This window comes from Aliihoeflea aestuarii (assembly GCF_024105665.1).
GTDB lineage: Bacteria > Pseudomonadota > Alphaproteobacteria > Rhizobiales > Rhizobiaceae > Aliihoeflea > Aliihoeflea aestuarii.
In genome coordinates this window covers 1-56,919 of record NZ_JAAAMK010000014.1, presented here as the reverse complement: position 1 = coordinate 56,919, position 56,919 = coordinate 1, and the positions used below count along the sequence as shown (strand labels likewise).

The 56,919-nt window shown below is 61.4% G+C and carries 51 protein-coding genes, 1 tRNA gene and 3 pseudogenes (1 of these 55 only partly in view); 19 read left to right on the top strand and 36 right to left on the bottom strand.

Annotated elements, in window-relative coordinates; all coding sequences use genetic code 11:
* From trbJ to GTW25_RS19200, 11 genes are all read right to left on the bottom strand, one after another.
* Window positions 1–260, bottom strand: partial view of a P-type conjugative transfer protein TrbJ gene (gene trbJ, locus GTW25_RS19250; RefSeq protein WP_252913903.1) — the beginning only. It extends 517 nt beyond the left edge of the window; the window shows 260 of its 777 coding nt (coding positions 1–260); the start codon lies at window positions 258–260; its stop codon lies off the left edge, out of view.
* The gene (gene trbE / locus GTW25_RS19245; protein ID WP_252913902.1) at window positions 257–2,749 is read right to left on the bottom strand and encodes a conjugal transfer protein TrbE; all 2,493 of its coding nucleotides are present in this window, start codon (window positions 2,747–2,749) and stop codon (window positions 257–259) included. Before trbE ends, trbJ begins: the two co-directional genes overlap by 4 nt.
* 10 nt (window positions 2,750–2,759) lie before the next feature.
* Window positions 2,760–3,041 (bottom strand): VirB3 family type IV secretion system protein, encoded by a 282-nt coding sequence (locus GTW25_RS19240; protein ID WP_252913901.1) that lies wholly within the window; start codon window positions 3,039–3,041, stop codon window positions 2,760–2,762.
* Entirely contained in the window at window positions 3,041–3,373 is a 333-nt protein-coding gene (locus GTW25_RS19235) for a TrbC/VirB2 family type IV secretion system protein (protein ID WP_252913900.1), read from the bottom strand. Before GTW25_RS19235 ends, GTW25_RS19240 begins: the two co-directional genes overlap by 1 nt.
* Window positions 3,370–4,365, bottom strand: coding sequence for a P-type conjugative transfer ATPase TrbB (gene trbB, locus GTW25_RS19230; protein WP_252913899.1), 996 nt, complete (start codon window positions 4,363–4,365; stop codon window positions 3,370–3,372). Before trbB ends, GTW25_RS19235 begins: the two co-directional genes overlap by 4 nt.
* A gap of 146 nt (window positions 4,366–4,511) precedes the next feature.
* The gene (locus GTW25_RS19225; protein ID WP_252913898.1) at window positions 4,512–4,973 is read right to left on the bottom strand and encodes a ribbon-helix-helix domain-containing protein; all 462 of its coding nucleotides are present in this window, start codon (window positions 4,971–4,973) and stop codon (window positions 4,512–4,514) included.
* A gap of 10 nt (window positions 4,974–4,983) precedes the next feature.
* Window positions 4,984–6,969 carry a conjugal transfer protein TraG gene (locus tag GTW25_RS19220; RefSeq protein ID WP_252913897.1) on the bottom strand — a complete coding sequence of 662 codons (1,986 nt, stop codon included), beginning with the start codon at window positions 6,967–6,969 and terminating at the stop codon, window positions 4,984–4,986.
* A gap of 144 nt (window positions 6,970–7,113) precedes the next feature.
* Window positions 7,114–8,073 (bottom strand): LysR family transcriptional regulator, encoded by a 960-nt coding sequence (locus GTW25_RS19215; protein ID WP_252913896.1) that lies wholly within the window; start codon window positions 8,071–8,073, stop codon window positions 7,114–7,116.
* Window positions 8,074–8,109: 36 nt separating this feature from the next.
* The gene (locus tag GTW25_RS19210) at window positions 8,110–9,573 is read right to left on the bottom strand and encodes an MFS transporter (protein ID WP_252913895.1); all 1,464 of its coding nucleotides are present in this window, start codon (window positions 9,571–9,573) and stop codon (window positions 8,110–8,112) included.
* A gap of 1 nt (window position 9,574) precedes the next feature.
* The gene (locus GTW25_RS19205; RefSeq protein WP_252913894.1) at window positions 9,575–10,156 is read right to left on the bottom strand and encodes an NADPH-dependent FMN reductase; all 582 of its coding nucleotides are present in this window, start codon (window positions 10,154–10,156) and stop codon (window positions 9,575–9,577) included.
* A gap of 159 nt (window positions 10,157–10,315) precedes the next feature.
* Complete coding sequence (locus GTW25_RS19200; RefSeq protein ID WP_252913893.1) at window positions 10,316–10,768, bottom strand: VOC family protein; 453 nt, start codon at window positions 10,766–10,768, stop codon at window positions 10,316–10,318.
* A gap of 96 nt (window positions 10,769–10,864) precedes the next feature.
* Between GTW25_RS19200 and GTW25_RS19195 the strand changes: the two genes are divergently transcribed.
* Entirely contained in the window at window positions 10,865–11,515 is a 651-nt protein-coding gene (locus GTW25_RS19195) for a TetR/AcrR family transcriptional regulator (protein ID WP_252913892.1), read from the top strand.
* A gap of 28 nt (window positions 11,516–11,543) precedes the next feature.
* Here the strand turns inward: GTW25_RS19195 and GTW25_RS19190 are convergent, their stop codons facing one another.
* The 9 genes from GTW25_RS19190 to GTW25_RS19150 form a co-directional block, all read right to left on the bottom strand.
* Window positions 11,544–13,049 (bottom strand): DUF3363 domain-containing protein, encoded by a 1,506-nt coding sequence (locus tag GTW25_RS19190; RefSeq protein ID WP_504928266.1) that lies wholly within the window; start codon window positions 13,047–13,049, stop codon window positions 11,544–11,546.
* An 871-nt stretch (window positions 13,050–13,920) separates the two neighbouring features.
* On the bottom strand, window positions 13,921–14,631 hold the full coding sequence (locus GTW25_RS19185; protein ID WP_122066895.1) for a lytic transglycosylase domain-containing protein: 711 nt from the start codon (window positions 14,629–14,631) through the stop codon (window positions 13,921–13,923).
* Window positions 14,632–14,635: 4 nt separating this feature from the next.
* A complete protein-coding gene (locus GTW25_RS19180) occupies window positions 14,636–14,971 on the bottom strand; it encodes a DUF736 domain-containing protein (RefSeq protein ID WP_112520466.1) in 336 nt (111 codons plus the stop codon).
* 35 nt (window positions 14,972–15,006) lie between these two features.
* A complete protein-coding gene (locus tag GTW25_RS19175) occupies window positions 15,007–15,552 on the bottom strand; it encodes a S26 family signal peptidase (protein WP_252913891.1) in 546 nt (181 codons plus the stop codon).
* On the bottom strand, window positions 15,549–16,067 hold the full coding sequence (locus GTW25_RS19170) for a DUF2840 domain-containing protein (RefSeq protein ID WP_252913890.1): 519 nt from the start codon (window positions 16,065–16,067) through the stop codon (window positions 15,549–15,551). The genes GTW25_RS19175 and GTW25_RS19170 overlap by 4 nt, the downstream gene beginning before the upstream one ends.
* On the bottom strand, window positions 16,064–16,318 hold the full coding sequence (locus GTW25_RS19165; protein WP_122066898.1) for a hypothetical protein: 255 nt from the start codon (window positions 16,316–16,318) through the stop codon (window positions 16,064–16,066). Before GTW25_RS19165 ends, GTW25_RS19170 begins: the two co-directional genes overlap by 4 nt.
* Window positions 16,315–16,968, bottom strand: a complete 654-nt coding sequence (gene parA / locus GTW25_RS19160) for a ParA family partition ATPase (RefSeq protein ID WP_252913889.1) — start codon at window positions 16,966–16,968, stop codon at window positions 16,315–16,317. The genes GTW25_RS19165 and parA overlap by 4 nt, the downstream gene beginning before the upstream one ends.
* Window positions 16,965–18,056 carry a replication initiator protein A gene (locus tag GTW25_RS19155; RefSeq protein ID WP_252913888.1) on the bottom strand — a complete coding sequence of 364 codons (1,092 nt, stop codon included), beginning with the start codon at window positions 18,054–18,056 and terminating at the stop codon, window positions 16,965–16,967. The genes parA and GTW25_RS19155 overlap by 4 nt, the downstream gene beginning before the upstream one ends.
* Window positions 18,057–18,329: a helix-turn-helix transcriptional regulator gene (locus tag GTW25_RS19150; protein WP_165457007.1), complete on the bottom strand. Its 273-nt coding sequence runs from the start codon at window positions 18,327–18,329 to the stop codon at window positions 18,057–18,059.
* Window positions 18,330–18,796: 467 nt separating this feature from the next.
* Here GTW25_RS19150 and GTW25_RS19145 point away from each other — a divergent pair, with 467 nt between their 5' ends.
* Entirely contained in the window at window positions 18,797–19,087 is a 291-nt protein-coding gene (locus GTW25_RS19145; RefSeq protein WP_252913917.1) for a DNA -binding domain-containing protein, read from the top strand.
* Between the two features lie 7 nt (window positions 19,088–19,094).
* Here GTW25_RS19145 and GTW25_RS19140 read toward each other — a convergent pair whose 3' ends face one another.
* Window positions 19,095–19,727 (bottom strand): DUF2285 domain-containing protein, encoded by a 633-nt coding sequence (locus GTW25_RS19140; protein ID WP_264665756.1) that lies wholly within the window; start codon window positions 19,725–19,727, stop codon window positions 19,095–19,097.
* Window positions 19,675–19,890 carry a transcriptional regulator domain-containing protein gene (locus tag GTW25_RS19135; protein WP_140903580.1) on the bottom strand — a complete coding sequence of 72 codons (216 nt, stop codon included), beginning with the start codon at window positions 19,888–19,890 and terminating at the stop codon, window positions 19,675–19,677. Before GTW25_RS19135 ends, GTW25_RS19140 begins: the two co-directional genes overlap by 53 nt.
* A 258-nt stretch (window positions 19,891–20,148) precedes the next feature.
* On the opposite strand from GTW25_RS19135, the pseudogene GTW25_RS19130 reads away from it, so the two are divergent.
* Window positions 20,149–20,320, top strand: a pseudogene (locus tag GTW25_RS19130) (type II toxin-antitoxin system VapC family toxin); the annotation flags it as partial.
* 78 nt (window positions 20,321–20,398) lie between these two features.
* On the opposite strand, the gene GTW25_RS19125 reads toward GTW25_RS19130, so the two are convergent.
* From GTW25_RS19125 to GTW25_RS19065, 13 genes are all read right to left on the bottom strand, one after another.
* On the bottom strand, window positions 20,399–20,725 hold the full coding sequence (locus tag GTW25_RS19125) for a DUF736 domain-containing protein (RefSeq protein WP_252913887.1): 327 nt from the start codon (window positions 20,723–20,725) through the stop codon (window positions 20,399–20,401).
* A 566-nt stretch (window positions 20,726–21,291) separates the two neighbouring features.
* Window positions 21,292–21,732, bottom strand: a complete 441-nt coding sequence (locus tag GTW25_RS19120; protein ID WP_252913886.1) for a hypothetical protein — start codon at window positions 21,730–21,732, stop codon at window positions 21,292–21,294.
* Window positions 21,733–21,882: 150 nt separating this feature from the next.
* Window positions 21,883–22,809, bottom strand: a complete 927-nt coding sequence (locus tag GTW25_RS19115) for a DUF2493 domain-containing protein (protein ID WP_252913885.1) — start codon at window positions 22,807–22,809, stop codon at window positions 21,883–21,885.
* Window positions 22,810–23,115: 306 nt separating this feature from the next.
* On the bottom strand, window positions 23,116–24,153 hold the full coding sequence (locus tag GTW25_RS19110) for a DUF7146 domain-containing protein (RefSeq protein WP_252913884.1): 1,038 nt from the start codon (window positions 24,151–24,153) through the stop codon (window positions 23,116–23,118).
* The gene (locus tag GTW25_RS19105; RefSeq protein WP_252913883.1) at window positions 24,153–28,487 is read right to left on the bottom strand and encodes a strawberry notch family protein; all 4,335 of its coding nucleotides are present in this window, start codon (window positions 28,485–28,487) and stop codon (window positions 24,153–24,155) included. The genes GTW25_RS19110 and GTW25_RS19105 overlap by 1 nt, the downstream gene beginning before the upstream one ends.
* 158 nt (window positions 28,488–28,645) lie before the next feature.
* Window positions 28,646–29,290 carry a DUF8835 domain-containing pootine gene (locus GTW25_RS19100; RefSeq protein WP_252913882.1) on the bottom strand — a complete coding sequence of 215 codons (645 nt, stop codon included), beginning with the start codon at window positions 29,288–29,290 and terminating at the stop codon, window positions 28,646–28,648.
* On the bottom strand, window positions 29,283–29,699 hold the full coding sequence (locus GTW25_RS19095) for a hypothetical protein (RefSeq protein ID WP_252913881.1): 417 nt from the start codon (window positions 29,697–29,699) through the stop codon (window positions 29,283–29,285). The genes GTW25_RS19100 and GTW25_RS19095 overlap by 8 nt, the downstream gene beginning before the upstream one ends.
* 64 nt (window positions 29,700–29,763) lie before the next feature.
* On the bottom strand, window positions 29,764–30,312 hold the full coding sequence (locus GTW25_RS19090) for a hypothetical protein (protein ID WP_252913880.1): 549 nt from the start codon (window positions 30,310–30,312) through the stop codon (window positions 29,764–29,766).
* Window positions 30,313–30,508: 196 nt separating this feature from the next.
* Window positions 30,509–30,673: a hypothetical protein gene (locus GTW25_RS19085; protein WP_013368625.1), complete on the bottom strand. Its 165-nt coding sequence runs from the start codon at window positions 30,671–30,673 to the stop codon at window positions 30,509–30,511.
* A 443-nt stretch (window positions 30,674–31,116) separates the two neighbouring features.
* Window positions 31,117–31,752 carry a type B chloramphenicol O-acetyltransferase gene (gene catB / locus GTW25_RS19080; RefSeq protein WP_252913916.1) on the bottom strand — a complete coding sequence of 212 codons (636 nt, stop codon included), beginning with the start codon at window positions 31,750–31,752 and terminating at the stop codon, window positions 31,117–31,119.
* A gap of 303 nt (window positions 31,753–32,055) precedes the next feature.
* Window positions 32,056–34,194, bottom strand: a complete 2,139-nt coding sequence (locus GTW25_RS19075; RefSeq protein WP_252913879.1) for a Spo0J and enkurin domain-containing protein — start codon at window positions 34,192–34,194, stop codon at window positions 32,056–32,058.
* Window positions 34,195–34,318: 124 nt separating this feature from the next.
* Complete coding sequence (locus GTW25_RS19070) at window positions 34,319–34,714, bottom strand: DUF2958 domain-containing protein (RefSeq protein ID WP_252913878.1); 396 nt, start codon at window positions 34,712–34,714, stop codon at window positions 34,319–34,321.
* Window positions 34,711–35,679, bottom strand: coding sequence for an ArdC family protein (locus tag GTW25_RS19065; protein WP_252913877.1), 969 nt, complete (start codon window positions 35,677–35,679; stop codon window positions 34,711–34,713). Before GTW25_RS19065 ends, GTW25_RS19070 begins: the two co-directional genes overlap by 4 nt.
* 194 nt (window positions 35,680–35,873) lie before the next feature.
* On the opposite strand from GTW25_RS19065, the gene GTW25_RS19060 reads away from it, so the two are divergent.
* The 16 genes and pseudogenes from GTW25_RS19060 to GTW25_RS18985 all read left to right on the top strand — a co-directional run bounded on the left by GTW25_RS19060 (window position 35,874) and on the right by GTW25_RS18985 (window position 56,836).
* Window positions 35,874–37,784, top strand: a complete 1,911-nt coding sequence (locus GTW25_RS19060) for an McrB family protein (RefSeq protein WP_252913876.1) — start codon at window positions 35,874–35,876, stop codon at window positions 37,782–37,784.
* Entirely contained in the window at window positions 37,784–39,049 is a 1,266-nt protein-coding gene (locus GTW25_RS19055) for an McrC family protein (RefSeq protein WP_252913875.1), read from the top strand. The genes GTW25_RS19060 and GTW25_RS19055 overlap by 1 nt, the downstream gene beginning before the upstream one ends.
* A 416-nt stretch (window positions 39,050–39,465) precedes the next feature.
* Complete coding sequence (locus GTW25_RS19050; protein ID WP_252913874.1) at window positions 39,466–40,347, top strand: BrxR family transcriptional regulator; 882 nt, start codon at window positions 39,466–39,468, stop codon at window positions 40,345–40,347.
* Window positions 40,348–43,101: a DUF499 family protein gene (locus tag GTW25_RS19045; RefSeq protein ID WP_252913873.1), complete on the top strand. Its 2,754-nt coding sequence runs from the start codon at window positions 40,348–40,350 to the stop codon at window positions 43,099–43,101.
* On the top strand, window positions 43,101–44,090 hold the full coding sequence (locus GTW25_RS19040; protein ID WP_252913872.1) for a hypothetical protein: 990 nt from the start codon (window positions 43,101–43,103) through the stop codon (window positions 44,088–44,090). The genes GTW25_RS19045 and GTW25_RS19040 overlap by 1 nt, the downstream gene beginning before the upstream one ends.
* 13 nt (window positions 44,091–44,103) lie before the next feature.
* On the top strand, window positions 44,104–47,307 hold the full coding sequence (locus GTW25_RS19035) for a DUF1156 domain-containing protein (RefSeq protein ID WP_252913871.1): 3,204 nt from the start codon (window positions 44,104–44,106) through the stop codon (window positions 47,305–47,307).
* A 2-nt stretch (window positions 47,308–47,309) separates the two neighbouring features.
* Window positions 47,310–47,810, top strand: coding sequence for a hypothetical protein (locus GTW25_RS19030; protein ID WP_204158001.1), 501 nt, complete (start codon window positions 47,310–47,312; stop codon window positions 47,808–47,810).
* An 8-nt stretch (window positions 47,811–47,818) separates the two neighbouring features.
* Window positions 47,819–50,581 (top strand): DEAD/DEAH box helicase, encoded by a 2,763-nt coding sequence (locus GTW25_RS19025; protein WP_252913870.1) that lies wholly within the window; start codon window positions 47,819–47,821, stop codon window positions 50,579–50,581.
* Between the two features lie 211 nt (window positions 50,582–50,792).
* Window positions 50,793–51,442: pseudogene (locus GTW25_RS19020) on the top strand (transposase); the annotation flags it as partial.
* Window positions 51,443–51,526: 84 nt separating this feature from the next.
* Window positions 51,527–51,916, top strand: a complete 390-nt coding sequence (tnpA, locus tag GTW25_RS19015; RefSeq protein ID WP_135817181.1) for an IS66-like element accessory protein TnpA — start codon at window positions 51,527–51,529, stop codon at window positions 51,914–51,916.
* Window positions 51,913–52,266: an IS66 family insertion sequence element accessory protein TnpB gene (gene tnpB, locus GTW25_RS19010; protein WP_143795164.1), complete on the top strand. Its 354-nt coding sequence runs from the start codon at window positions 51,913–51,915 to the stop codon at window positions 52,264–52,266. Before tnpA ends, tnpB begins: the two co-directional genes overlap by 4 nt.
* A gap of 54 nt (window positions 52,267–52,320) precedes the next feature.
* Window positions 52,321–53,877, top strand: coding sequence for an IS66 family transposase (tnpC, locus tag GTW25_RS19005; protein ID WP_143795163.1), 1,557 nt, complete (start codon window positions 52,321–52,323; stop codon window positions 53,875–53,877).
* Window positions 53,878–53,905: 28 nt separating this feature from the next.
* A pseudogene (locus GTW25_RS19000) lies at window positions 53,906–54,454 on the top strand (integrase core domain-containing protein); the annotation flags it as partial.
* 179 nt (window positions 54,455–54,633) lie between these two features.
* Window positions 54,634–54,828, top strand: coding sequence for a hypothetical protein (locus GTW25_RS18995; protein ID WP_252913869.1), 195 nt, complete (start codon window positions 54,634–54,636; stop codon window positions 54,826–54,828).
* 70 nt (window positions 54,829–54,898) lie between these two features.
* A complete protein-coding gene (locus GTW25_RS18990; protein WP_252913868.1) occupies window positions 54,899–55,099 on the top strand; it encodes a type II toxin-antitoxin system prevent-host-death family antitoxin in 201 nt (66 codons plus the stop codon).
* Between the two features lie 39 nt (window positions 55,100–55,138).
* Window positions 55,139–56,836 (top strand): recombinase family protein, encoded by a 1,698-nt coding sequence (locus GTW25_RS18985; RefSeq protein ID WP_252913915.1) that lies wholly within the window; start codon window positions 55,139–55,141, stop codon window positions 56,834–56,836.
* Here the strand turns inward: GTW25_RS18985 and GTW25_RS18980 are convergent.
* Window positions 56,793–56,869: transfer RNA gene (locus tag GTW25_RS18980), tRNA-Met, on the bottom strand. The genes GTW25_RS18985 and GTW25_RS18980 overlap by 44 nt on opposite strands.
* Window positions 56,870–56,919 lie beyond the last annotated feature (50 nt).

Here is a 56,919-nt window from a genome sequence, read left to right as displayed (position 1 = left end):
CTATGCGGCAGGCTCGCAAGGTTGCGGGCCTGATTGATGAGCATCTGCGCCTCGTTCTGGAGGCTGGTGATCTGGTTATTGATCTGTTCGAGCGTGCGCGCTGCCGTGAGGACGTTCTGCGCGTAGTTGCTCGGGTCATAGACGATGCGGCCGAAGCCGAATTGCGCATGGGCCGGGCTTGCCAGCATGGGCGAAAGCGCGACAGGCACGCCGAGCGCCAGCGCGAGGGCCGAGGCCCCGACGATCTTGGGATAGGTCATGGAAGAATCTCCGGCATGGGGTGGGTATCGAGCCGAGCCGGCGCGGCGGATTCCGGCCGGTCGGCAAGATTGGTGAGGTTCGGGATCAGGTGGGCCGCCCAATCGACGCCGCGCTCTCGCAGCCATGCGGCGAGGAAGCCGTCGCGGCCGTGTTCGGCGACGATCTGCGCAATGAGGGTTTGGTCGGATTTGGCGGATGCGGCGCAGAGCGCGAGGCCGACTTCGGACAGGCCAAGCTCGAACAGGCGATTGCCCCTGCGGCTTTGGCAGTAATAATCCCGCTTGGGCGTGGCCCGTGCGAGGATTTCGATCTGCCTGTCATTGAGGCCGAAGCGGCGATAGATGGCCGTGATCTGCGGCTCGATGGCGCGCTCGTTCGGCAGCAGGAGCCGCGTCGGGCAGCTCTCGATAATCGCGGGCGCGATGTTGCTGCCGTCGATGTCGGACAGGCTTTGCGTGGCGAAGATGACCGATGCGTTTTTCTTGCGCAGCGTTTTCAGCCATTCGCGGAGCTGGCCGGCGAAACCCTCGTCGTCCAGCGCAAGCCAGCCTTCATCTATGATGAGCAGCGTCGGCCGCCCGTCGAGCCGGTCGCCGATACGATGGAACAGATAGGCGAGCACTGCCGGGGCCGCGCCGGTCCCGACAAGGCCCTCGATCTCGAACGCCTGCACGTCCGCCGATCCCAAATGCTCTGTCTCGGCGTCGAGCAGCCGGCCATAGGCACCGCCGACGCAGAACGGACGGAGCGCCTGTTTCAGATCGTTGGATTGCAACAGCACCGCAAGGCCGGTGATGGTCCGTTCCTCGACCGGCGCGGAGGCGAGCGAAGTCAGCGCCGTCCAAAGATGCTCTTTGACCTCGGGGGTGATGGCGATCCCCTCACGCATGAGGATGGCCGCAATCCAGTCCGCCGCCCATGCGCGTTCATAGGTATCGTGGATGCGGGCAAGCGGCTGGAGCGAGACGGACGCCTCGGCCCCTTCTGTCAGCCCGCCGCCAAGGTCGTGCCAGTCGCCGCCCATGGCGAGCGCGGCGGCGCGGATGCTGCCGCCGAAGTCGAAGGCGAACACCTGCGATCCCGCATAGCGCCGGAACTGCAAGGCCATGAGGGCGAGCAACACGGATTTGCCCGCGCCGGTTGGGCCGACGACAAGGGTGTGTCCTACGTCACCGACATGGAGACTTAGCCGGAACGGGGTTGAGCCTTCGGTCTTTCCAAAGAGCAAAGGGGGTGCACCGAAATGCTCGTCCCGTTCCGGCCCCGCCCACACCGCCGATAGCGGGATCATGTGGGCGAGATTCAATGTGCTGATGGGCGGCTGCCGCACGTTGGCGTAGGCGTGTCCCGGCAGGCTACCGAGCCATGCGTCAACCGCGTTGACCGTCTCGGCCATGGCGGTGAAGTCGCGGCCCTGAACGATCTTTTCGACCAGCCGCAACTTCTCATCGGCAAAGCGGGGATCGTCGTCCCATACCGTCACCGTGGCCGTGACATAGGCCATGCCCGCCACGTCCGCACCGAGTTCCTGTAAGGCCATGTCGGCATCGAGCGCCTTGTTGGCGGCGTCGGTGTCCACAAGCGCGGACGCCTCGTTCGTCATGACCTCTTTCAGAATCGCGACGACGGACTTCCGCTTGGCAAACCACTGGCGGCGGATACGGGTCAGCAGCCGCGTGGCGTCGGTCTTGTCGAGCAGGATCGCGCGGGTGTTCCACCTGTAGGGGAACGGCAGCCGGTTCATCTCGTCCAGCAGGCCGGGCGTCGTCGCGCTGGGGAATCCCACGATGGTCAGGACGCGCAGATGCGCGGTGCCAAGCCGAGGCTCCAGCCCGCCGGTCAGCGGCGCGTCGGCCAGCAGCGCGTCCAGATACATCGGCACTTCGGGAACGCGGACGCGATGCCGGTTCGTGGAAACCGTCGAATGGAGATAGGTCAACGTGCCGGCGTCATCGAGCCATCGGCACTCGGGCATGAAGCCGTCGAGCAGCGCCAACACGCGGTCGGTGCGGTCCACGAAGCCGCGCAGCAATTCGTGCGGGTTTACCCCGGATTGCTCGCGACCCTCATAGAGCCAGCTTTCCGCCCGCGCCGCCTCCTCGGCCGGCGACAGCCAAAGGAAGGTCAGGAAATAGCCGGACACGAAATGCGCGCCCGCTTCCTCAAAGCCGGCTTTCCGCTCCGCATCGACCAGCGCCGATGCCGCGTCGGGAAAGCTGCTGTCGGGATAGGTCGCGGCTTCGCTGCGCTGCGCCTCGACGAAGATGCTCCAGCCGGAACCGAGACGGCGCACGGCGTTGTTGATGCGGCCGGCGACGGCGACCAGCTCGGCCGCGACGGCGGAATCCAGATCGGGACCGCGAAACTTCGCGGTGCGCTGGAATGAGCCGTCCTTGTTCAAGACGACGCCCGAGCCGACCAATGCCGCCCATGGCAGATAGTCGGCGAGCCGGGATGCGCTGCGGCGGTATTCTGCAAGGTTCATCATGGCCGCGCCCTCACACCGCCAGAAAGGCCGGGATGCGCAGATGCCTGCGCCCGACCTCGACGAATTGGGGATCGCGCTTCGCTGCCCATACGGCCGCGAAATGCCCGATGGCCAAAATGGCGATACCGACCAGCCAGAGGCGCAGGCCGAGGCCCACGGCCCCGGCCAGCGTTCCGTTCATGATGGCGATGGAGCGCGGTGCGCCGCCGAGCAGGATATGCTCGGTCAGCGCCCGATGGACCGGGACCGTGAAGCCCGGCACCGCGTCCAGTTGTTCGAGGCCGCCCGCCATCAAACGAGCGCCCCGCCGCCGAACGAGAAGAACGACAGGAAGAAGCTCGACGCCGCGAAGGCGATGGACAGGCCGAACACGATCTGGATCAACCTCCTGAATCCTCCAGACGTGTCGCCGAAGGCGAGTGTCAGGCCGGTGGCGATGATGATGATGACGGCGACGATCTTGGCGACCGGCCCCTCGATGGACTGAAGGATTTGCTGAAGCGGCTGCTCCCACGGCATCGACGATCCCGACGCATGAGCGGCCGGGGCGAGCATGAGGCTGATGGCAAGGGTGGATGCGGCGGTCGCGGCGAAGCGATAGCCGCGCGAAATCGTGCGGATCATGAAGATTCTCCTGTGCTGGTGGGGATTGCCGAAGGGATGGGATGCGTGATGCGATAATCGCCGTCCGGCCCCAGCCCCTCGACGCGGGCAAGCTCGGCCAGCCGGCGCGCGGAACCGCGCCCGGCAAGGACGGCAACAAGGTCGATGGTTTCCGCGATCAGGGCGCGCGGGACCGTGACGACGGCCTCCTGGATAAGCTGTTCGAGGCGGCGCAGCGCGCCAATGCCGGAACCCGCATGGATGGTGCCGATGCCGCCCGGATGGCCGGTTCCCCAGGCTTTGAGCAGGTCGAGGGCTTCGTGGCCGCGCACCTCGCCGATGGGGATGCGGTCGGGGCGCAGGCGCAGCGAGGACCGCACAAGGTCCGACAGGCTGGCGACACCATCCTTCGTCCGCATCGCCACAAGGTTCGGCGCGGCGCATTGCAGCTCGCGCGTGTCCTCGATGATGACGACGCGATCCTGCGTCTTCGCCACCTCGGCGAGCAGGGCGTTGGTCAGCGTGGTCTTGCCGGTGCTGGTGCCGCCCGCCACGAGGATATTGGCGCGGGTAGCCACGCCAAGCCGCAGCGCCTCGGCCTGCATCCGGGTCATGATGCCGGCGGCCACATAGTCGTCGAGCGTGAACACCGCGACGGCGGGCTTGCGAATGGCGAAGGCGGGCGCGGCGACCACCGGCGGCAGCAGCCCCTCGAACCGCTCGCCGGTTTCGGGAAGCTCGGCCGAGACGCGCGGGCTGCGGGCGTGAACCTCCGCACCGACATGATGGGCGACCAGGCGCACGATGCGTTCGCCATCGGCCGCAAGCAGGCGTTCGCCCGTATCGGCCAGCCCTTCGGAAAGCCGGTCCACCCAAAGGCGGCCATCGGGATTAAGCATCACCTCGACCACGGCCGGGTCTTCGAGCAGCCGCGCGATTGCCGGCCCGAGCGCGGTGCGCAACATGCGCGCGCCACGCTGCATCGCCTCCTGTCTGTGGTGGTTGGTGGTCATGTCGGCCCCGGCTTTCGGTGGGGACGCGACAGGCGATCCCCGGATCGGGGTCGATTAAGAGAGGCCGAAATCCGGCCGCTTCAACAAATATTTAAGTCCGTGCGGCGCAATGCGGTGATATGCGGAAAATAGGATAGGCCGGGGATTCAGGAACGGTCGCCATCGCCCTCGGACTGCTCCGGTGAGGGAACGTCATCCGACGAATCGACGTCGCGCGACAGTTCCTTGAGAAACCTGTCTCCCGTCGCCAGCCTCCGGCCGAGCATCTGCATGAAGCCCTCGAACCGCTCGACGCCCTTGGCGCGCGCCGAGGCTTGCGCGCTGTCCGGCAGCGGCAGCGTTGACGCGAGCCAGAAATGGATGAACAGCGCGACCGTCTCGCCAAGCACGGCGAGATCTTCGTCGAGCGTGTCGATCTGGCGCCCGATCCTGTCCAGGCGGCGCGACATGGCCGCCTCCAGTCGATCCCCCGCGTCGCCGGACAGGAAGGAAGCGACGGCGGCCTCGACGATGGCCGATTTGGACACATGCCGGCGCAGGGCTAGCATCTCGACCTCTTTCAGCAATTCGGGATCGAAATAGACGTTCATGCGGGTGCGTGTGGTCATGGGCGTTCCTTCAAAGCTCGATGCCGTCACCGGGGTTCATGGCGACCTGCCGGGCGACCATCCTCATGCGCTGGCGCATGGCGCGGGCCTTCGCGGCGTCCACGTCCGGTTCGTCGTCCAGAATGTCGAACTCCTGCGCAGGCGACGGCGGCGGGGCGACAATTTCCTCATGCTCGGGCAATTCCGGCTCGCGGCGGATGCCCGCATTGGCCGGATCGCCTTCGGCCCCGTCTCCAGCGCCGGTCGCGGGATGGCCCGCCGCCGCGACCACGCGACTCGACCAATCGTCGGATGTCGGGTTCGTGGCGGGACCGGCCCTCGGATCGGGCGGGGTCAGGATGCGTTCCATGAACCGCGCATCCTCGAAATAGCGGGCCTTGGTCGCGCGGATCGGCGGCGTGCCCGCAACCATGACGATTTCGTCGGATGGCGGAAGCTGCATCACCTCGCCCGGCGTGAGCAGCGGTCGGGCCGTCTCCTGCCGCGAAACCATCAAATGCCCGAGCCACGGGGCCAGCCGATGCCCGGCATAGTTGGTGGAATCGCGCATCTCCGTGGCGGTGCCGAGGGCTTCGCTGATCCTCTTGGCGGTCCTTTCGTCGTTCGTGGCGAAGGCGACGCGGACATGGCAGTTGTCCAGGACGCTGTTGTTCGCGCCGTATGCCTTCTCGATCTGGTTGAGGCTCTGCGCGATCAGGAAGGATTTCATTCCGTAGCCGGCCATGAAGGCGAGCGCGGATTCAAAGAAGTCCAGCCTGCCGAGCGCCGGAAACTCGTCCAGCATCAACAGCAGGCGATGGCGCTTGCCGGACGTGTTCAAGTCCTCGGTCAACCGCCTGCCGATCTGGTTCAGGATGAGCCGGATCAGCGGCTTCGTCCGGTTGATGTCGGATGGCGGCACGACAAGGTAGAGGCTGACCGGCTCCTTGCTCCCGACAAGATCGGCAATGCGCCAGTCGCACCGTGCCGTCACTCGCGCCACCACGGGATCGCGGTAGAGGCCGAGATAGGACATGGCGGTGCTGAGAACGCCCGACCGTTCGTTCTCGCTCTTGTTGAGCAGTTCCCGCGCCGACGACGCGATAACTGGATGAACGCCCGCTTCGCCCAGGTGCGGCGTGTCCATCATCGCCCGCAAGGTCGCCTCGACCGGACGGCGCGGGTCGGACAGGAAATTGGCGACGCCTGCGAGCGTCTTGTCTTTCTCCGCGTAGAGGACATGCAGGATCGCGCCGACAAGCAGGCTATGGCTGGTCTTTTCCCAATGGTTGCGCTTGTCGAGGCTGCCTTCGGGATCGACCAGAATATCCGCGATATTCTGAACGTCCCGAACCTCCCACTCCCCTTGCCGGACCTCCAGCAACGGGTTGTAGGCGGACGATCTGGCGTTCGTCGGATCGAACAGCAGGACGCGGCCATGCTTCGCCCGGAAGCCCGCCGTGAGGGTCCAGTTCTCCCCTTTGATGTCGTGAACGATGACCGAGCCAGGCCATGTCAGCAGCGTCGGCACCACCAGCCCGACGCCTTTGCCGCTGCGGGTCGGGGCGAAGCATAGGACATGCTCGGGACCGTCATGGCGCAGATAGTCCTGGGGATGCCTGCCAAGCACGACGCCATCGGGACCGAGCAGACCGGCGGCGCGGATTTCTCTATCCTCGGCCCATCGCGCCGAACCATAGGTGGCGACGTTGCGCGTCTCCCGCGCCCTGATGATCGACATCATGATCGCGGCGGCGATGGCGAGGAAGCCACCCGATACGGCGATGATGCCGCCTTCCACGAAGATCGCGGGCGCATAGGCGTCGAATGAAAACCACCACCAGAAAAAGGCGGGCGGATAGTAGATCGGCCAGCCGGCCAGCTCGAGCCACGGTTCGCCAAGCTGGGGCTGAAAGCCGAGACGGAAGGCAACCCATTGCGTCGCCGCCCAGGTCATCACCAGAACGATGGTGAAAACCACCGCGATCTGGCCCCATAAGATTCGGCCACCACGCATCCAGGCTCCAGTCTGCAAAAGGGACGGAGCCGATCAGAGAGTAGGCAAAATCAGGGTGGGCAACAGGAAAGATGATGCGGGAGTGCTGCCGGATACTGGTGGCGGTAAATAGGACGGTTTGCGCTATTGCGCCCGTCCGTCTCGCTACTGCTGCCGCGCCAACTGAGGCGAATCGCTGGGACGGCTCATCTTGCCCGCGAGTGTGAGCAGGTTGCGCAGCGTGGCATTGCGGTTAAACGGCGACCAGACGGCCGAGAACGGGACCGGCTCCGGCTCGTCGGCAAAAGGCAGGAAGACGATGCCGGTGGTCGGCAGCAGCGACGTGGCCTCGCCGACGATGGTGATGCCGAACCCCTGCCCGACCATGGACAGCAATGTGCCGCGCCCCACGTCGAAGCGCAGGATCGACGGGGTGGGCCAGCGCCCGGCAAGGCGCAAGACGATATGATCGTGGACCTGCGGGCCGGTGCCGCCGTGGCGGACCAGGAACGTCTCGCCCGCCAGATCGGCCCAGGTGATAGCCGGCAGCGTGGCGAGTTGGTGCCGCTCCGGCAGAACGGCGACAAGCGGTTCGGTCCAGATCGGGCGGCTATGGCAGTCGGGCAGTTCCGGGCTGCCGGCGACGAAGGCCACGTCCAGCCGGTCGGCGCGAAGCTGCATGACCGCATCGCGCGCTGTGCCTTCGGTGATCTCGACCTCGATGCCGGGATGGGCTTCCCGATATTGCGCGATCAGCTCGTCGAGGAAGCTGCGGGGAATGAGGGCATGGATGCCGATGCGAAGCCGGCCGCACTCGCCCGACGCCGCCATGCCGACAGTCTTCACCGCATGATCGAGTTGATCGACGCCAACCGATACCCGTTCGACGAAAAGGCGCCCGGCCTCGGTCAGCCGGACGCCCCGTGTGTTGCGCTCGAACAGGCGGACGCCAAGGTCTTCCTCCAGCGTCCTGATCCTCGCGCTGACGCTGGGTTGGCTGACGCCGAGTGCTTTGGCGGCGCGGTGGAAGCTCAAATACTCGGCGACGGCAAGAACGTGGATTAGAGACGTGAGGGGAATGCACGAGCCAAGCGCAGTCGGCGCTCCCCCTTGACGATCAATCATCTGTATCGAGCGCCGCCGCCGCATCGCGCTACATCCTCACTTTCCGCTTGCATCGGGAACAGGACGAAGAAGCACGAAGGCCAGTAGCGCCCCTAAGGTGCAGAGCACTCCAGTCGCGCCGAGAACGAGCCTCCACGCGGTCGTCAGCGCGTCCACTTGATGAGCCGACGCACCACTATCGACATATCCAGTCGCTACGCGGCCAGCAGTTTCGGGAGAACCGAGGGCTATTGTCAGAACGCCAATGAGTCCTGCACCGAAGATGGCGAGCACGAGCGCCTGTGTCGTGCCGCGAACCGTGTTCAACAAGCCGGCCACCATGCCCGTTTGCGACGGAAGCACATCGTTCATCGCCTGTGCATCTATGGTTCCGCTGGCCAGTCCCATTCCGATGCCGAGCGTGACCAGAGGGCCGAGTAGCAAGACGGGGGTAGCCCCCGCATGGAGGGTCGTCAGCCAAAAGTTCCCCGCCGCAAGCGCGGCCAACGCCACGGTAATAACGGCCCTTGCGGAAATGCCACGATTAACCAGCAAACCTGCAACAAGGGGCATGACCAACATTGGTGCGGTCGGCATCAGCATGACCAGCCCGGATCGTGCGGCTGTGTAGGATGCTGCCCCTTGTAGGTAGGTCGGTAGAAATGCCAGAATGCCCCCGAAGGCAAACGACATGGTAATGGCCGCGACGATCCAGCCCACGAAGCGACGGCTCGTAAAGAGAGCCAAGCTCAATACCGGATTGGCCGCGCCCCGCTCGATGGCGATGAATACCGCACCCAAGGACAGCACGACAGCGATCAGAAGCAACATCTTGGCGCTGAACCAACCGAGATTTGCGCCTTGCGTGATCGTGAGCATGAACAGGGCAAGGGCGACGATGAACACCAATGCGCCCGCCCAATCCACGCGGGCTTTGTGATCCGCACGGGTTTCCCGCATGAGCAACGTGCCTGCCGCGAGGATAACGCCAACCGCTGCGAAAACTGCAAAGCCCGCGCGCCAGCCAAAGCCATCCACCAGCCAGCCGGACAGTGTCGGGCCGATTGCAAGGCCGATGCCGGCGGTCGTTCCGACAGCCGCAAATGCTCGCACCCGCGCCTTTCCAGAGAAGTTGGCTCCAATGAGTGCGCCGCCTCCCGCCATGATCGCCGCCGCTCCGAGGCCGGTGACAACGCGGGCCATAAGCAACAGCCCGATTCCCGGCGCAGCAGCCGAACCGATGGAGCCGAGCACATAGAGCAAGCTGCCGACGCGATAGATGCGCCTTCGCCCCAACAAGTCCCCGAGGGAACCGGAAACCAGCATAAACGCCGATGCGGTGAGAAAGTAGGCCGAGACGATCCATTGAACCCGAGCGCCAGAGGCATCGAGTTCCGCGCCGATCTGAGGCAACGCGACGCCAGTGCCGGACATTGACATGGGCAGGGCCAGAAATCCGATCAGCACCACCGCCAATGTCAGCGCCTCGGGAGTCACTCGGCTATGAATCGTCGTCTGCATTTCAGAACGCATAGGGATCAGCGATGCGAGCTTTGTGCAGGTGGCGCGCCCACCACTCCAGTTGACGCAGTTGTGTCGTCACCGCCGATACCGCGCGATCCATTTCGCCCGAATTGCCGTGAGCGTCGAAGCTCGACCAAGCGTTATGAAAGCTCACCATTTCGCGGATCGTCGGGGCGTGAAGCTCCGCAAAAACCAGCCTCAAATGCTCGGCGGCGCGCAGTCCGCCCGCCATTCCGCCATACGACACCAAGGCGATGGGCTTAGCTGCCCACTCACCCCGGAAGTGGTCGATGGCGTGTTTCAGGCTGGCTGGAAAGCTGTGATTGTATTCGGGCGTCACAACGCAAAAAGCATCGGATTCGGCCAGCTTCGTTCCGAGCTTGACCACGACTTCGTCGCGGGGCCGGTCGAATGGCGCGAGAGCTGTCGGCAACGGGTAGTCTGCAAGGTCGATGACCTCGCTATCGAAGGCTGCAAATGCTTTCGCTTGATCGTGATACCAGTGCGCCACCTTCGGCCCAAAACGTCCTTCGCGGACGCTTCCGATAATGATGCTAAGTCTCAAAGGTGCGTCGTTCATGTGTTTTCCTCAATCGATCCGACCTCCAACCCTTCTCGACTTATCTACAACATGAGTTGTAGGTAATCGGCCGGCGTCGCAATTCTGGGGTGTGGCGTGAGTGAGAGGTCTGCAACGGCAAGAAAGTGGCCGATGACAGCAGGGTCCTATTCGGGTCTGTTATAGATTCGCCAACCGCGCAGCCTCGCGCGTCTTGTTGGCGTCCATAGCTTCCACCCGCGTGGCAAAGAACCAAGAATGTCCGAAGGGATCACGAATTTCAGACATGAGGTCACGGTGAAACTGCATCTCTACCGGACGCACCAATGTTGCACCTGCTGCGATAGCGCGTTCCGTGAATGAGCGAGTATCGGCGACGTAGACCAGAAGATTGCTTGCGATCCCACCAGATGGCGGGGCGAGATAGCCATATTCGGGATACTCTTCGCGAACCATGAAGGTTGCTTCGCCGATCCGTAGTTCGGCGTGGGCTAAAACGCCCCCGTCGCGGTCAAAACTTACGACTTTTTCAGCACCAAAGGCGTTGCAATAGAAAGCAACCGCATCCTTGCCGTCTTTGACGTTTAGGTAAGGGACGACAGCGCGATACGGTCGAGGATCTACGTCACCCATGCTTTTCTCCTTGCTCGATCTGATTTACAATGCTCGTTGCACTTATCTACAACGGTCATTGTATATATTCAAGAGCCATAGAGTAGGAGATGATGGATGGCGCGTGACGCGAGGGGGCCTGCGAAGCGGCAAGCGATGATCGAGGCGGCCTGCCTCGTGTTCGGCAGGGACGGCTATGTCCGGGGAAGCATCGAGGCCATCGCGGCGGAAGCATCGGTTTCTACCCGCACGATCTACAACCATTTCAAGGACAAGAAGGAACTGTTCCTAACAATGATCCTGGACAGCGCGGCACGAGTCCGGGACGCGCAGATCGCCGACATAGACCGGCACCTGGGCAGCATTAGCGATCTGGAAGAAGATCTGCGCGCCTTGGGGCGCTGCTTTGCCGAAACGCCCTTCAAGTTCGGCAGTCACTTTGCGGTCGTCCGGCAGATTCATGCCGAAGCGGCGCACCTGCCGAGCGATATTCTGGAGGCATGGAGGGTTGAAGGGCCGCTTGCCGTCCACGAGGCATTGACCAAGAAATTCGTGCAGCTATCGCAACAGGGGCAGCTTGCCACCCCGAACCCCTCCCGCGCGGCAAACCAGTTCGTTGCCCTTGTGTCGGCTGAAGTGCAAGTGAGGAGTCTCGGCGGGGCGTTACCCGTCGATCGGAGCTTCTTGTATGAGGTTGTCGCTGATGGAGTTGCGACATTCCTTTGCGCATATCAACTGGCACATAAACCGCCAAGATCATGTGCCTAGTCTGGTCTTTTGGCATTTGGAATCTGCTCTAAATTCCCAATCCCCTTTGCCGCCCCAACTGCCATGATACCGATCCGCCCTGCACGACGCCCATGACCTCGCGGCCGAGCTGGCGGTCAATGACGGGCCGCCACGGAACAAGGGTGAACTCATGGCTCTTTTCCACGATGGCGAACTTGCCGCTGGTTAGCTGCACGGTGCCGGTGAACTTCCCGCTGACGTTCTCGCCATCCTTGGCGGCTCGAAACGGCAGCGCCTTGCCCTCGGCCAACTCCGCGCCGGCGCGGGCAACTTCCCGCTCGCGCAAGGTGGCGAGAAGATTGCGCCGATAGAAGATTCGACCGTCCCGGCTGCGCGTGGCGTCGCGCTGTTCGATATGATGCTCGCGGCGCTGGTCCATCGCTTCGCGGACCTGCTGCCCGAAACCGGCCGGGGCGAGATCCGATGCGTCGGCGGATAGCAACCGCCTGTCGAGCCAGGTGGCGCCGTCCGCGCCGATCTGCTTTTCAAGGTCGAAGGCCGACAGGACGCGAACGCTGGTCTGCCGGTTGCGGCCGGCGTCGTAGGCGGCGGCGCGGCTCTCGAAGTCGTCGGGGATGCGCCATTGGTCGGCGTCGATCCGCTCGACGATCCCAGCGCGGCGCAATGCCTCCAACCGGCGCACATGGGCATCGACATAGCCGTCGTAGTCGCCGCCCGGAACACGGCCCTCGAACTTCGCCTGCTCCAGATGACGGCTCGGCCGATAGACGCCATCCTCGGCGATGGCCGCAATGGTCCGGTCGGATGGCCGCTGCGCGATGTCGGCCGGGCCGATCACGATGACGCTGCCGATACGCGCATCCTCGAAGCGGGCCGGGTCGATGCCGGCGACATGGTGCGTCCGCCCGTCGATCCCATCCACCACGACGGTCAGGTTCTCGCCCAACTCGTCGGACAGGTATTTGTCCACGACGCGCCCGACGATGGGCGTCTCGGGCGGCCCGTCATGGATATGGAAGGTCGTGGGATCGCGCTCCATGCCATCGGCGTTCAGCGCCTTGTGCATGTTGCGGATGATGTCGCCGCGCTCGCCCATCTCCCGAAGGGTCGGCTCCATGCGCTCGCTCAACTCCCAAACGCCCGGCGCGTGTTCGGTCGCCAGCCCCATCATTTCCAGCTTGGCGAGACGGCGCAGGCGTAGCGCCCGGTTGAACTGACGGCGCGGTTCGTCCGGCTCATGGCGCAGGTCGAGAAACCTGTCGTCGGCTTCCTCGGTCATCGCCCGGTCGATGCGGGTGAAACGGTCCTGGTCGATTTCGGCCGACAGCTTGCGGGCCTGCTCGATCTCGGTCACGGGGCCAAGCTCCAGCGTGGTCAACTCGCTGGCGCGTTCGCGGATGCCGTTGGCGAGATAGTCGCCATTGATGACAAGGTTCTCGCTGAGATCGTCCTTGCCGCGGACGATGACATGCACATGGGGATGGCCGGTGTTGTGGTGGTTGACCGCCACCCAATCGAGTTTCGTGCCAAGGTCGGCTTCGATCTGGCTCATGAGGTCGCGCGTGTGCGCTGTCAGGTCCATGAGGTCGGCGCCATCCTCCGGCGAGACGATGAACCGGAACTGGTGGCGATCCTCCTTGCCGCGCTCGACGAAGGCATCGCCATCGGCGCGGTCCTCGGTCGCCGAATAGAGCTGACCGCGCTCACCGTCGCGCGATGTGCCGTCGCGCTGGATGTAGCGAAGATGGGCAGCCGATCTACCGTTCCTGCCGGCGTCCTTGACGTAGCGGGTCTTGACGACAACGCGGCGCATCCCCGGTGCGCTGTGACGCCAGCCGCCCGACAGGGTTCGGGCGCGAACGAAGGCCGCGCCGCGACCGCGCCGGACGCCCGGCCCCTTGGCCGAACGAGAACCCTTGCCGCCCTTCGCGGCAGGCTTCGCGGCCGTGCGGGATTCAAGGCGCGGCGCGTATTTGGGATTGGCGGTTTGATGCTGCCGGGCGAGCTTCTTGGCCTGGGTGAGAAAGCTCCTGGTCCTGCCCGCCTTCGGCGTGTCGGATCGGATGCGGCCGGGCTTCGGGCGGAAGCAGTTTTCGTCGTCGGCGCTCATGGACGCGCCTTCGGCCAAAATCCAAGAAAATCAGGCGTTCGGCGGCCATGGTGCCAGTCAAAACCCAGCAAAGCCAAGGCTTTGCGCAAGATCGCGGCACGCGGGGTCCAAAAACAGGGTGCCGCTCGCGGCTCCCCTAACCAGTGTGCAGACAACAATAATTTCCAGAACTGGCCCGACATGGTGCCATGTTCCTTTATCTTGCCCTCCGCCTTCCCTGCCCTTTTTGCCCTTCCTGCCGGGAATGCAGCCAGGCGACCCCTTGCCTGACTGCACACCGGAAGCGGACCGAAAGCGCGTGGAGACGTCATGGTCATGGCGCATCTCCATTGCTCGCACGGGCCACGAATATGCCGCCGTCCTGCGGCTCCTGATCGACGGAAACGCGCATAGGAACGGTTGCGCGGACGTCGTTCGACGGCTGATTGGCTGCAACCGAATTGCCGCTGGATTGCGCCACGAAAAGCGGAGCTTCGCGCCAATCTGGCGGTGGCGGCGGCACGATCGTCGGCACATCAGGCGCAGTCGCAAGCCCAAGAACAGGTGCGAGCGTGGCGACATAGGCGCGTGTTTCTGCGGGCAAAGTGCGACCTGTCGCCAGATGCTCATCATAGCGACCGGGACCGGCATTGTAGGCGGCAAGCATGGCCGCGACATTGCCATACCGGTCCCACATCTCGCGCAGATACGCCGTACCTGCTAGGATGTTGTCGCGCGGATCGTAAGGATCGCGTCCGAGGCCATGGCGGCTGCGCAGGCCCGCCCAGGTATCGGGCATGACCTGCATCAGTCCCATTGCACCCGCCGATGAGATGGCGCGCACATCGCCCGCGCTTTCCACACGCAGCACGGCCCGAATCCAGTGCTCTGGAATGCCGAAACGCTGTGACGCCTCGGCAATGAAAGCAGCATGGGGATGCGCAGTGACAGGCGCGGGTTGCTGCGTGACCTGCGCAAGCGCTGGCGTCAATCCGCTGCCAGCCGACAGAAGGGCCGTGAAGAGAAGAAGGGCGCGGGATCGCATGATCTCAGTCCCGATCTTCGCGGGGCCGCGGGCGGCTCCAGTGCAGCGACCATGACGAGCCTGCATCGTCGTCGCGGAACAGGTTGGCGCGGATCGGCTGCGGCAAGGCGGGATCGTCGAGCAGCACCGAGAGATATTCGCCAGCCTTTTCGCCGGTGCGTTTCCATGCAGCGCCGACCTCGGGGCCGTCATCAGCTCCGTGATGGACACGGTAGTCCGGCGCGTTTTCGGCGTCCGAATGCTCGGCTGGCATGATGGTAAGCTCACGGAAGAGCGTGAGCGTGTGAACGCGCCCGGAAAAGCCCGTTTCATCGCGCGTGAACAATCCGATCTGTGGCATGAAAAATCTCCTGTCGTCGAGGTTTCGGCGTGGGTTCAATGCGTGGCCGCCCGCCATTCGTAGCGGCCATCACCTTCCCCATCGGTCCAGAGCGGCAGCGCCCGGCCGATGACGGAACTGGCGGGAACAGGTCCGAAGTAACGGCCATCGAGGCTGTCCCGGATGTCCCAATTCATGAGGAAGAGTTCACCGTCGCCGATAATGCGGCAGCCCTGCCAGACCGGCAGATCGCGGCCCATGCGGTCGCGCTCCAGCGCGTCCCCCATCTCGACATGATCGACGGTAATGGTCATGCCGTTGCGGCAGACGCGCTGTCCCGGCAGGCCGAGGACGCGCTTCAGCAGCGGGACGTCGCGCCCGACATAGCCACGCTCGACCATAAAGTCGGCGAGCGGTTCGGGCGGCATGATGGCGACCAGTTCGGGAACTTCGAGCGCACCGGCGGGAGCAACCGTGTAGAAGCCGATGGGCGCGCTGGCGGTTGCATTCCAGATCAGCCGGGTTGGCAGATCGGCAACAGCCGTGGCGACAAGCGTGCCGACGGCCAGCATGGACACAGCGAGGATATGGCGGCGGCTCATGGCGCGATCCTCCGGCGGCTGACCCATGCTGCATGGCGCTCCGGGGTGTAGGGATTGGGTTCCTGACCGGCACTCAAACGGTTGTGGACGTGCCGCCAATGCTCCGGCGCAACATCCGCCGGATTGACACCAAGCGCGTCCACCGCATCGATCAGGGCCAGCACCCGCTGGACTTGTCGCCAGCCGTCGATACGCAGCAAGATCTCACCGCCAGGGCGAACGAAGGGCACGGTCTGGTACGGTTCGCCACGCCCGACAGCGCGCAGGATGTCGAGCCGCGAAACGATGGTGCCGTAATCGTTGGAGGCCCAGCGGACGAAGGCGAAGATGCTTTCGGGCGCAAAACCGATCAGACTGCGGCGGCGGTCGATGATCTGCTCAAAGCTCTTGCGGCCGAACCTGATCCAGCGCTCGACCTTCTTCTTCTGGAAGGTCAGTTCGACCAATGTGGTGAACGGCGCAGGCCCGTCCGCCTGCGGATGTTCATGCGCAGCGCGCACGGTTTTGCCGGTCATGGCTGATCTCCTTCGGTGGGTGGAAACTCGCGGACCAGCAGATCGCGCAGCATCACGGCGACGGTGACGCCACGCCGGAAAGCGGCAACCTTGATGCGCCCGCGCAGTTCGGGCGTGATGTCGATGGTCAGGCGCGCGGTGAACGCCTCCGTAGCCGTCTTGCCGGTTGCCGGCGCATCGGCGGCTCTGACCCAGCTATCGGGATTGCCCGGACGCGATGCGAAGCCGGATTTGACGGGCGGACGCGTCATGACACGATCCTCCCGACACCGAGGCCATCGATCTCGGTCACCAGTGCTGTGACCTCCTGTGCGGCCCGTTCGCCGCCATCGGTCTCCGAGACCAGCCGTCCGGTCTGCGCGGCTTCGGCGAAGGCGACACGCTGGCCGACCGTCGTGGCCAGCAAAGGTGGATCATGGTCCGCCAGTGTCTCGGCCGTTTCGCGGGCGATGACGGTGCGCGCACTGCATCGGTTCAGCAGAAAACGGGCGGCCAGCTCCGGTCGATAGATGCGGGCTTCGTTCAGAAGCGCCAGCATCTCGGCCGAGGCCCAGCCGTCGAAAGGTGATGGCTGCACCGGGATCAGCACCAGATCGGCTGCAAGCAGCGCTGAGCGCATCAGGCCAGTGACACGGGGCGGACCATCAATGACGACATGATCGGCGTCACGCGCCAGCTCCGGCGCTTCCCTGTGCAGCGTATCGCGGGCAAGGCCGATGACAGTGAACAGCCTTGGCAGCCCTTCATGGCTGCGCCGCTGCAACCAGTCGAGTGCGGAGCCTTGCGGGTCGGCATCAATCAGGATGACGCGCTTGCCTTGCGCAGCCCAGGCTCCGGCGAGATGCAGCGCCAGCGTGGTCTTGCCCACGCCGCCTTTCTGATTGAGGAGCGCGACGATCATGGCGTACCCCGCCCAGGTCGGCGGGAAGTGGCACTGGCACCGTGCCTTTCATGCGCGCGCGTCAAAGAAGAAAAGTTAGATTCTATGTTAGATTCTAAGTTAGCAGTCGGATTCTTCTTTTCGTTCCAGAGGCTTAACTGGGGCTGGTGCGCCTGATGTGCCGATAGTGCTGCGCCTGATGTACCGATACCCTTTGCGCCTGATGTACCGACGGCATCCACAATGTTATCCACAGGCACTGTGGATAGATTTTCAGGGCGGATTCGCAGCAGTTCGCGGCGATCCTCGCGCAGGATCTTAAGCTGGTAGCCGGGCAGCGGCTGGCGGGCAGCAATGCGGCGCAAGTCCAGTGCAAAGTCCGATGGTCGGGCCATGCTGCCGGATTTCTGGTAAAGGTGCGCAACCTCGAACAGCCAACCATGCGGCTGATGTCCGGCGTGTTTGCGGGCAACACGGTAGAGCCAGCGCTCGATACCACCGGTCAGCCGGAAATAATCCGGGTCGATGGTCAGGACCAGCGAACGGTCAAGGACACTGTTGTAGAACCACTCGGGCAGGACAAACTCCATGCCCTCAACGCGACCGTCGCGCGTGGTCATCTCTTCCCATTCGTTGATCCAGGAGAACTGGCGGCGGCGCCAATGCTTGCCGTTACGGATCGTCGTGGCGACGACCGTGGATTGCAGCCGGGCAAGCGCTGCCTTCAGCAGCAGATATTGGCGGTTTCCGGTGTCGCGGCCGATGGCGCGCAGCAGATGATAGGGCGTGAAGCGGAAGAAGCGGGATGTCTTGATGCCGTTGTTTTCGGCGGCAACGATCTGGCTTGCAGCCCAGATCAGCACATCCGCATCCCAGATCGTCGCCATGCCATGTTCGGGCATCCCGAACACCTGCACCTCGACATCGGCGGTCTTGTAGAGGATGGGCTTCGTGCGCGGCGTCTTCGCCAGCGAGAAGAAAGGCCGCTCCATCAGATCGCGCTGGTCGCGCGGACTGGCATCGCCGGTTGCGACCACGAAGGGATCGAGGTGGCTGCGCTCGCTACCGCCTTCTCGTCGCAGGGCGTCAGGGTGATCGACGCGCCGCATTCAGAGCTTGCTCCGCTCTTCAGGCGTCAGGGGGCGAGCCGGAAAGACCGTGCCGACGTCCTTGTCACTGGTGGATTTGCGTGCGCCGATGTCGGCCCAGGCCTGAAGATCCTCGACCGTGTAGAGAACCCGGCCACCGATTTTGCGATAGGTCGGGCCGGTCCCGTAGGTCCGGTGTTTTTCCAGCGTGCGAAGAGAAATGCCAAGGAAACGTGCAGCTTCCTGAGTACGCAGCATGCGCGGTGGCAGGTCCGCGTTTCGGCGCTCGGCCATGAGATCACCTCCGGTTCGTCAGGTTGATGCGGCTGCCGGAGACGGCGGCGCGCTATGGCGAACCATGGGAAGTGATCGGCGGCGTGTAGCGTGCCGCATTTGCGTACATACGCAGACGGCACCCCCGAAAGGGGCTATGTCAGCGCGAAAAGACGTGAGATTTCAGCAACTCAGTGAGCCCGATGCGGATTCGCTCAAGACATCCGCGCGCAGTTCGGCTATGAATGCAGATGGGGCAGACGCACTGCTCCGGGGCTTAGTAACCCCTGTTGACGGTTGGTGTCGGCCGTGACGGCACCACACTCCTTGACCCTATGGTCGGGGAGCCTGTGGCGTATGCAACAGGCTTTCCAGCTAAAGGCCATGGGGCCGTTCAACACGGTTACTAACTCCCCGATCACCAGGAGTCAGAGAGTTTTATTGCGGGGGCGAACCGCAGAAACTCTTCTGAAAGAAGGGGAATGACCGTGAAAGCGCCCGTCGCACTTGACCCCCATGTGGATGATCTGGCTCCATCCGGCCATGTCATCACCGCCTATGACGAGCAGCACTTTGTGACCTATCTGCGCCTTCTGGACGCCAAGTCCGAGGAAGCCGACTGGAAGGAAGTGGCGCGAATTGTTCTGCACCGCGATCCGGCATCAGATGAGATGCGCACCCGGCGATGCTGGCAGAGCCATCTGGAACGCGCTCAATGGCTGTCGCGGGAAGGTTACAGGCAAATACTGGAACAGGCTGCGGCAAACAGGAATCGGTGAGATTGCCTCAGTCGCCTTTTGATCGTGGAATCGGCTTGACTGGATAATGCAAAAGCAGCCGATAGCCTCCGCGCATCATCCTGATGCCGTGGGCAACAAGACGACGTGCCTTGTTCTTGCGCGGATCAGTCTCGAAATCTTCCTTGTCGCCACGGAAGCCGAGCAGGACTTCGGCAACGGCGCGATAGCTTTCGCCGTGCAGCCGTGCGTCCAGCGCCCGCAGCGACAGAAGGTGCCATTGCCGAAGCTGCGCTGGCATGGCGCGAATATCCGGCCCCGGAGAGCGGCCTGTCAGGCACCTCCAGAGGCGGCGGGCCGCGTGGGCGCGTAATTCCATGAACTCGTCCATGGGCAGGATTGCAGCATAGAAAGCTGCTGCATCGATTGCGCCCTGTGGCAGCCAGAATTGATGCTCCATCCCACCGACACGCCAGATTGCGTGCCAGCCATCCGGTGCGCGGCGCAGGATCAGGCCATCGAGATGTGCGAGAGCGACAAGCCGCCCGCCATCCGGATCGTTCTGCTCGACCGGAGACAGAATAATGGCCTGCGGATTGAAATGCGGTGACCAGAAAGGCGGTGCGCCGTCAGGCTGCGCGTCGGGGTCGTGTGCGAAATCGCACCCCCCAGCGGGAAGCAAAGGCGTTAACCTCTTCTCCCGCGGGTTCTCTCCTCTGCGTGAGTCTCTCGACGTCACGGCGATAGTCTTCGTTGCGACGAAGATATTCCCAGGCGAAACCGGCGGGCGGAAGGTCTTTAATGCGTTTATAGGCCGCCGGAGTACGCCAATCTATGCTCTGCATGGCGCGTCCTCCCAAAGCCGAAGGGCACAAGGCCACGTCCGACCTGAAAAGGCTGCGGTATTGAATGGTTTTGCGGTAGCGTATCTAACGCGATAAGTGGATCGCCTAACCCGATCAATCCATTAAATAATCTCTCGTTAGCACTGTTGCGCATCACATGGGAGATACCCTGACGACATTCCCGTGTCAGTGATCGAAGCCGAATGGCGGAAACGCGCGATTACGCGGTTCCGGCGCAGACGAGAGCGCGGCCCGCAGGGCAACAAGGCGGCCGCCCATTTTGCGCAGGTCCGCGCCGAGTTGGAGCGTGCGGGCACGCCTTGCGGGCCGCACGACATGCAGATCGGCGCACACGCCCGCAGCGAGTGGCTGATCGTGGTAAAAGGAATTCGTCCGCATGCCCGGCGTGCGGGTGGAGAACCGGGTGTAGCGGTTGCGGTGGGCGTGACGGCTTTCCTGCGGGTATGACAAAGGCCCGACCTTCCGGTCGGGGCCTTTGTTCCGCGCCTCAGTCGCCGCGGCGACCGTTGGGGCGGGACCAGATGAGGGAGAAGGTTTCGCCTTCTTCGTCATCGAAGAGGTTGGCGTAGATCGGGGCGTTGAAGCTCGGATCGTCCAGCTTGAGGCCCAGATAGTCGCGGCCCTCGTTGGAGCGCTTGGACCAGGCGGCGCCGATTTCGGCGCGGCCGACCAGGACCCGGTGGCTGGGGGCGTTCTCGCCGGTGGCGCGCAGGTCGGGAACGATGCGCACGCCCGTAGCCTGGACGCTGAGGGTGACGATTTCGCCGGTGAAGTCGTTCGAGCCGGTCTTCTTGAAGGTGCCGATGGTTGCCATTTTAAGTCTCCGTTTTCCGTTTCCGAGCCCGCACCATTGCGGCCTCTATGGCGATCGACCGGCCGGAGACGAACGCTGGCGCACCCCCTTTGGGGGCTGGACAGCACAGGAGAAACTTTCTTGTTCCGCGCGGAATGGCGGCTCTGCCGTCAGGGGAAGAAAGTTGTGACGACGCTGTTGCGCTAAAGCGGTCGAAGCGCATCGCGCTGTTCTTCGGCCAGATCAGGCCATTGAAGAGGCCGTTTGGAGCGGTCGAGACACGGGGGCTGAACGGAGACGTGGCAATCTTGAGGCCCATCATGATGACCAGACGGGTAACACCGGCCTTGCTTGTCGCCCTGCGTCTCAGGCCATGCGCATCTCTTTTTCGGGCCTGTTCTACCGGCATTGCCCCCAACCGGGTTCTGGTTAGCCCACAACGTTGGCGCTGACCGTTTTGCGCTCCTATGGGCCGCGTCTGTGCCTCAAGTTGATCCGATACCTGGTCGCTGTCTGCCACCATTTTTCTGACGAAGATGGAAGATAATCCGCACTGCTTCTGGTCGCCATCAACGGATCATTGTGGTTCAGGTGCGTGCAAAGCCGTCGTTCGCCTGGTCGGTTGCCGCCATGCCCGCAACGCGCAGGAACGCCGTCACGCCCACCGCCACCGCTCCGACCACCGAGAAGATGAGCTGCCATGTATCAGACGGCATCATATGCTTGACGATGCCAAGCGTGGCATAGAACCCGGCCATACCCGCCGGAGCGACGAAGGCCAGCGCTATCAGCAAACGCGCCCAGACCGGGCGGACCAGCATGAGCAGGCCCTGACCGACGGCCAGTGTCAAACCGGCGGCGAGAAGACCGACAACGATGCCGCCGAACCAGCCAGCCCCCGTGCCATAGGCCCAGGTGCCTGCATTCAGACCGATAAAGAACGGCAGAGCAAAAACGGCGAGATTGAACAGAAGCCAGCACATCGTGCCTATAGCCGCGATGGAAACGAGGATTCCGAGAACGATCATGGTGGTGTCTCCGTGCAAAAAGTTGGACGGTCGCGCCTTCCACCACCACCACGGCGCACTGCGACATATAGCATGAGTATGCCTGTCTGAGCGACATGGAATGACGGCGGACGCTATCGTCATGCTCATGATGAGGTGGAAAGGCAGCGCTCACGCGCTGCCGGTCCCGAAGCGATAAACCGGGATGCCCATCTTGCGGGCCTTGTCGGCCAGGTTGTCCTGAATGCCCGTACCGGGGAAGATGATGACCCCGATTGGCATGATGCCGAGCATCTGGTCGTTGCGCTTGAAGGGGGCTGCCTTGGCATGTTTTGCCCAGTCGGGTTTGAAGGCGACCTGTGCGACCTTGCGGTTATTGGCCCAGGTGGCGGCGATGCGTTCCGCGCCCTTGGGCGATCCGCCATGCATCAGCACCATGTCCGGGTGCTTGGCGTGGACCTGATCGAGCTTGGCCCAGATCGTCCGGTGATCGGTGGTGTCACCGCCCGAGAAGGCGATCTTTGGTCCGGCGGGCAGCAGCACCTCGTTGTCGGCCCGGCGTTTTGCGGCGATGAAGTCGCGGCTGTCGATCATAGCCGAGGTCATCTGGCGATGGTTGACCCGTGAGCCGGAGCGTTGCGACCAGGGCGTTCCGGTGGTGCGCAGATAGATGTCGGCGGCGGTATCGCGGAAGGTTTCCATGCTGTCGCGGCGCTCGATCAGGCTTTGGCCCGCGCCGATCAGGGTTTCAAGCTGGACGGATTTGACCTCGCTGCCATCCTGTTCACGCTGAAGGCGCTTCTGTGCCTGCTCGTTATCGTCGAGTTTGGTCTCGATCCGCTCGACAGCGCGGTGGAAGGTGTTGACGGTGGACCACATGATCTCGTCGAGGTCGAAATCGAGGCTGGTGTCGGCCATGGTGGAAATCAGGGCGTCGAAGATGTCGGAGACTGCGCCCTGGATGGCGTGATCTTCGGGCGTGATCCGGGGATCGGCCTCGTCTTCGGAAGGGCGGTAGCCGTAGAGTTCAAGTTCTTCGATGGCGTGGCCGGTCGGGGACGTGCTGTGATCGGGTTCGAAATCGTCGTGCGCGTACATGGGATGCTTCCGTCAGTTGGACCGCGACCGTCGCGGCCTTCATGGCGAGACAAGCCCACGGGCGCTCCGGTCTGGCAGCGCGAGCCTCTGGCGAGGGCCTTGATGGCAAAGCCCGGCTGATTTGTTTCGCGCTGTAAAGGCGGCTCCGCCGCCGACGGAAATCAGTCGGGCGCCGCCATTGCCTGACCGGAGCGTTTGTGGGCCGATCGCCCTCTCGGAAGGCCAAGGCGCGGTCCTCTGCTGATGACAGGATGCAGCCTATGCGCATGACAGGATCGGAACGCCCCGATCACGGCCCCGTACCGGCTATGCTGTTGGAGCCATGAAGCGGCTGACGTCCTCGGGAGCGATTTGCACCCGGATCTCTGCCCGAACGGCATCCAGCCCGTAAGTTGCGAGATCTTCGTTGAAGTCCCCCATCATGGGCGAGAGCGTGATAGCCTCGATTCCGGCCTCGTGCGCCCGGTCCACCAGGCTATCACGGGCGCTGTCACCTGCCGGATCGTTATCACGGACGATATAGAGCCTGCGCAGGTGCGGTGGGAACAGGATGGCCGCGAGGTGTCCGGCCGAGAGTGCGGAAACCATCGGCATGGTGGGTAGAGCCTGACGCAGCGACAGGATGGTTTCGATACCTTCCCCTGCTGCCATGACCTCCTGCGCATCACCGAAACGAGCCGCATGTCCGAGCAGGTCGCCCATTGCCTTCCTCGGCGGATCGACAGCTGCCTTGCCGGAACCGTCCGGGGTCAGCCATGTGCGGTGTGCGCCGGTGATCCTGCCATCGAGGTCGGTGACGGCGGCGATCATGGCGGGCCATGTTTCGGCCGGGCCATCGTCCTCAGGCCGCCAGTAGCAATTGGGATGGAAGCGCAGATTTGCGGTGTGGCGTAAATCCGTAATGCCGCGTCCGCGTAAATACGCTTCTGCGGTACTGCCGATCAGCGGCTGCGTCATGCGCCAGAGGCGGCGTGCGGCCTCGGATGATCCCGATGGTGCTGGCGTTCGGGACGGACGGGATGGCGGCTGCGGTTCAGGATGCGGCAGGCTGAGGAAGCGCCGGGCTTCTTCGGTAACGTCTGCGAAGTCGATCAGACCGAGCGAGTCGCGGATCACGTCCAGTAGATCGCCATATTCCCCCGTGGCCGAGTCCTGCCATTTACCGGCAATGCCTTTCACGCTGTCGTGCAGCCGGACGAACATCGAGCGGCCAGCCGTGTTTCTGACATCGCCAACCTGCCAGTAATTGCCCTGTTTGCGACCATTCGACAAATAGTGACGGCACACCGCCTCGGCCTGTCGGCCGAGACGCTGCGCCAGTTCGGAAGCGTTGAGACGCGCCATTATGCGGCCTCCCGCTCACCGATGCGTTCAACCGGGAAGCGGTCGAGCAGTTTGCCTGTGATCTCCGGTCCCGTTGCATCGACGGGCACGAAGAAGCGCAGTTTCCACGAGATGATCTCGCTGAAGAGGCCATAGGCCCGCAGCCGGTCGCGCATTGCGTCAGTAAAGCCGGTCAGTTCGATCCGGCTGGCGCCCATGACCCGGACGCGGCGCAGTTGCAGCCCTTCGGCTAGATCAAGGATCGTGCGACCTTCGATCAGCGCGGCATAGGCGGCATCCGGTGTCAGGTTGCTGGTGACGCCACTGGTCGAGGCATTGGTAGCCCATGCCGGCGATACCCGGCGACCGATGATGCGTTCGCCCTCGTCGGTCTGGAGCCGATAGACGCGGGAGGAGTCCTGCGGCAGGCGTTTCCAGATTGGCAGAAGCAAACCTGTCACCATATGCAGGATGCTGTCGGTGAACTCCGGCACCTCGGCCAGTTCCGCCTTCCAGGCCACGGTGAAGGCGGAACGATCGGCCTCGATCCAGTGGGTTTCGCCCATCGCCCGAACCGGAATGTTCATCGCCTCCATGGGCCGGATCAGCCGCACGCGCCGTTCGATCTCGCCATCATCCAGCATGACGCTGGTGGTCGGGATCTGAACGGCGGCACGACCGGATCGCTCGTTGATGAGCAATCTTGCGCGGGGATCATCCAGTTCCGCCAGGGCTGCATCGAGCGTGACCGGCTGATTGCGCTTGCGCTCTGTAAGCGTCAGGAGCCGGGTTTCCGCGCCTGTGCCCGGATGGGTGTGGATCACCTGACGGTCCGTGACGATGAAGCTTTCAGCCTTCAGCGTTTCCAGCCCCATGTCATAGGTGCCGGATGCAATGGCCCCGTCGAGCCGCGCCTGCAGAAGCTGCTCGAAGGCCGAGAACAGGATGCCCTGCAACTCGATGGTCAGCGCCAGCAGGCGGTTGAGGAAGGTGGTGATCGGCGGCAGTTCGTCCTTCACACCATTGCTGTCCATCAGCTTCAGCCCGGTGGCGGATTCAAACCGTTCGAGAAAGCAACCCTCGACCTTGCCGCGCACGATCAGCAGATAGAGCTGGCGCAACGCATCGCGGGCATAGGCGGATTCCAGATTGTCCTCGGGGCGGAACAGCCCCTGACCGCCGGTCTGGCGCTGGCCGCGCGTGATCGCGCCCAGCGTGTCGAGGCGGCGGGCGATGGTCGAGAGGAAGCGCTTCTCGGCTTTGACATCCGTGGCGATGGGCCGGAACAGCGGCGGCTGCGCCTGATTGGTCCGGTTGGTGCGGCCCAGCCCCTGAATGGCGGCATCTGCCTTCCAGCCCGGCTCCAGCAGGTAATGCACGCGCAGCCGCTGGTTTTTCGCCGAGAGTTCGGCGTGATAGCTGCGCCCCGTGCCACCGGCATCCGAGAACACGAGGATGCGCTTCTGGTCATCCATGAAGGCCGAGGTCTCGGCAAGATTGGCAGAAGGCGCACGGTTCTCGACCGCAAGACGTGCCGATGCCCCGTCACCCTTGCGCACGATCCGGCGCGAACGGCCTGTGACCTCGGCCACCATATCCGTGCCGAAGCGCTGCACGATCTGGTCGAGCGCACCGGGGACAGGTGGAAGCGAACCGAGTTGCTCCAGCATCTCGTCGCGCCGGGCCACGGCTTCGCGGCATTCCACCGGCTGACCATCACGGAAGACGGGGCGTGACGACAGGTTGCCCTCGCCATCGGTAAACGGCTCATAGAGCTGCACCGGGAAGGAATGCTGCAAATACGAGCCGACATACTCCCTCGGCGTGACATCGACGGAAATATCGTTCCATTCCTCGGTCGGGATCTCGGACAGCCGCCGTTCCATAAGGGCTTCGCCGGTCGAGACGATCTGGATGACGGCGGCATGGCCCGCTTCCAGATCGGCCTCGATGGACCGGATCAGGGTCGGGGTTTTCATGGAGGTCAGCAGATGGCCGAAGAAGCGCTGCTTGGTGCTTTCAAAGGCCGAACGGGCGGCGGATTTGGCCTGCCGGTTCAGCGTCGCTCCCCCAGAGTCTGGGCTGCCGGTGATGTTGGCGGCTTCCATCGCCGCATCCAGATTCCCGTGAATGACGGCGAAGGCGGCAGCATATGAGTCGTAGATGTGCCGCTGTTCGTCCGTGAGCTGATGCTCGATCAGTTCATATTCGACGCCATCATAGGAAAGCGAGCGGGCGGTATAGAGGCCGAGAGATCGCAGATCGCGGGCCAGCACTTCCATGGCCGCCACGCCACCGGCTTCGATCGCCTCGACGAACTCGGCACGGGTCTGGAACGGAAAATCCTCACCGCCCCAGAGACCGAGGCGCTGTGCATAAGCAAGGTTGTGTACTGTGGTGGCCCCGGTTGCCGAGACATAAACCACGCGGGCATCGGGCAGCGCGTGCTGGAGCCGCAGGCCCGCACGTCCCTGCTGCGAGGCGGCGACATCGCCGCGTTCGCCTTTTCCGCCACCGGCATTCTGCATGGAATGGCTCTCGTCGAATATAATGGCTCCATCGAAATCGGACCCCAACCATTCGACGATCTGCTTGACGCGGGAAACCTTCTCGCCCCGGTCGTCGGAGCGTAGCGTGGCATAGGTGGTAAAAAGGATGCCTTCCGACAGCGTGATCTTTGCGGCCTGCGGAAAGCGTGACAGAGGCGTGACAAGCAACCGTTCCATGCCCAGCGCCGACCAGTCGCGCTGCGCGTCCTCGATCAGCTTGTCGGATTTGGAAATCCAGATCGCCTTGCGGCGTCCGCGCAGCCAGTTGTCGAGAATGATGGCGGCGGACTGGCGGCCCTTGCCAGCGCCGGTTCCGTCACCAAGCATGAAGCCGCGGCGGAAGCGGATCGATCCGGCAGCATCCTCGGGCGCGGCGCTCACAGTGTCGAAATGCTCATCCACGGTCCATGCGCCGGCGAGATGATCGGCATGGGCTTCCCCGGCATAGATCACCGTTTCAAGCTGGGCGTCCGACAGACGCGCGCAGATGTCGGCGGGCAGCATCGGCCGGTAGGACGGTTTGGGCGGTGCGACCGAGGCCATGGCGGCGGATTGCACCAGCTTGGTCGGATGCGGCCGCGCGCCAGCAATGCGCAGCGATTGCAGCGCATATTCCTCATAGATCGCATCGGACAGGCGAGCGCCGTCCGGTGGCGTCCAGTCCACGATCTCATAGGCAAGTTCGACGCCATCGGGATCGTGGGCGGGAGCAGCGGCAGGCCGCAGTGCTGTCGCGCGGGCCAGATAGCCCCGCACGGTTTTCGGCGCGGCGGTCGGAGCGGGCACAGCGATCTTTGGCAATGAGACAGGCAAACGCTGCGGGACCAGCGCCTCGATCCATTCGATCAGCGTGGCAACATCGGGTGCAATTCCCGGCGAGGCCGGGAAGCTGGCCGGATCTTCGGCGGGCAGTTTGTCGATCACGGTGAGCCGCGTGTCGATCGTGGTGCCGTGCTTTGCATAGACCGCACCATCGACGGCGGCGGTGAACACCACACGGCCACGCGCCTGCAAGCGGATGAAAGCCTCCCGCCAGGCCGGAGCTTCGGGGCCAAAGCCAGCGCCGGTGATCGTCACCAGCCGACCGCCCGGAGCAAGACGGGCCAGCGCCGAGGCAACATGGCGGTAGGCCGCATCTGCGACACGTCCGCTGACATTGGCCATGACCGAGAATGGCGGGTTCATCAGCACCACGGACGGGACGGCATCTGCGGCCAGATGATCGTCGATCTGGGCGGCGTCGAACCGGGTGACGGCGAAGGCCGGAAAGAGCGAGGACAGTAAATCGGCTCGGGTATCAGCGAGTTCGTTGAGGATCAGCGCACCGCCTATGGTCTGCGCTAGGATCGCCAGAAGGCCGGTGCCAGCCGAGGGTTCCAGAACCCTGTCATCAGGCATGATCGCGGCGGCCGTCAGAGCGGCAAGTCCGAGCGGGATCGGCGTCGAAAACTGCTGGAAGTTCTGGCTTTCCTCGGAGCGCCGGGTCTGCGTGGGCAACAACCCCGCGATCTTTGCCAGCACGGAAATCCGTGCAGCCGGAGAAGAGGCTTTACGGAAAAGTGCTTTTCCGTATTTGCGCAGGAAGAGGACGGTGGCGACTTCGCACGCCTCATAGGCCAGCTTCCAGTCCCAGGCGCCAGTAGCGTCGGACGCTCCGAAGGCCGTTTCCATCGCGCCGCGCAAGGTGGCGGCATCGATGCGCTGGCCGCGTTCGAGATGGGGGAGCAGAAGATTGGCCGCAGCCAGGATGGCGGGCGCAGCCGCCAGCGGCGTGACCGGATCGGCCACGGGGGAAACCATGTTCATGTCGGGAACCTCAGGAGAGCGGGAAGGACAAGCCCGGACTGCGCTCTCTCTCGACCACCCGGACCTGACCCCTTCCGGCCAGCCTCTGACTCTCAAAGCGCAGCATGAAAAAAGCGCCCCGACCGGACGGCGGGGCGCTTGTCAGTGTCATCTCAGGATCATCCGAAGCGGCGACCGGCTTCGGTGAAGGTGTATTCATTGGCGGCGATGGTTTCATCGACCGCCTCGTCCGAGGATAGATAGTCATATTCGCGTTCAAGCTGGCGGTAGAGCCATCGAGCCAGATCGCGCAGCGCCTCGATGATCGTCTCCTCGGCATCGGCGGTCATGTCCTGCCAGGTCGGGCTGTCTCGCTCGACCGAGATCGCCATGCAGTATTCGTGATAATAATGGCCGCGATGGCTGGCCTCGGCGCGAAGCTGATAGAAGTTGCGGCGCTGGATCGCCTGAAGGGCGTCGGCGATGCGGTGCAGTTCGGTGTTCTGTGGGGCGTATTCCCGGATCAGGCGCGGCGCATGTTTGCGGTAGGAATACCAGGATTCAAAGCAGGCACCGTCCCCCTGCGAAGAAAAGCCCCGGAACCAGATGCAGGGTTCCTGCCGTGTGCCGCCGCCCATCAACCGGACGGTGCGGGTCTTGAGGTTCAGCCCGAGGATTTCGGCGATGCGCTGGAAATCCTCATAGACGGCATCGTACCAGTCATAGTCGAAGCCGCCCTCACGATACCAGGCGCGGGCCTTGTCCTTCGCCGCATCGGACAATTCGCCCAAGCGATAGACGGTGGTTTCGATGATCTCAGGCATAGGGATCTCTCCCTTCGCGAACCGAGGAAAGCCGGCCATTGGTGTCGATCCAGTCCACCGTCTCGCCGGTTGCGAGATCGAGGACATGCGCGCCGCCGCCGAACCCATCCAGGCGGGGTCGAGAGCAACTGTTTGCCCATTGCAGTCCCCATAATCCAGTCAGGCCGAGGGTGGCCGCGCAGTGTATGACGAACCGGATGACATGTTCGGGGTCGCCGGTGTCATCGTCGCGTATCCAGAGCTGCGTACCGTCATGCTCAGGCTGGATCGAGAGCAGGAAGCTGTTGGCGGGTTCATGTTCGGCGCTGCTTCCGTCCGGCAAGGCTTTATAGAGATCGACGGCACGGACGGCATTCTCATGTGTCCCAACGTCGAGCAGGCAGGAAAAGTGGGTGTGGTAATCGGCCATATCAGCCTCCTGAAACAAGAAAGCCCGGCATGGCACCGGGCGAAATGACGGGGATGGGTAACGGTCACGCGGCCTGAGGCAGGTGGAGCAGATCAGCCGCAGCATCGCGCCAGAAGGGATCAACCAACCGTGCCTCAAGCGCAGCGGCGCGGTAACGCAGCCGTCTCGCATCAACGGGGTCTGAGGCCCGGAATGCCATACCGCGCAACCGACTGGCCTCAGTCACGATCCTGCGTGCCTCGGCATCGGATGCGACCGGCTGTTGCCAGAGGATAATGCCAGCGCGGATTTCTCCGGCGAGGACCAGGCGCTGATCACGGTCCTGAATGAGCATGATGCGGGGCTGATAGTACGGGAAGCTGTCCGGCCCCGTGCAAATATCACCGCGCGCCACGCGCAATGCTGCGGCCTGGATGGCCTCTTCCGGTGACGGGCATTCCCCAAGCGGGATCATGCGGTCGAAGCTGTTCGCCGCGTCACTGGCGTCATAGCTGGCCACGCCGAGGCACGAGATGCGCAGGGGCAGCTTTTGCGCTCGATAAAGCGCCGGCAGAACATCGGCCGCCAGAATTTGACCGATGGAACGGAAGGTTTCGGAACGGGCAAAGGTCATCGGGATTACTCCATGACGGGCGCCGGAAAGCCTCTCTCCGACCCTCAACCCGTCACGGCCGAACGGCCCGCACTCTTCCTCTCTGACCGGGCTTGTTCCCGGTTCCGCTGCCGGCGATGGCCAAGCATCGCAAGGCTGAAGGCCCGAAGCGCGGGTCTCCGCGCTCGGGCCGTCGGGGATGAGGCGCTTTCGCGCCTTACTCCCACGGGTCCAGCTCCAGCTTCACCATGTCCTCGTCGCCGTCGAATTCGGCGGCGGGGCAAGCGGCGTGGGTGCCGTCTCCGGCCTGGAACACAACGATTGAAACCATCAGCGTGGTGGCGAGGCTGGCGGCGAAGGCGGTGGCATCTGCATAGGACATGGGTTCCGGCTCCTGTCTTTGGAGGCGGGGGACCATCCCCCGCGCGACAGGCGCCCGAAGTGTCTGACCGGATCTGCAATCACCCGAGGGCGTTCGGACTTTTTCCGAATCCCCGAGGGCGGCACGCGAAGCGTCAAGCCGACCCTTCACGGGTTGAATGTCAAAGAGACGGATCGGACCAAGGTTTGCGAATGGAAGCGGGGGTGGTGCTTCGCATCTGACAGGATGCCGGATACCCCTCGCAGATGCTCTGCCGCGCCAGCCTTGCCACCATGCTGGCATCAGTATCGTGCTCCGTTCAGGCCAGAGATGGCTACCGCTTTTCCATGGCAGGGATGACCGGGTTTATGGTGAAGCTGGATCTGTATCAGTGGATCGACAAAAGCAGCCCAAAGCGGTCAATGGTGGGCACCCGCCGAAGGCTGTTTGGCGGGTGCTCGGGTCTACAGGGTGCGGAGATAGGCTCTATAATATCGGTGTAGCGATTCAATATCGCCGCTAGTCAGGATGGGCATTGCGATGTGCAAGTGGTCATCAGGCCATTCCCACCATCGCAACTCCAACAGAATATCAATGTCGTGTTGGCTAAAACGCTTTCGGATTTCCTTTGCAGGGTTTCCGGCGACGATAGTGTAAGGCTCAACATCTCGCGCCACCACTGCGCGCGTGCCTATCACGGCTCCATCACCAATCTTGACCCCCGGCAATACGATTGCTTCTGACCCGATCCAGACATCGTTTCCGACGACCGTATCACCGGACGGGCTAAAGCCGTTCTCGGCCCCTTCGAAGGCCGGGATCTCAGACATCCAGTAGAACGGAAACGTGCTGATCCAGTCATTTCTATGGCCTTGGTTGCCAGCCATGATGAACGCCGCTCCTGATCCGATAGAGCAGAAGCTGCCGATCAGTAGGCGGTCAACACCTTCGTCCGGCAAGAGGTAGCGAGCGCAGTCGTCGAAGCTATGGCCGTGATAATAGCCGGAGTAGTAGCTATAGCGTCCGACCACGATGTTTGGATTGGTGACCTGCTTGTCGAGGGTGATGCCCCGGAATGGGCTCTCGAAGTAGTTTTTCATCTGGAACCTCTGAATAATCTTTTGTTCAAGCATGCAAAAAAAGCGCGACCGCAGATTGCGGCGCGCGACTGCCCCGAGCTTTGGCATGGGGCGTTATTCAGATGGTTCGGTCTGCTGACTTCATTGCGTCTCTTGCTATGTACAACTGTTTACAGAGATAGGTATTCAGCCCCCAAACGCAAGCCTGATCAGCGGCAGAAATGGCCCGCATACCCCCCCAAAAAAAGCCCAATCACAAGGACCGGGCGAGTTGCGGAAACGGAGGGTGATAAACGGGGCGACCGAAGCCGCCCCGCATGAGTGCTATTCAGCAGCGACCATATGCTGTTCTTCCTCGTCGTCGGCCGGGTCGTCCTCGCCATCGCCGGAAAGGAAACCGGGCAGATCGTCGACTTCCGCCGCAGCGCCTGATGCCGGTTCGACGTCGATGCCTTCGTCCACCAGGCGCAGCGGCTCAGGCAGCCAGCCGGATTCGGCCAGCAGGCGTTCGGCTTCCTTGGCCATGTCACCCTTCTTGAGGTGCCCGATCAGATCGGCAGCCCGGTCTCCAGCCCCTTCGCGCACGGCTTCAAGGATACGCGGCTTGGTCACGCGACCGAGATAATTGCCAACGGTCGGCAGCCAACCCACGGCCACCATGTCGAGGCCGGTCGAACGGGCCAGCCGGTCAGCCTGCAACAGGCGGATGTCCAGCCCGTGCTGGCTGACGCCCGTGCCGCTATAGGGGTTGGGCTTCTCGTAGAGCGCGTTGACACCATAGCTGACGCAATGGGCGAGCAAATCCATGCGCGAACCATCGTCCAGATCGGTCAGCCAATCCCAGAGGGCGGCATCGTCTGCCGGAACATGGTCGCCCCAGCGTTCGTGCCGGTCAGCGATGGCCTTGGCCGAGGCGCTGTCGCGCAGATCCTCCGCCTGTGCGGGCAGATGAACCTCCCGGACCTGTGCTTCGAGGCAACCCTTGCCGGAATGCGGCATGAAGCAATCCATGACCAGCCGGTGGAGCAGTGCCGTCATGGCGACCTGCGGGTTCGTGGCCACCGCATCCCGCAGCGCCAGCGTGCGATGCGCGGTCAGTTCGCTGACCAGGCGATCAGGCAGCGGCTTGATGGTGTCGGCCTCGTCTTCCTCCTCAGTTTCGACCGGCTGGCCGCCCAGCGTGATAACCGCACGCATGCGGCTTGCCTCCGGTTCTGCCCGCTGGATCACTTCGCCGGTTTCCGGGTCAACGATCTCAGCCTCCGGTTCCGCAGGCGTTTCGTCCTCGGCGCGAACATAACCGCGTTCGACCATCAGGGCGCCATCGGCGTCGATGCTGATGAAGACACCTGCCATGCCGATCTGGTCCGGCTCGAAAGTCATCGGGCGGCGCTCGAAGGTTTCCAGCGCCTGTTCGATCTCACCGAGGCGGGCGTCGATCTCGTCCGGCAGTTCGTCGGCCTCACCATATTCCGCTTCAAGCCGCTCATATTCGTCGCGCAATGCCTCGCGGGTAGCTCGTTCCTCTTCGCTCAGATCGACCGTGGTGCCGACAATCTGGCGAAGGCCATGGTCGTGACCATAGGGAAAGGTGATGGCGACCTCGATCCACTTCCAGCCCTCGGCGGCGATGGCTTCGGCCTCGGCCTTCAGCTTTTCGCCGACCAGCCGGTCGAGCAACACCGGATCTTGCAGCCAGCCGCCATCGTCCTGCTGGAAGAGATCGCGCAGCACGCATCCGCCTGCCTCCTCATAGGCGGCAATTCCGACAAACACCGCCCGCTTGTCGGCGGCGCGGACCGTGGTTTCGGTCAGTAGGCGGCGGATATGGTAGGGTTCTTTCTGCCAGCCATCCTTGATCGCCTCCCAGACCTGCTCCTGACGCGCATGGTCAGAACTGACACTGAAGGCCATGAGCTGTTCCAGCGTCATGCCGTCCTCGGCATAGACATCGAGCAATGCCGGTGAGACAGAAACCAGACGCAGGCGCTGTTTCACCACCTTGGAGTCCACGAAGAAGGCGGCAGCGATTGTTTCCTCGGTCATGCCCTTTTCGCGCATGGCCTGGAAGGCGCGGAACTGGTCGAGCGGATGCAACGGGGCGCGCTCGATGTTTTCAGCGAGCGAAACCTCATCGATCAGCACATCGGCGCTGGCCTCCGACACCACGCACGGGACCGGCGCGATTTTGGCGAGGCGCTTTTGCTTGACCAGCAGCTCCAGCGCCCGGAAACGGCGACCGCCGGCGGGCACCTCGAACATGCCGGTTTCCTTGCCCTCGGCATCCACCACCGGGCGGACATGCAGGGACTGGATCAGGCCGCGACGGGCGATGGACTCGGCCAGTTCCTCGACCGAGATCCCGGCCTTGACGCGCCGGACGTTGGACTGGCTGAGCACCAGCTTGTTGAAGGGAATGTCGCGCGAGGACGACAGGGTGATCTTCTGAACGGCAGTGGCCATGTCAGTTACTCCATGACGGACGCCGGTGAGCCTCTCTCTCCGGCTATAAGCCCGTCACGAAGCGAAGCGCCGCCCTCTTCCTCTGAAGAGAGCGACGCCAGCCGCAAAACCTGAAACCCGGAAATCAGGCACTCCGGTTTTCTGTAGCGGCGGATGTACGGGAAAAGCTCGGGCCGACGCGGTAGAGCAGACGTTCAGCGGCGCCGATGCTGCCAGTTTCGCGGGCGGCCTCGGCCCATACCGAGATCGGGAAATCCCTGGTGAACAGTAGATCGCGCTCGATGCCCATGCCGAAGGGCAGCCGGACTGACTGCATCTCGCCAAGGCTCCACGAACCCAGTTCGGGATGGCCGAGATCCGCCAGGCCGAACATGATGTCGCCATCCTCATCCAGCTCGGTAGCGAGCCAGACGCCTTCACCGAGGGGGTTGAAGAACTTCACGACCGGGATGTGATCCTGATCGCGCTGGTGCCCATTGGCCAGAAGGCGGTCGAGCTGTGTGTCGGTCAGGAGGATCATGCCGCAGCCCTCCGGTCGGTTTCGGTTACGCTGGCATCCGGCTCCACGGTGTCCTCGGCCGGCAAATGCGACAGCAGCCAGTCTGCCGCCTTGCTGGCCTGCGAGGCCGCGCGGACAATGGCGCGGGAGTCCTCGCGCATGACCTCCAACCACGACCCAATGTAATCGGCATGGCGCACGGTCGGCACGATCCCGAGCGCCGCGCAGCTGAAAGCCGCGGTTTGCTCGGCAATCATTTCCTCGAACGCGTATTTTTTCGAACCGAACGAGCCGGTCAGATCGCGGTTGAGACGGCTGCGATGGCCGCTGGCGTGCCCCAGCTCGTGGAGCGCCGTCCTGTGCCAGTTGATCGTCTCGAAATAGGCTTGCGGAGGCGGCACCTGCACATAGTCGAGCGACGGCATATAGAAGGCGCGATTGCCACCGATGCGGAAGTCGATGCCGGTGGCCCGGATCAGCGCCTCGACCCGCGGTTCGATCAGGCCCGGCGGCGGTGGCGGCGCGACTGCCGTGATGTCGTCGGGCAGGCCATCGCACTGCGCGGCGTTAAAGACCGTGAACCGCTTCAGGAACGGTATGGCGTGCGCATCCTCACCCGTCTCGCGGGCACGACACTTTTCGTCCTCGGGCGTGAAACGGTCGGCATATACAACGGTCGTGCCACGCTCGCCCTTCCTGACATTGCCGCCAAGCGAAAGCGCCTGGCGGAAAGTCAACCACGCCTGACCGGGAAAGCCGTGCTGGATGACAGCGCCCCAGAGGATGAGAATATTGATGCCGGAATAGGACCGGCCGGTTGAAGCATTTCTCGGCAGGCCGAGCGGGGCAGTATCGGGCGACGCACCCCAAGGCTGGATCCAGGGCAGACGCCCTTGCTCCAGCTCGGCGATGATCTTGTTGGTGATGTCGTCGTAAAGGTTGCTGCGCGCGCCACCTTCAGCGGGGCTGCGATCATGTCTGGCCATCGGGATAATCTCCGCGACGGGCGCCGGAAGCCTCTCTCCCAGCCCTCAACCCGTCACGGAAAACCCGTCCGCACTCTCACTCTGAAGGGGGCGTTGCGGGGTCTCCCCGTTGATGGGGGTGCGTCGGCAACGCCAGTGCCGACCAGGGGGAAGGCTTTTCCCCAAATGCCTCTGTATACTGGACAAAAAGAGCTTTGCTGGTTTCTTATGCAAGCTGGACCGACTCGCGCCAGTCGGAAGACGAATATTGCATGCCGCAATGGTTATATAAGTATTTCCGAGGAATTTTCGTGGCCCGTTATAACCCAGATGCTGATCTTTCTCCCCTTTACGAGACGATGGATCGTCTTCGCACTGATTGCCTGATCGGCGATGGTTCCCTGCTTTCACCTGGACGCTCACTCTGGACAGCTGAACACTTTGCGGAGTTGCAGCGTACCTACGTGCAGAACCTCGATGAGGGCGAAGGCAAGTTCTTCGAAAAGCTGAAAGTCCAGCTGTCTGACGCAACCGCTGAAGCGCACTGCCTGATGGCCGAGCTGATCTGGCTACTTTATGCCTTCCAGCGCCGCGATGTCTCTCCCGCGACCAAGGATCGGAAAGTCCGCGAGGTTTGGTCCTGGTCAGGCCAGGATTTGCCGCAAGACGTGGCGGCCCTGACCGAACAGGTTCTTTACGGTGTCGGCCGGGCTGGCCAAGGATATAACAACAATAAATGGCGCGAGCTCGTTCTGTTGATTACCGCCATGCAGGATCTCAAATCCAGGCCTGTTGATGAACGTCGACGCCTGCTCGGGGACGGCGGCGCATTTGCCAGTTGGTTCGAGATACAGGTGAACGGCGAAAATCGCCAGTTGCGCCATATCCTGCCCTTCCTGCTTTTTCCTGACAGCTTCGAGCGCATCAGCGCCGGCCAGCATAAACGGGATATTCTGGCTGGCTTCGGGGCCACAACCGCAACCGATGTCGGTGCTATGAGCATAGCCAAGCTCGATGACGCACTTCTGACTTTGCGCAAGAGCCTTGAAGCCAAACATGGTTCACACGTCGATTTCTACGAGGGTGACTTCAGGCCTGTCTGGCAGAAGCCGAAAGAAAAGAAGGCGCATTCGACAGATAAACTGGATGAAGAGGCCATCGTGCCAGCTCCATCCGGTTTTGAACTGAATACGATCTTCTACGGCGCTCCGGGTACGGGCAAGACATTCAGCACCGCACAACGCGCCGTCGAGATATGTCTAGGCCAGGCGGCGTCCGATCCGGGTGCAGTGCGCGCGTCCTATGAGCAACTGGTAAAGGACGGGCGCATCGGTTTCGTCACCTTTCACCAAAGCTATACCTACGAAGATTTCGTCGAGGGACTGCGACCCAAGCCGATGGCATCGGGGGCAGGCTTCACGCTCGAACCGGAAGGAGGCGTTCTGAAAGTGATGGCAGAGCGGGCTTCGAAGCAGGCCGGCAACCATGTCCTCATCATTGACGAGATCAATCGCGCCAACATCTCGAAGGTTCTGGGCGAACTCATCACGCTTCTGGAGGCAGACAAGAGACAAGGAGCGCCTGCGGCGATCACCGTCACACTTCCTTATTCCAAGACCTCGTTCTCTCTTCCGGCCAATCTGTACATCCTTGGCACGATGAACACGGCAGACAGATCCATCTCGCTGCTGGATACAGCACTGCGTCGGCGTTTCGTGTTTGAGGAACTGCCACCCGATTCTGCAGAACTTTCAGGCATCGAACTCGACGATAGTGCGCTCGATCTTGCAGCCATTCTGGACAACCTCAATCTGCGTATTGTCTATTTCTTGGGAGAGGATGCCCAGATCGGCCACGCCTGGTTTATGGGCGTCAACACGAAAGCCGACCTCGATCGCGTCATGGCATTTAAAGTCATCCCGCTGCTGCGTGAGTATTTCCATGACGACATAGAACGGGTTCGTATTGTTCTGGGTGGCGGCGACGGCTTTCTGAATCGAACCCCTATTCCGGTTCCCAAGGGGGCTGAGGGATTTGCTGAAGATCGGTATCGCTATTCCGATATCTTTCGGGAAGAAGGAGCATACCCTGAAGCAGCTTATATGGCTCTTCTGGGACAGGAATAATGCCCAAACAGAAAAGCCATTACTCTCTGCCGGAATGGTCCGCTCTGCCCATTGGCCCCGACGGAATCAGCGAAGGACAAGCCGAGCAACTGCATCTTGCCGCTATCACGGCTGCCCGCAGGCTCGGCGTGGCTGAGAACGGCGTACTGTCGCGCGGCTTTCGGAAGCTGGAAACCAAGCAGGTTTGCGGCATTATTTCCGTTCCAGGGATAAGTTTGGAAATCCTGCCCAAGCTCACCGACGAGGACGGTGAATTGCGAGCAACCCTTGTGCGGATGATTGCGGTCGCCTTCGACATTCCGCTTTCAGAAGGGCAGATCGCGCAGATGGGCGCACAGGAGAGCGACCTCCTCGAAGCCTTTATAAATCTGTTTGTCACCCGCCTTGCGGAACAGGCGAAATCCGGTCTGACGCGCGACTATGTGCCTGAGGAGGATGTTTTGCCTAAACTGCGGGGGGTGCTCGATGTGAGGCAGCAGATCGTTCGCCGCTCGGTTGATCCTTCCCGTCTGCATTGCCGGTTTGACGAGTTTTCCGAGAACACACCGCTCAACCGGCTGTTTAGGGCCAGCTTGTTGCGCATCATCTCCTTTGTGCGCTCCGAGCCTCTGCGTCGCCGGATCGCTAACCTGACAGGGCGCTTTACCGACATCCCCGCCAGCCCCGCCCCACTGAGGGAGCGCATCGTCTGGAACCGGATGAATGAGCGCTTTCGTCAGGCGCATATGCTTGCGCGTATGCTGCTGGAAGCAGAGTGGCAAAACACGAGTTCCGGACACGGCACGGGCATTTCGTTGCTCTTTCCGATGAACCTGCTGTTTGAACGGTATGTTGCCCGCTGGCTGCAACGGGTTCTTCCGCCAGGATCAGTGTCAGTCCAGCGCCGACAGCACACCCTGTTGCAGCATGGCGCCTACCCTCTGATCCCGGACCTCGTAATTGACACCTCTGATGGCCCGTTGGTCATTGATACGAAATGGAAGGATCTCGGAGAACATTCAGGCTCTACGTCAAATGTGAGCCAAGCCGACCTATACCAACTCGCGTCCTATGGGGCGGCCTACAATGCAAGCCGCGTCATACTTTTCTATCCTGCGATCAAACAGAAATTGGCCCCAACAACATGGCGCTACACCGCGACCAACCTTAGAGTAGATATCTGGCAAGTCGATTTGGCGCTCGCGAAACAAACCCACAATTGGAAGGACATCGCGCAAGACATAGTTAATCATGCAGAACACCATGTTCCATTACGCAAAACATGAAAGGCGGCGTTTTTGACGAACATTCGATGCCGCGAATTCGGATAATACGATCCGTTTTAAGTTCAGATTTCCTTATGAACACAAATCTAGGTGGTGATTTTCAGTCAAATCAACAAACAGTACCCGTTGGAATAACATCCGGATAGCTTGTATATTTTTTAACAAAAAATGGAAAATATTCAGAATGGCAATAAATTTAGCATTTTGACGCCACGATTGGATTAACATTCCGACGATAGCCCGAGCCCGGCAAGTTCGCATTTATTCGCCCACTACAAATCACACCTATCCACGCAAACAACTGTCCTTGCTTACAAATTTAGTTGCTCGCGCTCTGCCGATCAGATAGCGTGCAAAGGACACAGAAATTGTGTGCGCACAGTTAGCGCACCCACAACAAACCCAAGGGCAAGGCTGTGAAAAACGACAGGTCGGATCTTCGCTGGGGCGTCGAGCAGCGGCTCGAGTTCATCGAATTTCGCCTGTTTTGGGAGGGGCATGTGAACCGAAGCGATGTCATGGAGCAGTTCGGGCTGTCGGTGAACCAGGCTTCATCCGACCTTAATCGCTACATCAGCTTCGCCCCCGACAATATGACCTACGACAAGAGTGCGCGCACCTACGTGCGCGGCCCGGGGTTCAAGGCAGTGTTTGGGAAGCTGGACGCAGGTCGTTACTTGGCCCAGTTGCGATCCTTGGAAGAAGGGATCCTAGATCGCGATGATTGCTGGATCACCGATGTGCTGGAATTTGGTTCGACGCCCACTCCAGCGCGCGGCGTTCATTCTGAAACCTTGCGCGCGGTCGTTGGCGCCATTCGCCGCGCCGAAGCGATAGAGGTTAATTACCAATCGCTGTCCAATCCAAATCCACGCTGGCGCTGGATTGCACCCCATGCAATCGCTTTCGATGGGTTTCGATGGCATGCACGAGCCTTCTGCATGACCGACGATTGCTTCAAGGACTTCCTGCTGTCGCGGATGCTTGAGGTGCGAGGGACCGCCGAGGCTGCAGCCTCTGCCGCCGGAGACGACGATTGGCATTCGGAGATTACCTTGGAGGTTGGGCCCCACCCTGGCCTGTCTGAGACACAGGCCAGGGTGATCGCGCTCGACTACGGCATGCAGGACGGGAAAGTCGAGATCAAGGTTCGCCGCGCGCTGCTTTATTACACGCTCAAGCGCCTTGGACTGGACACGGATCCATCCGCGAGGAATCCGCAGGATCAGCAGATCGTGCTGCTGAACCGGGAAACATCATTTCCGGCTAAGCCGGCAGAACGAGTTGGAGAGGCGTAAATGCTTGGTTTGAAACTGAGGGATGAGTTCAAAGGGCGGCGCCTCAAAGGGACGGCAATTGAGCTGTCCAACGATGCGAATACGGGGGCGACACAAGTGCCGGCCCGCGACTTTCTTGAGATCACGTACCCTACGCTCGATCTATTGAAAGGCATCGAAGCCGTCGGCCCCCAGCAAGGTCGACCGGTTGTTGTCATTGGTGAACGCGGCCTCGGGAAGTCACACCTTATGGCCGCTCTCTATCACACTGTTAGTGATCCCGCCTCAACCGGAGATTGGTTGAAGAGCTGGTCCACTACCCTGTCTGACCCGGCGATCGGTCAAATCCCGCTGCGGAATGGCATGCTCGTCATCGGGGAAAGTCTCCATCGTCAGCGCTATAAGTTCCTCTGGGACATTCTGTTCGAACGGCATCCACACGGCACGTACATCAAGGGGAAGTGGGAAGGTATGGGTGCCAGCAAGACTGACATTCCGTCCGACCAGCTCATCCTCGAGATGCTCCGGCATTCGCCGACGATGCTGCTGCTCGACGAGTTTCAGACCTGGTTCGACGGCCTCACGAATACTAAACAGTATCCGTGGAAAAACTGGGCGTTCAACTTCATCCAGATCCTCTCTGAGATTGCAAAGGAGTACCCCGAACTCCTCGTGCTCGTGGTTTCGGTTCGAAACGGGACAAGCGACGCATACCAGCAGATCCACAGGGTGAATCCCGTTCAGGTGGATTTCCGTGCTGGCGGTAGCCCGGACAAGATCCAGCATGATCGCCGTCGCATGCTCCTCCATCGGCTGTTTGAAAACCGGTTGCAGATCGGCTCCTCGGCAATTGAGGGCACCCTCGACGTTCACATCAACGAATATTTTCGGCAGCTCGGTACGCCATCTTCCGAACAGGACAGGAAGCGGCGAGACTTTGTCGAATGCTGGCCCTTCGCGCCGCACCTCCTGCAACTCTTGGAGGATCAGGTGCTTGTGGCGACAGACGCCCAAGAGACGCGCGACCTCATCCGCATCTTGGCGAACCTGCATAAGAGCAGCGGCGAGAACGCGCCAGTTTTGACAGCTGCCGATTTTCGGCTCGACGACGATGCATCCGGGATCGGAGCACTTCTGGACTCGGTTGCCAATCAGCAACACCGCGCCCTACGCGACAAAGCCCTTCGCAACCTCACCTCCGTAACCGAAGCCGTGCCAGACCACGCCTCGAAGGTCCCACATCTTCAGGAAATCATCGGCTCGCTGTGGCTGCGGTCAATAGCGGTCGGAAACATGGCCGGCGCAGAGCCTTCTGTTCTGCAAATCGACCTGACGCGGGCAAAACCAGTCGATGACAATGCTTTCCAGGTTGAGCTCGCAACGGTCATCGAGAACAGCTTCAATATCCACCAAGATGGAGCGCGGCTCGTCTTCAAGGAAGAGGAAAACCCTCAGGCCAAAGTCATGGCCTCCGCGAGAAATGACAAGCTTTTCACGGATGGATCGGACCTCATTCAACTCGCTAAGGAAACCCGCTACGTCATCGGTGGCAGCGAGGAAGTCGCCAAGACATTCCGTGTCATCGCGTTGCCCCGCAATTGGCTGAACGACCCTTGGACGGGCTTGGACGAGAGTGAACAGCCCGAGCGTTGGGACGACAGGCTACCGATTTTGGTGCTCCCCGAGGAGCCGGATCGCATTGATGAGCGCCTTGGACGGTGGCTCAAAGATCACCTCCAGAAACGTCGGAACACGGTTCGGTTCCTGATCCCTCGGAGCGGGACTTCGAACGCTTTCTATGATCGTGACCTTCTTGTCCTCGCTAGGGCGGAAATGAAGGCGCAGGAATGGGGCGCGCAGAATGCGGAGTATCGTAAACTGCAGTCGAAATACCAAGGTGAGCTGCGGGACATTCTCAAGAAGCGGTTTGATCGTTTTGCCGTGCTGCACAGTTGGAACTTTGGCGACCCGTCGAAATGCGAGTTCCATATCGAGACACTTCGCGAGCAAGGAGCGAAGGTTCCGGAAGCGATTGAAACCGCGATGACGAACGACTTGTTCGTCCGTGAGGATTTTGAACACCTAGTGCTTGAGGCCGCAACCAATAACAGTTCGGTCGGCAAGCTACTTAAGGAACTGCAAGAGCCTCGCCCGGCAGGCCAGGATTGTATCCCATGGTTGGGCGAGACGGCCATGAAAGAGCGGATCTTGCGTCTCTGTGCCAAAGGCAAGATCGCGATCAACCTTCGAGGAATGGAGTATCTTCAGGCCCAGTCAGGCGAGGACGAAGAGACCGCGTGGCGACGCCTGCGGCCGAAGCTTTCGTACACAGGACGCCAGCTTGACGAGGTGTTCATCTTGCCGCCGTCTGCCGTTCCCGCGACCGGGGGGGCAAATCCACAGCCAGTTCCGGGAACGCCCCCCCCTAGCGGGCTCTTCGGCGGGGGCACAGAGCCGACGCCTGCGCCTCCCGGAGGAATGTCTGAGAACCCGGGATCAGTACCAGGCGCGCCGGACCCGATGCCGCAACCTGGTGGCGGCATCTTCGGTGGTGGTGCCAGCTCTGGCGCGCCTCGCATGCCCTTTGCCGCACCCGCGACCTCGCCGCTCAACCTGATCGGGAAACTCGAAGGTTGGGGAATTGGTCCAGCAACGCCTGTGAAAGCCGTCACCATAAAGGTGGACGCTGCGACTGGCGCGCAGCTGAAGGAACTCCTCAAGAAACTGCCTGATGGCATGACGTTCGAGTTGTCGCTCGACAAGGAGGACAACTGATGGCGTTGGACTTGGAAGCGATTGCGGGCCTGACGACAGCTCCTGATGATGAGGCTTGGGCCACGATCATCGAGCGCGTCATGTCGATCTGCGGAGCAGCAATAGATGCCGAAAAGGCGCCTGGAGAAGTGACCCGACGGGATCGGGCCATCGGCGAGATCGACCACTTTCTGTCGTCGGCGGCATGGGGGTTGTGGCAAACCTTTGGGAACGCCGCACCGCGGAATGCTGAGAAGATCGTTGAATGGTGGTCCGCGCCTTACAGCGCCAAGGCCGTCTTGATTCTCGATGGGCTTAGTCTGCGAGAAATGCCTTGGCTTCTCGAGGGCGCAAAGGCACGCGGGTTTGTTGTTCACACCGCTGCCGCCTACGGTGCGGAAATACCGTCGGAGACGAATGCCTTTGCCAAAGCGCTAGGCTTTGGAAGCCGGAGCCAGCTTCAGAACAACGGCGGTGGGCTCGTCCACAAGCTGGCGCCCGCCAGTACCGAGACGATTGACCTGCCCTGGAAGGACTGCGCCGGTCTGATCGACGCCTCGCCGAACTGGGTGTTCTGGCACCAATGGCCCGACAGCAAACTACACGACGGTGCCGGTGCCGGTCAGGGGTTGGATCTCCTCACGCGCGATATCGCAACCCAATTGACCAGCGATGATTTCTGGGAGTTCGTCGAGCGCCTCGCGACCGGTCGTCGTTTGGTTATCACCTCTGATCATGGGTATGCCGCCACAGGGCTGTTCTATGATGCGATGGACGAACAGGCCTCCTTCCTGAAAGGCGCGCTGAAGAGCGGACGGCTTCTATCCGGCGACCACGATCCCGGTCCCTTTGTCCCGCCTGTCGCCCTTTCGGTGGATAGCCAGCACGGCAAGCACCTGCTCGCGGTCGGACGCTGGAAATGGAAAAGCCAGGGCGGCTACCCCACCCTCGCGCATGGCGGTTTGTCCCTGCTCGAGATGCTCTGCCCGTTTGTTGAATTGACGAAGTAAGGAATTTACGCCCATGGCGACCAAGAAAGAACAGATTGCCCAAGAGGTCGCGCGTGCGGTTGGCGCTGGCAAAGCCGTCACAATGGAGACCGTCGATTTCAGCGATCCGAACCGCCCCAAGACTTGCCTAGAGGTGGATTTTCCGATCCTGCCCGTGAACCAAGTCGCCGTGATTGAAGGTAATGCGGGCAAGCCGATCTATCAGATGTCGAAATGGTGGGCTCGGCGGCGGTCCAGCGTGTTCCGCTCCATGCTGATCGCGGCGGCGACCAAGGCGCCCGAGGATCCCTCTCATGCAGCGAAGCTGGTCTGGGACAACTACTACGCCAACCACCAGAAGAAAGGCGCCTTCAAGCACCTGAAGGTGGCCGACATCTTCATGGGCGGCGGCACGACGCTGGTCGAAGGATCGCGCCTCGGCATGCAGATGTCTGGCAACGACCTGAACCCGGTGGCATGGTTCGTGGTGAAGCAGGAACTGGCCGATGTTGATCTCGATGAGGTGAAGCGCCTCCTGGCCGATATCGAGGCCGAGGTGAAACCGCAGATCATGCCGTTCTACTACTGCGATGGCCCGAACGGCGAGAAAGGCACCTGGACGCACAAACCCTCGGGCAAGGTGATGGGCGCGGATTTCGATCCGTTGGCCCTGAAGCCCGAGGAGCGGAAGGGCTATGCCTACGACGGGCCCGAGATCATCTACACCTTCTGGGCAAAGCACGGACCCTGCCAGGTCACCGGCTGCGGCCATCGCACGCCGATCATGACGAACAACGTGATGTCAGTGAAGTCACTGACCGTGAAACATTGGCCGCACAAATGCCCGTCCTGCAGCGAGCGCTTCGATATTGAAGATGCGGAGGCGCGCATGGCACCCGATGTTCCCCTTTATGTGGCACCCGACGAAAAGCCCTACTCCATCCTCGACCCGAAAGGTCGAGTGATCTGCCCCCATTGCGGTCACACCGGAATGGTGAAGCTAGGCAAAGGTAAAAACAAGAAGGTTGATCTTTCGCTTCTGGTTCATCCCGATTGGCTTGAAGGCAGTGCAAAAATAGACGCCGAAGGGCGAGATTACGGTGGCTCCGCGACAGATAGTGTTGAGGCAACTAGCCGTTGGAATATTGATCGTGCTAGAAAGCTTAGGCTGCTTGAAGTGCGCGGAGACCTTCCGGAGACCGTCACATGCCCGGAAACGGGAAAGACATTTTTTGCAGGAAAGAAAGGTGGAACCGTTCCGAAGAAATCCACCTTTACCTGCCAAGCTGACGGTAGGGAGAATGACGTTCTCGACGCCATCAAGCTGACCGGAAAAACAGGGCCAATGGCCGGCTATGCAATTCAATGCTTCTCTGAAGGCTACAAGGAAACCGGTGCGCCATATGGCGGCCGCTTCTTCAAGCCATACGACGAGCAAATCGCCAAGCAATACAACTTCGCCATTGATGAGTGGGGCAAGAGAAGCGAACAAGATTTGCGTGACTATTGGCCGAAGTCACCTTTGCCCTACGGCTTCATGACGCATCACCTGCAAGGCGGCGTACCGAATCATGGTTTCACTCATTGGTGGACGATGTTCAATCCGCGCCAGCTGTTGGTTCACTCTCAGATACTAAAAGCGATTGTCGAAACGCCTGGGTATGACTGGTCGGTCCGCGAATATGTGCTTGGCGCATTCCAACAGTATCTCAGAAACCAATGTCTGTTTAGCTTCTGGAACCCTCAGCGCGACACGCCCGAGCCCATGTTCTCCAATAATAACTTCCATCCGAAATCTACGGTCATCGAGAACTGCGTCTTCTCAAAGCTAGGCCGTGGAAATTGGGCGTCGTCTTCAGATGGTATCGTCGAGGGTCGGGAATGGGCTCAGCGACCTTGGGAAGCCGTAAGTGCGGAAACCTTGGCTCTGACAGAACCTGCTATCGCTTCGAATATCTCTGGTAAAAGTGAAAAGGTTTACCCGTCTGATCCCGTACGTCCCACTGAAATCACTCAAGGCTCATCCACTGAACTGGTTCACCATCGTGATCAGTCTTTGGACTTGGTGATTACTGATCCACCGTTTGGCGGATTGCTACATTATTCCGAACTCGCGGACTTCTTCTACGTTTGGCTTCGCCTCCCGCTGAAGGCGAAGTACCCAGAGTACTTCGGCCCGGAATACACACCAAAATCAATGGAGGCCGTGTCAAACAAGGCACGAGAGCCCGAAGACCCGGATGGATTTTACCAGCGCTTGCTGACCGGCTGCTGGCGCGAGGCTCATCGTGTCCTAAAACCCGGCGGAGTTCTGGCATTCACCTTCCACCATAGTGAAGACGCTCCGTGGGTGTCGGTGTTGGAATCGCTCTTCGACGCCGGTTTCTATCTCGAGGCGACCTATCCAATCCGCTCGGACGAAACGAAGGGCGAAGGAGAGTTTGGTTCCAAGACCATCGAATACGACATCGTGCACGTGTGCCGGAAACGCATTCATGAACCGAAGGCCGTCAGCTGGGCCCGTATGCGCCGAGAGGTTCTGGCTGACGTTCGTCAGCTGCAAGGCCTGCTGGAAAATCACGCCCAGCGGGGTCTTCCAGAAGCCGACATCCAGGTCATTCGGCGCGGTAAGGCGCTCGAATACTTCTCGCAGCACTACGGTAAGGTTTATGTCGACGAAGGCCGGCCGATTTCGGTCAAGGATGCCCTCGTCGGCATCAACCAGCTGATCGACGAAGATGCCAACAAGGCCTCCGAGCCGCCGCCGGTGACCGCAGAGCCGATTACCCGACAGTTTCTGCGCATTTTCGACGGCAGGACCGAGCTCGCTCGGGACCAGATGCAGAAGATGCTGCGCGGCTCGGGTATCGCCCCGGATGAATTCGTGAACCGCGGCTGGGCTCGCGAAGAGAAAAAGGTGTTCTACCTCAACGACCCGCTGGCAATCGCACAGGATTGGCAGGGACGGCACCGGCGCAAGCTGTCGGCCGACCTGGACCAGACCTTCGTTCTGATGGGCGCCTGTTATGACGGTAGCGGCATCAACGCAGCCGACACGCTGAAGAACGAGAACTTCAAGCCGCACGCGGCGCTGAAGAGCCTTCTCGAATGGATGAGCAAACGGGGTCAGACGCAGCAGATGCGCAACGCCGCCTCGCGGGCGCTGAGCATCTACAACAACTGGGCTGCCAGCAACAAAGAGCAGGTCCAGCAGCTGTCGTTCTTCTTGGAGGATTGAGCATGAAACAGGTGCTCGACAGCGTTTGGCAACGTCGGGGCGTCAGCTGGATTTGGGACGACGACGCCTTCGCGAAGGTTGCGCGGGCGAGCGAGGTCTACAGCCTGCGCCAACTGATGCTTGCCACCAAATCGTGGCCGGACGAACTGCCGAGCAACGGCGGTGACACGTTGGTCGTGGCGGGCCTCGATGCCTGCCTCGATCTTCTGTCGCCGGTGGACGCCGATGCCTGGCTTGGCGGTGCCCTGAAATCGGCGATCCTCTCCTTCCAGGATTTCTACGATGGTCAGGCATCGCTGGTGTTCTGGCTGCCCAACGGCCAGAGGCGAATGCCCATCGACCTTGCGACCGATGCCGTGCGGTGGCGATGCTCTGCGCCATTTTCCAGCGAGACGATCGATTTCGGACGGGTCTTGTGGGGAGAGGCCTGGGAGTATCCGCAAGAAATCATTCTTGCGCAGGGCGGCAAATCGGTCGGCCTGTTCCATTTGAGGATCACCTGATCGTGCAAATGGAACAGACCGCCTTTGGCCCTGGTGAGCGGATCACCCATTTCGATTTCGGCGCTGGTGTTGTGCTTGAAGCACCGCGCGACGGCTACCTCCGTGCATTCTTCAGCATCGGAGAGCGCCGCGTTCCGATCGCCAGCATCCAGAAGGAGCTGTCGCGCACCGAGCGCATACTGCGATCAGTAGAGGGCACCGCCGAGCGGGCGCGATCCGTCTGGCTATCCTACGAGGCTCACGCACTGCCCGTGATGGAGAGCGCGTCCGCGCTCACGTCCGCGCGGATCGACCTTCTGCCCCACCAGGTCGTTCTGACACATCGCATCGCAACAGCCTCGCCTCGTCGATTTCTTATCGCCGACGAAGTCGGTCTCGGAAAGACAATCGAAACCGCGCTCGTGCTCCGTGAATTGGCAAGCCGCGGTGAGCTTGATCGTGCCCTGATGGTTGTGCCTGCGGGCCTCGTAAACAACTGGCACCGGGAGCTGAACGAAGTCTTCAACCTGGACTTCGAGGTCTTTGGGTCGGAAGGCGATATCACCGACCGCAAGACTAACGCTTTCGCGAAACATGACCGGCTCATTGCCAGCATCGACACGTTGAAGCGGCCAGCGCGTATCAAACGCCTGTTGGAAGCTCCACATTGGGATCTTGTTGTCTTTGACGAGGCGCACCACCTGACCGCCTATCGAACGGGTGGGAAAGTTCGGAAGACGGAAAACTACAAACTCGGCGAGGCTTTGAAAGGTCACACGCGAGACCTCCTTCTCCTCTCCGCGACGCCACATCAAGGAAACCACTTCCAGTTCTGGATGCTCATCCAACTGCTAAATCCCACGCTCTTCGGCAGCCCTGAGGAGATGTTGGAAAATCGACATCGCTTGAATACCGTGATGTTCCGACGGACCAAGGCGGATGCTTGCCGCCCGGATGGAGACCCGCTTTTCGCACGCCGGTGGGTACATACAGAATCCTTCCTGATGGGTGAGGAGGAGCGACGCTTTTATGAGCGGCTGCGCGAATACCTCGAAGAAGGTTTCGACCTGGCCAAACGAAAAGGAAACCAAGGGCGAGCCTTGGGCTTCCTCATGGCGATCTTCCAAAAGATCGCAGCGTCCAGCTTCGCTGCCGTGAGGCGAACGCTCAAGCGACGTATGCTCATGCTCACCCTGCAAGAGGCGCTTCTGCGGGACAAGGAGCTTGATATTGAAGGTCGCGAGCGACTGTTCGATGAAGCGCGGGAGCTGATTCATGCCGAATGGGGGCTTGAAAGGGATCCGATCGGGAAAAGTGAAGTCGACCGGATAATGGCCGACCTAAAATATAGGCTCGCAAAGAAGTGGGACGAGGAAGCGCTGGAGATGGCGTCCGATCCTTATGGCTCGGAATTTGCGTCTTCTCATATGGAGGATGTCGCCTCGGCAGCGATCGACCTGCATCTACCGGAAGAGCGGTTGCGAATTGCAGACTTGCTGTCGGTTTTTCCGGTGCAGCGTGAAACTAAGGTGCAGAAGCTACTCGACGGCCTTGGTACCTTGTGGCGTCAAAATCCCAACGAAAAGATTGTGATCTTTGCCACATATTTGGGAACAGTGGACCTCTTGGCCCGTGAAATCGAGGCGACATATCCCGGTCAAGGCGTCGTAGTTCTCCGTGGCGGTGATCACGGCGCCAAAGCCGCTGCTGAACGCCGCTTCAAGTTGAAGGATGGGCCGCGTGTAATGGTCTGCACCGCAGCAGGCCGCGAGGGAATCAATCTGCAGTTCGCACGCATCCTTTTCAATTTTGACCTGCCCTGGAATCCAATGGATATGGAACAGCGGATCGGTCGAATTCATCGATATGGTCAAGCGCACACCGCGCAAGTCTACAACTTGGTCCTTTCTGATACGATCGAAGGGCGCATTTTTCTTCTGCTTGACGACAAGCTTACGGAAATCGCGAGAACGCTCGGAAAAGTCGACGAGCAAGGCAACGTCGCAGAAGATCTGCGTTCTCAAATACTTGGGCAGCTGTCAGAGCGATTGAACTACGATCGGCTTTACCAAGAGGCTCTGGGTGACCCAGAGCTGAAACGGACCGCAGTTGAACTTGAGGCGGCCTTGGCAAACGCACGCGAGGCACGGGAGGTAGTATTTGATCTCTTCCAAGATCTCGAAGGCTTCAGTCTGGATGATTACAAGCCGTTCTCCGATGTTTCCACGGGTTTGGAGCGGTTGGTTGATTTCTTGTCGGTGGCTATGGCGGACCGGAATCTAAGGCTCTCGAAGGTTGATGCAGAGACTATCGATTTACTTACGGTCGATGGTGCCCGCCGCATTCGATTTACTCTAAACCGCGATGTCGCAACTTCCTCCGAAACGTACGATCTCCTGGGGCTTGATCATCCGGCGGTCCAGGAGGAACTGGGCAGGTGGCGTTCGCTCAATCCGAATTTTCTCGGAGTAGCCCTTGAGGGGAATGGAATTGAACCAGCCATCCTCTCGTTGTGGCTTGTGGAAGCGACCAACGGTCAAGGTGAAAAACGGACAACCATACAATCCATCGCGGTCAGCCCTGAGGGGACAAGGCTTCCTGCAATTGAGCGCCAGGTTGATCAGGTGCTCAGGTTGTCGCCCTCTCGACCTTTCCTGGGCGAGGATGAGCGGATCAGCATCTTCAGCAAGACCGTCGAGCCCTCCCTTCAACGGGAACTCAAGCATAAGGGCACCGCAGCTGGAGATGGAAGCTACTCTGCAGAACTCATTGGCTATGTTGAGATTACTTAGCTTATGGTTACCATTTTCGGATAGTGTTTAGTCTTAACATTGTGCGTCACGTCTCTATGCTTCTCAGGCTTGCGTTAAAAACGCAACGGTTTAGGTATTCATTATGCAAGTGGCAGATGGAGAAGATTCGAAATCATCTGTGTGCTTATTGACCTGCCACGGGTAATTTCCTCCAGAATTGGTTAGAGTCCGGTCCATTGAGGACGGACGCATGAAGAAGCAGAGATTTACGGAAGAGCAGATTATCGGGGTGCTGCGTGAGCAGGAGGTTGGCGCGAAAGCAGCTGACCTGTGCCGCAAGCACGGGATTTCCGAGGCGACATTTTACAACTGGAAAGCCAAATACGGCGGCATGGAGGTCTCCGAGGCGAAACGGCTGAAGGCGCTTGAGGAGGAGAACGCCAAGCTGAAGAAGCTGCTGGCCGAGCAAATGCTGGATGTTGCCGCACTCCGCGAGCTTCTTTCAAAAAAATGGTAGGGCCTGCCGCCAAGCGCGATGCCGTCGCGCACCTGAAGGCCGTCATGGCTCTTTCGGAGCGGCGGGCCTGCCAGATCATATCCGCCGACCGCAAGATGGTCCGTTACCGATCCTGCCGACCGCCGGAGGTCGCACTGCGATTGAGGTTGCGCGATCTCGCCAACGAGCGGCGACGTTTCGGCTACCGACGACTGTTCATTTTGCTTCGGCGTGATGGAGAGCCATCAGGCGTCAATCGCATCTATCGGCTGTATCGCGAAGAGGGTCTTTCCGTTCGCAAACGGAAGGCTCGGCGACGTGCCGTGGGCACACGTGCGCCGATCCTGGTGGAGGCGAAGGCCAATGCGCGATGGTCACTGGATTTCGTCCACGATCAGTTCGCCGTAAGCGTTCTCTGCCCCCCACCTTCCGCGCGGCATTCTGATCGGTTCATTGGACCGCGATGATTGTTGGGACGGAGTTTCTCCATGGAGTCTGCATTGGAGCTTCTCCCGGCTGGCGGCCGCGGCCGTCGGAACCGGAAGTGGCCGGATGAGGTAAAGGCGCGGATTGTGGCGGAGACGCTGATGCCGGGCGTGACCGTGAATACCGTTGCGCGGCGGCACGGGGTGCCGGCGAACCATGTCTCTTCTTGGCGGACGCTGGCGCGGAAAGGGCGACTGGTGCTGCCTGCTCCTGAAGATCCGGTAGAGTTTGCGGCGCTGTTGCTCGGCCCCGCTGAAGATGCGCCGCGGGCCGATGTCGGTGCCGTGGCCCGGCCGGAGATCGTCGCGGGCGCGGTGGTGATCCGTCTGGAAGCCGGGGCCTCGGCGGAGCGGATTGCCATGGTCGTGCGCGCCCTGGCGGCTACCCCATGATCTTCCCCTCCAACCGCGTGAGGATCATGGTTGCGACCAAACCCGTCGATTTCCGCAAGGGGCATGATGGCCTGGCTGCACTGGTGTCGTCGGTGCTGCGCAAGGATCCGTTCACCGGCACGGTGTTCGTGTTCCGCTCGCGCCGGGCGGACAGGCTGAAGCTTTTGTATTGGGACGGCACCGGTCTGGTAATGGCTTACAAGCGGCTGGAGGATACAACCTTTACCTGGCCGGCCGTCAAGGACGGGATCATGGCGCTGAACCATGCCCAGTTTGAGGCGCTGTTTGCCGGGCTCGACTGGCGCAAGGTCAAAGCTCTGGAAACCCGCCCCCCTGCTGCGGCAGAATGAATCAGTTGTCTGATTTTCCATGTTTTTGCCGGAGATCCTTGATAAAATCAGAGCATGTTCGCAGCCTCTGTTCTCGATCTTTCCGCCATTCCCAACGCGCAGCGCGCGGCGGTTCAGGCGTTGCTGGAAGAGGTGGCGGCTCTCAAGGACATCACTAGACGCCAGGAGCACCTGATCGCCGAGCTGAACCATGCCCTGCATGGCAAGCGGTCGGAAAAGCTGACCGAGGATGAGCGGCAGCTGGCTTTCGAGGACCTGTCCATTGCGTTGGCCGAGGTCGAGGCTTCGAGGGAAACGCAGGCCACCAGGGCGGGCAAGGGGGCGACCAGGCCCGCGCCGAAGCGCAATATCGGCAACCTGCCGGCTGCACTGCCGCGTATCGAAGAAGTCATCGAGCCCGCCAGCCTGATCTGCCCCTGCGGCTGCGGCATCATGCACAAGATCGGTGAAGACCGCAGCGAGCGGCTGGACATCGTGCCTGCCCAGCTGCGCGTCATCGTCACCGTCCGCCCGAAATATGCCTGCCGGTCCTGCACCGACGGCGTCACTCAGGCACCAGCACCCTCCCGCCTGATCACGGGCGGGCTGCCGACCGAGGCGACGCTCGCCCATGTGCTGGTCAGCAAGTATGCGGACCATCTGCCGTTGTATAGACAGAGCCAGATCCTGGCGCGGGCGGGCCTTGATCTGCACCGCGCCGTTCTGGCCGATTGGGTGGGCAAGGCCGCATTCCATCTGACGCCGGTGGTGGATCGGCTGGCCGAGCATCTCAAACGGTCGGGCAAGCTGTTCATGGACGAAACGACGGCCCCGGTGCTGGACCCGGGGCGCGGGACGACAAAAACCGGATATCTCTGGGCACTGGCGCGCGATGACCGGCCCTGGGGCGGCGAGGACCCGCCCGGCGTGGTCTACTTCTATGCCCCCGGCCGCGCGGGCGAGAATGCCGAGACCTTCCTGACCGGCTTCGATGGCATTCTGCAAATCGACGGTTACACAGGCTATAACCGGCTGACCAAACCCTCGCGCAAGGGCGGTGCCCCCATTCGGGTCGCGCATTGCTGGGCGCATGCAAGGCGCAAACTAAAGGAAGTCTTCGACCGCGATGGCTCCGACATCGCTGCTGAGGGGCTGCGCCGCATCGCCGAGTTCTACGCCGTCGAGGCCGACATCCGCGGTGTCTCGCCCGGCCAGCGCCTCTCGGCCCGCCAAGCCCGCACCGCACCGCTGGTGGCAGCCTTCGGCGGCTGGCTGCAGGCGCAACGCCGAAAGATCTCCACCAAATCCCGGTTGGGCGAAAAACTCACCTACATCCATAACCACTGGGAAGGGCTGCAAGCCTTCCTGACCGACGGGCGCATCGAGATCGACTCCAACAGGGTCGAAAATCTGATCCGCCCCATCACCCTCAATCGCAAGAATGCGCTCTTCGCAGGTCACGACGAAGGCGGCGTTGCTTGGGGCCGCATCGCCTCGTTGATCGAGACCTGCAAGATCAACGGCATTGAGCCCTTTGCCTATCTGAAGGCCACCCTCACGGCGATCGCCACCGGCCATCCACAAAGCCGCCTCGATGACCTGCTACCGTGGAACTTCAAGCCGTCAAGCTAAGTCGACAGTGGGGGCCAGCGACCGCTTACAGTTCGCCTGCGGCAGGCGCTTCCGCGTGCTTAACATTGTCGACGACGTTACGCGCGAATGCCTGGCGGCCATCCCGGACACGTCGATCTCCGGCCGTCGTGTTGCTCGCGAACTGACGACACTGATCGAACGGCGCGGCAAACCCGGAATGATCGTCTCCGACAACGGGACCGAACTCACCTCGAATGCCATCCTCGCATGGTCGAAGGATCATAAGATCGAATGGCACTACATCGCGCCGGGAAGACCGATGCAGAACGGCTATGTCGAGAGTTTCAACGGCCGCATGCGCGACGAACTGCTCAACGAAAGCCTGTTCTTCGGCCTCGATCATGCCCGCAGCGCCATCACTGAATGGGCGGACGATTACAACCATTTCCGGCCGCACTCGTCGCTCGGATACCAGACCCCGGCAGCCTATGCCGGGACCATCGCCGCAACCGGCTCCAACGCTGCGCAATTTGAAAGCTACGCGTTTCCGCCGGTTGCTCCCACCGCGCCATCTGGCGTATCAAAAACCGACGAGGCTCTAATCGCAGCCGGATGAAAATTCCGTGGCAGGTCATTATGGGATCTGTTCAGCCACTTTCGCTTCCAAATACGCCGTCCCTTTTCTACGCCACGGTATCCTATTCACCGCACAGCTATGCCCGAGGCCTTCCCCTGCGATGACATTCCGCGTTTCCATTGCCCCATCCCCTTTCGGGGCACGGGATTTTGGAGACGATGGCGGTCAAGCGGAACAGGATCAATGTCGAGGTTACAGCCTCGACCGGACCGGAAACGGACCGGCACGATCCTGCGCGCAAAGACAATGCCTTGATGTCGCTGGCTCGCCTGATCGGACGCCAGATCGCCCGCGAGCAGTTCGAGCGTAAACTGGCAGCGGAGCGCAAAGCACAACGCCACCTGCGTAGCTGACCTGCAAATTCTCTTGCCATATACGTATAACACGTATTATTTAAGCAGACCTATTCTCCTGGGGTCTGCGATGCCAACCACAACCTCCCTCGAATTCCAGCGCAAGTTCGGACAGTATCTGAACGAGTCTCACCGTGAACCGGTAGAGATCACGCGACATGGTCGGCGCGAGTTTGTGCTGATGTCGGCCGCTCAATATGACGAGCTACTGTCAGCGGCGCAGCGCAGGGGCAAAGCCGTCGAAGCCGCCTCCGAACCTGAACAGAATTAAGATACCTCCCCGAACCCGGAGATTGAAAGGACTGCCGATATGACCCGCGTTGCGCTCTATGCCCGATATTCTTCCGACAATCAGCGCGAGGCGTCGATCGAGGACCAGTTGCGTATCTGCCGCGAGCAGGCGAAGCGCGAGAAGTGGAAGATCGTCGGAACCTACAAGGATGCGGGCATCTCCGGCGCAAGTATGATCCTGCGCCCCGGCATTCAGGCGCTCCTTCAGGATGCGCAGGCTGGACAGTTCGACATCGTGCTGGCTGAGGCACTGGATCGCATCAGTCGCGACCAGGCTGACGTCGCCACCTTCTACAAGCACCTCAAATTCGCAGGCGTTCCCATTGTCACGCTATCCGAGGGCGAGATCAGCGAGCTTCATGTCGGCCTCAAGGGCACGATGAACGCGCTGTTCCTGAAAGACCTCGCTGCCAAAACCCATCGCGGCATTCGAGGCCGCGTCGAGGACGGCAAATCGGGTGGCGGTCTGTGCTTTGGCTACAATGTCGTCAAGCAGCTCGATGCGCGCGGCGATCCCATTCGTGGTGATCGCGAGATCAACGAAGCCGAGGCGAATGTTGTCCGCCGCATCTTCCGCGAGTTCGCTGCCGGCGTGGGTCCGCGCACCATCGCCCGCACATTGAACGAGGAAGGTGTCCCCGGTCCGGCTGGTAAGCTCTGGAGCGATACCACCATCCGCGGCCATGTGAAGCGCGGCACGGGGCTGGTGAATAATGAACTTTATATCGGTCGTCTGATCTGGAACCGGCTTCGCTACATCAAGGATCCATCGACCGGAAAGCGCGTGTCGCGGCTGAACCCGGAATCGGAATGGATCATCAAGGATGTGCCGGAGCTGCGCATTGTCGATGACGAACTGTGGCATTCAGTTCGTGTCCGGCAGGGCGAGATCGCCGAGAAGTTTGCCAACGTCACCGAAGCCGTGCGCAATCACCACAAAAAGAACCGTCTGAACGGCACACGTCGCCCGAAGTCCCTTCTCTCCGGCCTGGTGTTCTGTGGCTGTTGCGGAGGCCCCTACTCGCTGCGCGGCGCTGATCGGTTCGCCTGCTCGAACCACATCAGCAAGGGCGCCTGTTCAAACAGCCGCACGATCCCGCGTGAGGATCTGGAAGCACGCGTGCTCTCCGGCCTCAAGGACCGCATGATGGCCCCCGAGATCGTCGAGGAGGCGATGCGCGCCTATGCCGAGGAAACCAATCGGCTGAACCGGGAACGCCGCTCCAGCGGCGATGCCTGGAAAGCAGAACTGGTGAAGATCGAGAAGCAGATCCGCGGCATCATCGAGGCGATCAAGGCTGGCATGTTCCATGAGAGCATGAAGGCAGAGATGGACACGCTGGAGGCGCGCAAGACCGAACTGAACGCCCTGCTGGCCGACGCGCCAGAGGACAAACCGGACATTCTGCCGAGCGCCTCGGCGATCTATGCAAAAAAGGTTTCCGCCCTGACCAAGGCGCTCAATCGCAAGGAAGAGCGACAGGAAGCAGCGGAAACTTTGCGCGGCCTGATCGAGAAGATTTCGCTGACGCCGGGGCCGGAACGCGGCGAGATTTACGCGACGCTGCACGGAGAACTGAGCACGATCCTGAACTGGACGGAGCGGCAAGCCATTGGAAAGACTGTAAAAACAACAAAACCCGCAGCGGATGCTACGGGTTTGTCGTTATCAGTGGTTGCGGGGGTAGGATTTGAACCTACGACCTTCAGGTTATGAGCCTGACGAGCTACCGGGCTGCTCCACCCCGCGTCACCGTGTTCGGCATTTGCCGGCCGGGGCAGCCCGGGCTTTTCTGTTTG

Bases quoted from the DNA above. Each gene is read 5' to 3' on its own strand.
- GTW25_RS19090 (WP_252913880.1), bottom strand. From the start codon at position 30,312: ATGACCTTTGCCCGTTCCGAAACCTTCCGTTCCATCGGTCAAATTCTG.
- GTW25_RS19025 (WP_252913870.1), top strand. From the start codon at position 47,819: ATGGAACAGACCGCCTTTGGCCCTGGTGAGCGGATCACCCATTTCGAT.
- GTW25_RS19225 (WP_252913898.1), bottom strand. From the start codon at position 4,973: ATGACCACACGCACCCGCATGAACGTCTATTTCGATCCCGAATTGCTG.
- GTW25_RS19185 (WP_122066895.1), bottom strand. From the start codon at position 14,631: ATGCGATCCCGCGCCCTTCTTCTCTTCACGGCCCTTCTGTCGGCTGGC.
- GTW25_RS19155 (WP_252913888.1), bottom strand. From the start codon at position 18,056: ATGCGGCGCGTCGATCACCCTGACGCCCTGCGACGAGAAGGCGGTAGC.
- GTW25_RS19165 (WP_122066898.1), bottom strand. From the start codon at position 16,318: ATGACGCGTCCGCCCGTCAAATCCGGCTTCGCATCGCGTCCGGGCAAT.
- trbB (WP_252913899.1), bottom strand. From the start codon at position 4,365: ATGACCACCAACCACCACAGACAGGAGGCGATGCAGCGTGGCGCGCGC.
- tnpB (WP_143795164.1), top strand. From the start codon at position 51,913: ATGATCTTCCCCTCCAACCGCGTGAGGATCATGGTTGCGACCAAACCC.
- GTW25_RS19220 (WP_252913897.1), bottom strand. From the start codon at position 6,969: ATGCGTGGTGGCCGAATCTTATGGGGCCAGATCGCGGTGGTTTTCACC.
- GTW25_RS19240 (WP_252913901.1), bottom strand. From the start codon at position 3,041: ATGGCGGGCGGCCTCGAACAACTGGACGCGGTGCCGGGCTTCACGGTC.
- GTW25_RS19110 (WP_252913884.1), bottom strand. From the start codon at position 24,153: ATGGCGCGTCTCAACGCTTCCGAACTGGCGCAGCGTCTCGGCCGACAG.
- GTW25_RS19200 (WP_252913893.1), bottom strand. From the start codon at position 10,768: ATGGGTGACGTAGATCCTCGACCGTATCGCGCTGTCGTCCCTTACCTA.
- parA (WP_252913889.1), bottom strand. From the start codon at position 16,968: ATGATCGTCGCGCTCCTCAATCAGAAAGGCGGCGTGGGCAAGACCACG.
- GTW25_RS19135 (WP_140903580.1), bottom strand. From the start codon at position 19,890: ATGCAGAGCATAGATTGGCGTACTCCGGCGGCCTATAAACGCATTAAA.
- catB (WP_252913916.1), bottom strand. From the start codon at position 31,752: ATGAAAAACTACTTCGAGAGCCCATTCCGGGGCATCACCCTCGACAAG.
- tnpA (WP_135817181.1), top strand. From the start codon at position 51,527: ATGGAGTCTGCATTGGAGCTTCTCCCGGCTGGCGGCCGCGGCCGTCGG.
- GTW25_RS19115 (WP_252913885.1), bottom strand. From the start codon at position 22,809: ATGTACGCGCACGACGATTTCGAACCCGATCACAGCACGTCCCCGACC.
- GTW25_RS19210 (WP_252913895.1), bottom strand. From the start codon at position 9,573: ATGCAGACGACGATTCATAGCCGAGTGACTCCCGAGGCGCTGACATTG.
- GTW25_RS19055 (WP_252913875.1), top strand. From the start codon at position 37,784: ATGCCCAAACAGAAAAGCCATTACTCTCTGCCGGAATGGTCCGCTCTG.
- GTW25_RS19120 (WP_252913886.1), bottom strand. From the start codon at position 21,732: ATGATCGTTCTCGGAATCCTCGTTTCCATCGCGGCTATAGGCACGATG.
- GTW25_RS19065 (WP_252913877.1), bottom strand. From the start codon at position 35,679: ATGGCCAGACATGATCGCAGCCCCGCTGAAGGTGGCGCGCGCAGCAAC.
- GTW25_RS18995 (WP_252913869.1), top strand. From the start codon at position 54,634: ATGGCGGTCAAGCGGAACAGGATCAATGTCGAGGTTACAGCCTCGACC.
- GTW25_RS19235 (WP_252913900.1), bottom strand. From the start codon at position 3,373: ATGATCCGCACGATTTCGCGCGGCTATCGCTTCGCCGCGACCGCCGCA.
- GTW25_RS19035 (WP_252913871.1), top strand. From the start codon at position 44,104: ATGGCGACCAAGAAAGAACAGATTGCCCAAGAGGTCGCGCGTGCGGTT.
- GTW25_RS19195 (WP_252913892.1), top strand. From the start codon at position 10,865: ATGGCGCGTGACGCGAGGGGGCCTGCGAAGCGGCAAGCGATGATCGAG.
- GTW25_RS19040 (WP_252913872.1), top strand. From the start codon at position 43,101: ATGGCGTTGGACTTGGAAGCGATTGCGGGCCTGACGACAGCTCCTGAT.
- GTW25_RS19075 (WP_252913879.1), bottom strand. From the start codon at position 34,194: ATGGCCACTGCCGTTCAGAAGATCACCCTGTCGTCCTCGCGCGACATT.
- GTW25_RS19205 (WP_252913894.1), bottom strand. From the start codon at position 10,156: ATGAACGACGCACCTTTGAGACTTAGCATCATTATCGGAAGCGTCCGC.
- GTW25_RS19070 (WP_252913878.1), bottom strand. From the start codon at position 34,714: ATGATCCTCCTGACCGACACACAGCTCGACCGCCTTCTGGCCAATGGG.
- GTW25_RS19100 (WP_252913882.1), bottom strand. From the start codon at position 29,290: ATGCCTGAGATCATCGAAACCACCGTCTATCGCTTGGGCGAATTGTCC.
- GTW25_RS19045 (WP_252913873.1), top strand. From the start codon at position 40,348: ATGCTTGGTTTGAAACTGAGGGATGAGTTCAAAGGGCGGCGCCTCAAA.
- tnpC (WP_143795163.1), top strand. From the start codon at position 52,321: ATGTTCGCAGCCTCTGTTCTCGATCTTTCCGCCATTCCCAACGCGCAG.
- GTW25_RS19105 (WP_252913883.1), bottom strand. From the start codon at position 28,487: ATGAACATGGTTTCCCCCGTGGCCGATCCGGTCACGCCGCTGGCGGCT.
- GTW25_RS19150 (WP_165457007.1), bottom strand. From the start codon at position 18,329: ATGGCCGAGCGCCGAAACGCGGACCTGCCACCGCGCATGCTGCGTACT.
- GTW25_RS19085 (WP_013368625.1), bottom strand. From the start codon at position 30,673: ATGTCCTATGCAGATGCCACCGCCTTCGCCGCCAGCCTCGCCACCACG.
- GTW25_RS19180 (WP_112520466.1), bottom strand. From the start codon at position 14,971: ATGCCACAGATCGGATTGTTCACGCGCGATGAAACGGGCTTTTCCGGG.
- GTW25_RS19125 (WP_252913887.1), bottom strand. From the start codon at position 20,725: ATGGCAACCATCGGCACCTTCAAGAAGACCGGCTCGAACGACTTCACC.
- GTW25_RS19030 (WP_204158001.1), top strand. From the start codon at position 47,310: ATGAAACAGGTGCTCGACAGCGTTTGGCAACGTCGGGGCGTCAGCTGG.
- GTW25_RS19170 (WP_252913890.1), bottom strand. From the start codon at position 16,067: ATGACCGGCAAAACCGTGCGCGCTGCGCATGAACATCCGCAGGCGGAC.
- GTW25_RS19175 (WP_252913891.1), bottom strand. From the start codon at position 15,552: ATGAGCCGCCGCCATATCCTCGCTGTGTCCATGCTGGCCGTCGGCACG.
- trbE (WP_252913902.1), bottom strand. From the start codon at position 2,749: ATGATGAACCTTGCAGAATACCGCCGCAGCGCATCCCGGCTCGCCGAC.
- GTW25_RS19215 (WP_252913896.1), bottom strand. From the start codon at position 8,073: ATGATTGATCGTCAAGGGGGAGCGCCGACTGCGCTTGGCTCGTGCATT.
- GTW25_RS19095 (WP_252913881.1), bottom strand. From the start codon at position 29,699: ATGGCCGATTACCACACCCACTTTTCCTGCCTGCTCGACGTTGGGACA.
- GTW25_RS19190 (WP_504928266.1), bottom strand. From the start codon at position 13,049: ATGAGCCAGATCGAAGCCGACCTTGGCACGAAACTCGATTGGGTGGCG.
- GTW25_RS18985 (WP_252913915.1), top strand. From the start codon at position 55,139: ATGACCCGCGTTGCGCTCTATGCCCGATATTCTTCCGACAATCAGCGC.
- GTW25_RS18990 (WP_252913868.1), top strand. From the start codon at position 54,899: ATGCCAACCACAACCTCCCTCGAATTCCAGCGCAAGTTCGGACAGTAT.